The sequence below is a fragment of the Streptomyces mutabilis genome (assembly GCF_046628145.1).
Classification (GTDB): Bacteria; Actinomycetota; Actinomycetes; order Streptomycetales; family Streptomycetaceae; genus Streptomyces; species Streptomyces mutabilis.
This window is the reverse complement of sequence record NZ_CP176874.1, coordinates 1625179-1681083: the sequence shown is the minus strand read 5'-3', so window position 1 is coordinate 1681083 and position 55905 is coordinate 1625179. Positions and strand designations below refer to the sequence as shown.

The window sequence follows — 55905 nt, the reverse complement described above, 5'->3', positions numbered from 1 at the left end:
CGCCAGGCGAAGCCGTCCCACGACCGCTTCGCGGTCACCAGGAGCGCGATCCCCGTGCGCACCGGGTCGAAGGCGGCCCGGTCGTGCACGTGGAGCTGCACGCCCCCGACGGTCTTCCCCTGGAACTTGGAGAACGTGGGCGCGAAGTACGCCTCCCTGAAGCGCACGCCCGGCAGGCCGAGCGCGTTGGCGGCGGCGGCCCAGCTCCCGTCGACGCCCTCGGCGCCGATCAGTTCGAACGGGCGGGTGGTGCCGCGCCCCTCCGACAGGTTCGTGCCCTCGAACAGACACGTCCCCGAGTACACCAGCGCGCACTCCGGCGTCGGCATGTTCGGGCTCGGCGGCACCCAGGGCAGCCCGGAGGCGTCGTAGAACTCCGAGCGCTTCCAGCCCGACATCGCCACCGTCTCCAGCGGCACCGGCTCCGTCAGGAACTCGCCGTTGAAGAGCCGGGCCAGCTCGGCGACCGTCATGCCGTGGGCCTGCGCGATGGGCTTGCGGCCGACGAAGGTCGCGAACTCCTCGTGCAGGACCGGGCCGAGGGCCGCCCGCCCCGTCACCGGGTTGGGCCGGTCCAGGACCACGAACCGCTTCCCGGCGAGCCGGGCCGCCTCCATGCAGTCGAACAGCGTCCAGATGTAGGTGTAGAAGCGCGCGCCCACGTCCTGGATGTCGAAGACGACCGTGTCCACACCCGACGCCGTGAAGATGTCCGCGAGCGGCTGCCCGCTCTTCAGGTACGTGTCGTAGACCGGAAGCCCGGTCGCGGGGTCGTCGTAGCGGCCCTCGGAGCCGCCGGCCTGCGCGGTGCCGCGGAAGCCGTGCTCGGGGCCGAAGACGGCGATCAGGTCCACGCGGTCGTCGGCGTGCATCACGTCCACGATGTGGCGCACGTCCCGGGTGATGCCGGTCGGGTTGGTCACGACGCCGACCCGCTGCCCGTCGAGCGGGGCGTAGCCGTCGTCGGCGAGGCGCTCGAAGCCGGTGCGCAGCCGGCGGCCGCCGTGGCCCTCCGGTGCCGCCTGCGCCGTGCCGGTCGCGGCGGCCGTGGTGGTGGCCGCCACCGCGGCCGTGGTGGCGAGCAGGGACCGTCTGGACAGCGTCATGCGGTGACCTCCGTGATCGCGGCGGGTGTCATGCGCACGCACGCTAACCCGCGCCCCGGGCCGTACGGAATGGAGTAGACCGCGGTTCGCCTCTTCCGTCCTACATACCGACTGGTTAGTCTGGCACTGCAGCAGAGCCCTCTGTGGTGTCGCAGCCGTGTCGAAGGAGACCGATGGTGGAAGCCGTGCAGGATGCCGGGGTCGTGGTCACCGGGGCGGGAGGCGGCATCGGCGCCGCGCTGGCCCGCCGCTTCGCCGCGGAGGGGGCCCGGGTCGTCGTCAACGACCTGGACGCCGACCGGGCGAAGGCCGTCGCCGACGAGATCGGCGCCGTCGCGGTCCCCGGCGACGCCTCCGCTATCGTCACCGAGGCCCGCGAGGCGCTGGGCGGCACGGTCGACGTGTACTGCGCCAACGCGGGCGTCGGCTCCGGCGGTTCGGAGGCGGCGGACGAGGCCGTCTGGGCGCTCGCCTGGGACGTCAACGTCATGGCCCACGTACGGGCGGCGCACGAGCTGATCCCCGACTGGCTGGAGCGCGGCAGCGGCCGCTTCGTCTCCACCGTCTCCGCCGCCGGTCTGCTCACCATGATCGGCGCCGCCCCCTACAGCGTCACCAAGCACGGCGCCTACGCCTTCGCCGAGTGGCTGTCCCTGACGTACCGCCACCGCGGGATCAAGGTGCACGCCATCTGTCCGCAGGGCGTGCGCACCGACATGCTCACCGCGAGCGGCAGTGCCGGGGAACTGGTGCTTCAGCCCACCGCGATCGAGCCGCCAGACGTGGCGGACGCCCTCTTCAAGGGCATCGAGGAGGACCGTTTCCTGATCCTGCCCCACCCCGAGGTCGCCGAGTACTACCGGGCCCGCGCCGCCGAGCCCGACCGCTGGCTGCACGGCATGAACCGCCTCCAGCGGCAGTGGGAGGAGGCGACGGCCCGATGACAGCCTCCCGTTACGCGGCCAAGCCCTGGCTGGACCTGCTGACCGACGCCCAGAAGGCGCCGCTGGACCCGGACGTCTCCCTGGTGCACGCGCTGCGCCGGGCCGCCGCCGAGGCACCCGACCGCGCCTTCCTCGCCTACTTCGACGGGCGCCTCACCTACCGCGAGGTGGACGAGCTGAGCGACTCCGTCGCCGGGCACCTCGCCGCGCGCGGCCTGGAGCGCGGCGAGCGGGTCGCGGTCCTGCTGCAGAACTCCCCGCACTTCGTGCTCGCGGTGCTGGGCGCCTGGAAGGCGGGGGCGGTGGTCGTGCCCGTCAACCCCATGTACAAGTCGGGGGAGGTGGGCCACGTCCTGCGGGACGGCGAGGTGGCCGCGCTGATCTGCTCCGACCGGGCCTGGGAGTCGTACCTGCGCGAAACGGCGGCGGACTCGCCGGTGCGGATCGTGCTCACCGGGTGCGAGCTGGACTTCCAGAGCCGCCGGGACGCGCGCGTGCTCACCTTCGAACGGCTGCCGGTCGCTCCCGGCACCGATGACCTCACGGAGGCGGCCCGCGCCGGGCACGAGGCCCCGGCCGGGCGCGACCCGGAGCCCGGCGACACCGCCCTCATCAGCTACACCTCCGGCACCAGCGGCACGCCCAAGGGCGCCACCAACACGCACCGCAACATCATGTACAACGCCGAGCGCCAGCGCACCGGCCTCGGCCTGCCCGAGGCGCCGGTCTACTTCGCGCTGGCGCCGCTGTTCCACATCACCGGCATGGTCTGCGAGTTCGGTGCGTGTCTGAACAGCGTGGGCACGCTGGTCCTCGCGTACCGCTTCGAGGCCGGCGTCGTGCTCGACGCGTTCGCCGAGCACCGGCCGCACTACACGGTCGGCCCCTCCACCGCCTTCATGGCGCTGGCCGCCCACCCGTCCGTCACCCGCGAGCACTTCGCGTCCTTCGCGAACATCTCCTCCGGCGGCGCGCCGCTGCCGCCCGCCCTGGTGGAGAAGTTCCGCGCCGGCTTCGGCCCGTACATTCGCAACGGCTACGGCCTCACCGAGTGCACCGCGCCCTGCGCCTCGGTCCCGCCGCACCTGGAGGCGCCCGTCGACCCGGTCTCCGGGACCCTCGCCGTCGGGGTGCCCGGCCCGGAGACGGTGGTGCGGATCGTCGACGAGCAGGGAGCCGAGGTCCCCTTCGGGGAGCAGGGCGAGATCGTCGTCAGCGGCCCGCAGGTCGTCCCCGGCTACTGGCGCCGCCCCGACGCCACCGCCGAGACCTTCCCCGGCGGCGAACTGCGCACCGGCGACATCGGCTTCATGGACGCCGACGGCTGGCTCTACGTCGTCGACCGCAAGAAGGACATGATCAACGCCTCCGGCTTCAAGGTCTGGCCGCGCGAGGTGGAGGACGTGCTCTACACCCACCCGGCGGTGCGCGAGGCGGCCGTCGTCGGGGTGCCCGACGGGTACCGCGGCGAGACCGTCAAGGCGTACATCAGCCTCCGTCCGGGCGCCGGGACGGACCCGGAGGCCCTCGCCGCGTACTGCGCGGAGAGACTGGCCGCCTACAAATACCCGCGTCAGGTGGAGATCCTGCCCGACCTGCCGAAGACGGCGAGTGGGAAGATCCTCCGTCGGGAACTGCGTTCCCGTACGCAACAGGACGAACACTGAACGGACACTGAAAAGGAAAGGCAGGTGACGGCAGTGCCCAGGACCACGGACGGGGACGGCACTCCGGTGCCGCAGCGGCTCCTGGCCGCCGCCACCCGGCTCTTCGCGGAGCAGGGCTACGACCGCACCTCGGTACAGGAGATCGTGGAGGCGGCCGGCGTCACCAAGGGCGCCCTCTACCACTACTTCGGTTCCAAGGACGACCTCCTGCACGAGGTGTACGCGCGCGTGCTGCGCCTCCAGCAGGAACGCCTGGACGCCTACGCGGACTCCGACGAGCCGGTCGAGAAGCGGGTGCGCGAGGCGGCGGCCGACGTCGTCGTCACCACCATCGACAACCTCGACGACGCGTCGATCTTCTTCCGCTCCATGCACCAGCTGAGCCCGGAGAAGAACAAGCAGGTACGTGCCGAGCGCCGGCGCTACCACGAACGCTTCCGCGCGCTCATCGAGGAGGGCCAGCGGGCCGGCGTCTTCACCAAGGAGACCCCGGCCGACCTGGTGGTGGACTACCACTTCGGCTCCGTCCACCACCTCTCGACCTGGTACCGCCCCGACGGCCCGCTCAGCCCGCAGGAGGTCGCCGACCACCTGGCCGACCTGCTGCTGCGGGCCCTGCGCCCGTGAGGTGATCGGCGAGGGCCGCCGCCGCCGGATTGCGCGGCCGCGGCCCGCGACCGGCCAGGACGACGGTCCGGCCCGGCTCCGGCTGCCGGATCTCCACGCACGGCAGCCCGGCGCGCTCGCCGATCCGGCGGGGCACGAACGCCACCCCGATCCCGGCCCGCACCAGGTCGACCAGCAGCCCGATCTGGGTCACGTCACAGGTGATCCGGCGCTCCAGCCCGCAGTGGGCCGCCAGCCGCCGTACGGCCGTCTCCAGGCCCGTGCCCGCGCGGAAGTCGACGAACGGTTCGTCGGCGAGGTCCTTGACGAGGGTTCGCCCGGCGACGGCGAGCGGATGGCCCGGCGCCGTGATCAGCACCAGCTCCTCCCGCCAGGTCGCGTACGCGGTCAGACCCTCGGGGAGGTCCCCCGCGTCCGGCACCAGATACGCCAGGTCCAGCTCCCCGGCGCGCAGCGCCTCGGTCAGCTCGGCGACCGGCGCGTCCCGCACCGACACCTGGACGCCCGGGAACCGGCGGTGGAACGTGGCCAGTTCGGCGGGCAGGTCCACGCAGGTCAGCGTCTGGATCGTGCCGATCGCCACCCGGCCGGCGGCGAGCCCCGTGACGGCCGCGACCGCGTGCCGCGCCTCTTCCGCGCCGGCCAGCAGCGCGCGGGCCTGCGGCACCAGGGCGCGGCCGGCCTCGGTGAGGACGACCCGGCGGCCGGTGCGGTCGAACAGGTCGGCGCCCAGTTCCCGTTCCAGGTTGCGGACGGACGCGCTGAGCGCCGACTGCACGATCAGCTCGCTGCGGGCCGCGGCCGTGAAGCCGCCCTCGGTGACGACGGCCATGAAGTGGCGGAGCTGACGGATCTCCATCCATCTATTCTAGAGATGGACGCCAGCGAAACGATCTGTTGGACCGTCTGCCGGTCCGCGAGCCAGCCTGGAGGCATGACTCGCAGACCGTCCCTCTGGCTCCGTCTCGTCTCCTTCGCCCGCGCGCTCGCGCGCGCGGACCACCACCCCTCCGGCGGCTACTAGCCACCGCGGGGGGCCTACAGGTACTTCTTGATCTCCCGCCGTGCCAGCGAGCGCTGGTGCACCTCGTCCGGGCCGTCGGCGATCATCAGCGTCCGGGCGCCCGCGTACAGCTCGGCGAGCGGGAAGTCCTGGCTCACGCCGCCCGCGCCGTGCAGCTGGATCGCCCGGTCGATGATGTCGACCACCGCGCGGGGCGTGGCGATCTTGATGGCCTGGATCTCGGTGTGGGCGCCCTTGTTGCCGACGGTGTCCATCAGCCAGGCCGTCTTCAGCACGAGGAGCCGCAGCTGCTCGACGGTGACCCGGGCGTCCGCGATCCAGTTGTGCACGACGCCCTGCTGGGCCAGCGCCTTGCCGAAGGCCTCGCGGGACACCGCGCGGCGGCACATCAGCTCGATCGCGCGCTCGGCCATGCCGATCAGCCGCATGCAGTGGTGGATGCGGCCCGGACCGAGGCGGGCCTGGGCGATCGCGAAGCCGCCGCCCTCCTCGCCGATCAGGTTCGACACCGGCACGCGCGCGTGGTCGAAGGTCACCTCGGCGTGGCCGCCGTGGTAGTGGTCCTCGTAGCCGAAGACCTGCATCGCGCGGTCGACGGTGACGCCGGGCGTGTCGCGCGGCACCAGCACCATGGACTGCTGGCGTCGGATGTCCGCGCCGTCCGGGTCGGTCTTGCCCATCACGATGAAGATCTTGCAGTCCGGGTTCATCGCCCCGGAGATGTACCACTTGCGGCCGGTGATGACGTACTCGTCGCCGTCCCGCTCGATGTGCGTGGTGATGTTCGTGGCGTCCGAGGAGGCCACGTCCGGCTCGGTCATGGCGAACGCCGAGCGGATCTCACCGGCGAGCAGCGGCTCGAGCCACTGCTTCTTCTGCCCCTCGTCGGCGAACTGGGCCAGCACCTCCATGTTCCCGGTGTCCGGCGCCGCGCAGTTCGTCGCCGTCGGCGCCAGCTGCGGGCTGCGGCCGGTGATCTCGGCGAGCGGGGCGTACTGGAGGTTGGTGAGGCCGGCACCGTGCTCGGCGTCGGGCAGGAAGAGGTTCCACAGGCCCTGGCGGCGGGCCTCGGCCTTCAGGTCCTCCACGACCTGCGGCGTGTCCCAGGGGGAGGCGAGGCGGGCGCGCTGCTCGTGGGCGACCTGCTCGGCGGGGTAGACGTACTCGTCCATGAAGGCGAGCAGCTTGGCGCGGAGTTCCTCGGTGCGTGCGTCGAACGCGAAGTCCATGGTGGGTCAGCCCTCCTGAAGGGTGGTCAGGCCGTGCTCGATGAAGACGGGGACGAGGTCGCCGATGCGGTCGAAGCCGCGGCCGACCGTCTGGCCCAGCGTGTAGCGGTAGTGGATGCCCTCCAGGATCACGGCGAGCTTGAACCAGGCGAACGCCGTGTACCAGGCGACGGCGGACACGTCGCGCCCCGAGCGCGCGGCGTACCGCTCGATCAGCTCGGCGGGGGCGGGGTGCCCGGGGGCCTGGGCCGTGGTGGAGACGGGGGAGTCGGGCATGCCGAGCGGGCTGCTGTACATCACCAGCAGGCCGAGGTCGGTGAGCGGGTCGCCGAGGGTCGACATCTCCCAGTCGAGGACCGCACGGATCTCGTCGGTCTCCCCGCCGATCAGGACGTTGTCGAGGCGGTAGTCGCCGTGCACGACGGTGGGGGAGGGGGAATTGGGCAGCTCCCGGCCGAGGGTGGCGTGCAGCTCGTCGATGCCGGCCAGGTCGCGGTTGCGGGAGGCGTCCAACTGCTTGGCCCAGCGGCGGAGCTGGCGGTCGAGGAAGCCGTCGGGGCGGCCGAAGTCGCCGAGGCCGGCCTCGGCGGGGTCCACCGCGTGCAGGCCGACGAGCGTGTCGACCAGGTTCAGCACGGCGGCCCGGGTGCGTTCGGGGCCGAGCGGGGCGAGCTGTTCGGCGGTGCGGTACGGGGTGCCCTCCACGAACTCCATGACGTAGAAGGGCGACCCGAGGACGTCCTCGTCCTCGCAGAGCAGGACCGGGCGCGGCACCGGTACGTCGGTGGGGTGCAGGGCGCTGATCACGCGGTGCTCGCGCTTCATGTCGTGGGCGGTGGCCAGGACATGGCCCAAGGGGGGTCGTCTCACGACCCAGCGCGCGGTACCGTCCGAGACCGCGTACGTGAGGTTCGACCGTCCGCCCTCGATCAGCCGGCCGGACAGCGGGCCGGTCACCAGACCGGGCCGCTCGCGGTCGAGCAGGCCGCGCAACCGGTCGAGATCGAGTCCGGGCGGGTGGTCGGGGCTCATTCGTCGCTCCTAGGGGCAGATGAACAGTACCCGACTCATGATGCCGACCGGTCGGTATGGCGTCCAGAGGAGGGGCGGAACGTGATCGGGGCCACGGTGGGCCCCGACGGGTGAGATGCCGGTGCCTCATGCCCGCGGGCGTGCCGGCAGGTTCAGGCGTACTGGGCCGCTGGACTGTCCTGCGCCGCCGTTCGGCGGGTGTTGTGACGGTGGTGGGTGAGCAGGAAGACGATCAGTCCCAGCAGTGTCATGAAGGCCCCGGCCAGAGCCAGCCCCGGGTAGTGCGAGGTGTGGTTCAGAACCAGACCGCCGACCGCGGAGCCGAGTGCGACACCTCCGTTGAACGAGGCGGCCGCGAGCGCGGAGACCAGGGCGGACGCGGTGCCGGCGACGTGCAGGACGTAGGACTGCAGCGGGGGCACCATCCCGAAGCCCGCGCCGCCGAGCAGGACCAGGAGCGCAAGCACGGCGGGCAGGACCGATCCCAGCGCCCACAGGGCCAGCAGCCCGACCACCAGGATGCCGAGGATGACGATGACCGTACGGGTGACCGAGCGGTCGGCGTAGTGGCCGCCGAGGGCGTTGCCGGTGATCAGGCCCGCGCCGAACAGGAGCAGCAGCCAAGTGACGGAGCCGGCGGACACCCCGGTGACGGTGGTCAGGTACGGGGCGATGTAGGTGTATACGACGAACAGGCCGCCGTAGCCGAGCGCGATGGCGAGGAAGGCGGCCCACAGCGCTCCGCTGCGCAGGACGGTGAAGCCGCGGTCCTCCGATTCGCCGTCTGCGGGTGTGCCGGGCAGCAGAAGCCACATGGCGAAGGCGCCGATGGCGGCAAGGCCCGAGACGACCCAGAAGGCCGATTCCCACCCGGCCGCGCGCCCGACGATGTTGCCGATGGGGACGCCGATCACGTTGGAGACGGTGAATCCGGTGAAGACCACGGCGATGGCCATGGCACGCCGGGTGGGGGCGACCATGCTCCCGGCCATGGTGATCGCGACGCCGAGGAATCCGCCCAGCGTCGCTCCGGCGAGGGCGCGGGAGAGGGACACCAGGAGCAGGCTGCCGGTGAGGGCGGTCGTCGCGTTGGCGATGAGGAAGACGAGGGTCAGACCGGTCACGAGGGGCTTGCGGGGGAGGCGGAGTGTGGCGGCGGCGACGAGCGGGCCGCCGAACATCGCGCCGAGCGCGAAGCCGGTGGTGACCCAGCCCGCCTGCGACACCGAGACCCCGAGATCGTCACTGATGAGGGGAAGCAGACCGTTGGGGACGAGTTCGGCCGTTCCCAGGGCGAAGGCCGTCAGGGCGAGAGCGAGGATGGGTAGAGGCATGCCCTCGATCGTGAAAGGTGTACCAGCCATCTACCAGGACCCGATCTTTGCCTGCCCCGAGGATGGTGGTACTGACAGGGATATGGTCGCCCCCGGGCACGCCCTCTACGGTTGATATATGAACGATCCGGGCGATCTGGCTGTCTTCCTCCGCGCGAAGCGTGCCGCCCTCCCGCCGGAGGCGACCCCCATGAACGGATTCGGGGTCCGCCGACGGGTGCCCGGCCTGCGGCGGGAAGAGGTGGCGCAGCTGGCCGGGGTCAGCGTCACGTACTACACGCGTCTGGAACAGGGGCCACAGCCGACGCGCCTCCGACGAGGTCCTGCTGGCCTTGGCCGGGGCGCTGCAGTTGTCCGTGACCGAGACCGAGCACTTGCTGGACCTGGCGCGGACTCCACGTACCCCCGCCGTGAGTGCGGCCACCGGCCCCGAAACCGTCAGCCCGAACGCACGGACCTTGCTGTCCCTGGTCGCTGAGCGGCCTGCCGTCGTCCTCGGCCGACGCAACGACGTTCTGGCCTGGAACAAGCTCGGGCACGCACTGATCGCGCCTCATCTGCGCGCCGACGCCCCCGACCACCCGGACATCCGGCCCTCCCTGCCTCGCCTGCTCTTCCTCGACCCCCAGGCCCGCGCCCTGTACCGGGACTGGGACCAGGAGGCCGCTGACTACGTCGCCTACCTGCGGTTGATCAGCGGAAAGTACCCGGACGACGAGACCCTGACCCGCATGATCGGTGAGCTGTGCGTCCGGGACGACGCCTTCGCCGCTCTGTGGGCCTCAGGGCGCGTCGGCGAATGCGTTGCCGGCACCAAACGCATGATCCATCCCCGTACCGGCGAGATCACCGTCGACTTCCAGCTCTGGGCCCAGGCAGACCGTCCCGACCAGCGCGTAGAGATCTACGAACTGCGCGACGACCCCGACGGGACGCTCACCCGCGCGCTGCTGGACACTCCCGCGGCGCATGTGGGCCGGCAGTGATCCGGAACGGCTCCGGAGCGATGGGTGATCGAGCCGTCCCTCGGCCGGTCGATGGGTCACGCCACCCGGCTGCTGCTCGCGCCCCTCACCTGCGCCCCGGACGTCCCGGTCGCCCTGGCCGCAGCGCCCTCTCCCTTCCTGGAAGGAACCGGGCCCGGCCCTAGTGGTCGTCCCAGTGGCCTTCGTGGGACGCGTGGCGGTGGCCGTCGTGCAGGTAGTCGACGTGGTCGCCGTGCGGTACGCGCGTGTGCCCGCAGCCCTCGCCGTGCCGGTGGTCGTGGCTCTCGTGCGCGGTGTGCCGCGCGGGCTCGCACTCGTCCCAGTGGCCGCCGTGCGCGCGGTGCAGATGGCCGTCGTGCGCGTAGTCGACGTGGTCGCCGTGGGGTACCTCGGTGTGCCCGCACTCCGGGCCGTGGACGTGCTCGTGGGCGGTGTGTTCCTGGTGGAGAGTGGTCATGGCGCTCACCTTAAGGGTTGATATCAGGACATTCGGCTTGCGTGGTGTCCAGGTACCCCGGAGGGTCGAAGCCATGAAGGCGATCAGTTACGCACGGTACGGCGGTCCCGAGGTGCTGGAGTACGGCGAGGTCCGCGATCCGCGGGTCGGGCCCGACTCGGTGCTCGTGAAGGTGCGGGCCGCCGCCGTCAACCCCGTCGACTGGAAGTGCCGGGACGGTCATCTCGACGCGATCCTCCAGCCCGTCTTCCCGGTGGTCCCCGGGTGGGACGTGTCGGGGGTCGTGGTGCAGCCCGGGGCCTCCGTCACGGAGTTCACGGTCGGGGACGAGGTCGTCGGGTACGTCCGCGAGGACTTCCTCTCCCGGGGCACCTTCGCGGAGTACGTGGCGGCGCCCGTGCGTACCCTCGCGCGCAAGCCGCGCAACCTCTCCTTCGAGGAGGCGGCCGGACTGCCGCTGACCGGGCTGACCGCGTACCAGGTGCTGACCAAGGCGCTGCGGGTGAAGCGGGGCGAGACCGTCCTCGTGCACGCCGCGGCGGGCGGGGTCGGCTCGGTCGCCGTCCAGCTGGGGCGGCATCTGGGGGCGCGGATGATCGGTACGGCGAGTGAGCGCAACCACGACTTCGTGCGAGGGCTGGGCGGAGAGCCGGTGACGTACGGGGAGGGGCTGGCCGAGCGGGTGCGGGGGCTGGCGCCCGAGGGGGTGGACGCGGTGTTCGACACGGTCGGCGGCGAGACGCTGAAGGTCTCGGCGAACCTGCTCGCTCCCGGCGGCCGGCTCGTGTCGATCGCCGACGCGGACGCCGTCGACTACGGCGGGCGGTACTTCTTCGTGCGCCCCGACGCGGAGGATCTGCTGCGGCTGACCGAGTTGGCGGAGCAGGACGTGGTGACCGTGCACGTGTCGGAGACGTTTCCGCTGGAGCGGGCGGCGGACGCGCACCGGCGGAACCAGGAGGGGCGGACGCGGGGGAAGATCGTGGTGACGGTGGACTGGTCCTGACCGCTCCTCACCGGTGCGGTCGGCGGCCTGCGGGGCCGGCCGGCGCTAGAGGACGAGCAGCGCGCCGCACAGGGCGAGCACCACCGTGCACAGGGCTGCCGCCGTGGCGTACGGCGGGGTCAGGGTGCGAGGCCTGGGCGTCGCGGAGAGGGTGCGGATGCGCTCGTGGGCGATGCGCAGGAAGGCCAGCCACAGGGCGCAGCACAGGGCGGCGGCGACGACCGAGGCGGGGGTCGCGCCGCCGTGCAGCGCGGCCTTCGCGGCGAGTACGGCGACGACGGTGCCGGAGAGGGTGGTGCGGCGCCAGGCGAGGCGGGTGCGCTCGGGCTGGAGGCCGGGGTCGCGGTCGGGGGCGGTTGCGGGGTCGGGCGTACCGGCGGTCACCGTCAGCCCTCCCACCCGACGAGGACCACGACGACCATCGCCACGGCGACCACGGCGACGACCATGCTGAGCAGGGCCGGGAAGCGGGAGACGGGGAGGTCCTCGCCCCGGCGCATGGCGCGTTCGCAGCGCACCCAGTGGTTCACCGCGCGCAGCGAGCACAGGACGCCGGCCGCGAGCAGCGCGAGGGCCAGGCCGACCCGCCAGCCCCAGCGCAGGTCGGGCAGGAACTGGTCCACCGCGAAACCGCCGCCGATCAGGGCGAGGGCGGTGCGCAACCAGGCCAGGAAGGTGCGCTCGTTGGCGAGCGAGAACCGGTAGTCGGGGGTGTCGCCCTCCTGCCGGATCTCTTCGGGCGCGAACCAGAGCCGGACGTTCCGCACGAATTGGATCACGCGGGGACCCTATCGGGAGTGGCGCCTCCGGCGGTGGGGCGGGGTGCCTCCGGCGGCTGAGCGGATGCCCGCGGGTTGCCTCCGGCGCCCGGGAGGGGTTCCCGCGGCGGTCCGGGCGTGCGGGGAGGCGCCCGTCCGTGTCGCCCCCGCGTTCACCCGGTCCGCCGAGCCCGCAGCCGCGAGTACGCCGCCAACCCGTCCGGCACCCACTCCCACTCCCCGAGCCTGTCCTCCACCTCCGCCTCCGTGAGGAACCCGTGCCACGCCACCTCCTCCACCTGCGGAGCGACCGGTCCCTCGCAGCGCACCGCGTACACCGCCGACCACCAGGTCCGCCCGGCACCGTCGTCGTACAGGAACTTGAACAGGTACTCCGGGCGCGGCAGCCCGGTCACCCCCAGTTCCTCCTCCGCCTCCCGCAGTGCCGCGTCGTCGTAGGACTCGCCCGCGCCCACCACCCCGCCGACGAACATGTCGTAGAGGGACGGGAAGACCAGCTTCGTCGGCGTGCGGCGGTGGACGAAGACACGGCCCCGGGCGTCCCGGACCCACACGAAGACGCAGCGGTGGCGCAGCCCCCGCGCGTACACGTCACCCCTGCGGGCCTGCCCCACGACGCGGTCGTTCTCGTCGACGACGTCCAGGATCTCGTCAGCAGCGCTCATGCCGTCCATCCAAGCAGCGGACGTTCCGCCGGGGCCGCTCCGGGACCCGCTCGCGGGCAGGTGGCGGCCTGCGCAGGGGGCCGTGTCCGCGAACGCCCTGCGGACAAGTTGCCTTTTCTACAAGTGAGTTGACGCGTGTAACGCTTGGTCGGGCCTTGACGCCAAGCCTTGGCGGCCGGTTTGCTGTGAGTGATCAGTGCATGGCAAACCGGCTACGACGACCCAGCGCGTCGCGTGAGGAAGATCCCGCGGTGTCCCCACCTCCGCCTCCCCTCGGCCGCGGACGCAGACGCGCCGCCCAGGCCTTCGACGAGGCCCTCGACGACGCCGAACTCGTCGCCGCCCGCGCGGCCCTGGCCCAGGGGCGGTGGCAGTCCGCCCGGTCACTGCTGGTCCACACGGGCGACGACTGGGACCGCCGGGGACACCGGGCGACCGTCCTCGCCAAGGAGACCTACTGCGCCGCCTGGGCCCGCGAGTGGCTGCTCGCCGAACCCGACTCCGCCGACGCCTCGGTCCTGCTCGCCCTGGCCCTGGTGCACCGCGCCCTGCGCGGCAAGGAGAAGCCGGACAAGGCGAGGGAAGCCTGCCGGAGCGCCGCCGAGCTGCTGCCGTACGACCCCACCCCCTGGCTCGGGATCCTCCTGCTGGAGCGCTCGCTCGGTGCCGACGACGAGGCGGTACGGGCCTTCGAGGCGGTGCGCGGGCGGTACGCGGACCACCACCACGCCCACCACCTCATGGTGGCCCGGCTCGCCGAGTGCGGCGCCGACCGGGGCCCCGATCCACTGCACGAGGTGTACGACTTCGCCTCCTGGGCCGCCGAGCAGGCCCCCGCCGACTCCCCGCTCGCCATCCTCCCGGTCGTCGCGCACGCCGAGCGCTACCGCGTGCTGGCCGCGGCCGGGCACCAGCCCGCCGATCCGAACGCCTCCGGGCACTGGGCCGACCGCCGCGCCCGGCTGGTGATGAAGGCGGCCTTCGACTGGTGGCTGGAGTGGGAGCAGGACGGTCACCCGCGGCGCCTGATCGACCTCAACTTCCTCGCCCACGCCAAGTCCTGCGAGGGCCGCGGGGCCGAGGCCGCCGCCCTGTTCCACCGCATCGGCGAGCACCCCACGCCCGCGCCGTGGTCGTACCCGGACCGCGATCCGTACCCCGCCTTCCGGGCCGCCCGCGCCGGCGCGCTCGGCACGGCCTGACATCCGCCACGAACACGAGAGAAGGTCGGTCCCCCGATGACCACGGGCAGTTCGAGCACGAGCAGAACCGCGAGCGGTGGCACGATCAGTACCTTCAAGGGCCGGGAGCGGGCGCTGCGCGCCGACCGGCTGGGCACGGGGGGACTGCTGCTCTCCGTGCTGGCCGCCACCGCGCCGCTCATGGTGGTCGCCGGGGTCATGCCCACCACGTTCGCGGTGATGGGCATCGTCGGGCAGCCGCTGCTCTTCGTGGTGCTGGGCGTGGTGCTCATCCTCTTCAGCGTCGGGTACGCCGAGATGAGCCGGCACGTGCACAACGCCGGGGCCTTCTACGCGTACATCTCCCGCGGGCTCGGCGGCACCGCCGGCGCGAGTGCCGCCCTGGTCGCCCTGGTCGCCTACAACGCCCTCCAGGTCGGCATCTACGGCATCTTCGGCTTCGAGGTCTCCGGGCTCCTGGCCACCTACGCCGACCTGGAGGTGGCCTGGTGGATTCCGGCGCTGCTGGCCGTGCTCGCGGTCGGCACGCTGGGCCGGCTGAAGATCGACGTCAACGCGCGCGTCCTGGGTGTGCTGCTGCTGATCGAGGTCGTACTGGTCGTCGTGTTCGACATCGCCGCCGTCGCCGATCCGGGGGCGCAGGGGCTGTCGTTGCGGGCCTTCGACCCGGAGACCCTGACGGGGGCGGGGGTGGGGACCGCGCTGTGCTTCTGCATCGCCGCCTTCCTCGGCTTCGAGCAGGCACCCGTGTACGCGGAGGAGACCAGCCGGCCGCACGTGCTGGTTCCGCGTGTCATGTTCCTGGCGGTTTGCGGGGTCGCGGTGTTCTTCGCGCTGAGCAGCTGGGCCCTGACCGTCGCGACCGGGCCGGACGAGATCGTCGGGACCGCGCGGGAGCAGAGTGCCGGACTGCTGTTCTTCCTGACCGAGTCCCGGCTCGGCGGGGCCTTCACCGACGTACTGCACGTCCTGTTCGTGACCGGCATGTTCGCCGCCCTGCTCAGCTTCCACAACGTCGTCGCCCGGTACGCCTTCGCCATGGGGCGTGAAGGGCTGCTGCCCGCCGCCTTCGGGCGGGCCGGCGGTTCCAGCGGCGCCCCGGGCACCGGATCGCTGCTCCAGACCGCCGTGGCCGCCGTCGTCGTCATCGGCTTCGCCGTCGCCGACGACAAGCCGAACGGCGACCCGACCCAGCCCGTGCTGCACCTGTTCACCTGGGGCGGCAACATCGGTGCCCTCGGCGTGATCGTGCTGATGGCCGCCGCGTCGTTCTCCGTCGTCGCCTTCTTCGTACGGCGCGGCGCCGCCGGCACCCAGGGCGTACGGCTTGCGACCTCCACCGTCGCGGGCGTCGCCCTCCTGGTGATCGCCGGTTACACGGTCAAGGACTTCGACGTCCTCGTCGGCGCCGGCCCCGGCTCCTCGCTGAGCTGGGTGCTGCCGGGCATCATCGGCCTCGCCGCGGCCGGCGGTCTGGCGCAGGGCCTGGTGCTGCGGACACGGGCGCCCGAACGGCACGCCCGGATCGGCCAGGGCAACGAGGCGTTCCAGCTGGACAAGGAGGCGTCCTCCTGAAACTCAGGGGGACGCGGAGGGCGTGAGCGGGTCCGGGGCGGCGAGCACGAAGGCGTCCTCCCGGACCACTTCCGTACCGCCGTACCGGACGCGCACGTCGAGCGCCGTTCCCGGGACGGCGGGCACGGCCGGGACCGTCACGGCCAGGCGCAGCCGGTCGCCGCTCCCGGCGGACGGCGCGGTGAGCGGGGCCGGCACGCTCACCCCGCCCACCGACACCTCGCCGTCGCGCAGCAGTTCGGCGTGGTCGAAGTAGGTGCCGCTCAGCTCGACGGAGAGCGTTCCGCCGGGGCCGGCGGTCCCGTCGGTCCCGGCGTCCACCGCGGCGATGGCGTAGGCGCAGGCCGGGGCAGCCGTGGGCGCGGTCTCGAGCCGTACGGTGGCTTCGGGGTGCCGGCGGTGGAACTCCAGCAGGCCGGTCAGTACGTCGTGGGCCGCCCGGCTCTTGCAGTCGTCCGGGCGCTCCGCCGACGCCCCGTGGCCCAGAGCCGCCGCCTCCCAGCTGCCGCCCCGGCCCTGGACCGCCAGGCAGGCGTTGGCCAGGCCGTGCAGCAGTCGCCGGTCGTCGGACGGCGGGAGGGCGGGGAGGGCGCGCAGGACGTCCGCGCACCCGGTGCCGGGCGTGCGGAGCCGGTCGTAGAGGCTCTCCGGGTCCGGTACGGCGTCCGTGTCCGGGGAGACGGGGCCGGGCGGGAGCCAGGCGGGCGCGGTGAGGGGCGGCGGGCCGCCGTCCTTCGCCGGGCGGTCGGCGCGGGGTGCGGCAGGCGCGGTGGGTGTGGTGACACGGGTCGGTGATGCGGGTGGGCCGGCGGCGGGCGGGGCGCCCACCGGGCCGCCGCCGCTGCCGTCCGGGGCCCACGAAGGGGCGGGCGCGGAGGACTCCGCCGCCGGGTGCGGGGTGCCGGCCCGGCCGCCGTTCGCGAAACCACCGGCCACGTTCGCGTCCTGGGCCCTGTCCGGCGGCCCGACCTCACCGGCGGCGCAGGAAGCGGCGATCACCGCCACGGTCCCGGCCAGGCACAGCCCCGCGATCCGCGTGCCGAGCGAAATCCCCATGCCGCCCCCCGACGTGACCGCCCCGGAAGCGCGCCGGGGGTCTCCCATCATCCGGGCGCACGCCCCGCCGGGGAAGTGGCTCAGGCGGCGGAGTCGGTGCCGCGGTTGGGCAGCACCTTTCGGGACCGGCAGCGCTCCGCCCCGGCGGAATCCGACCGCCGGGGCGGAGCGCCCGCCGATGCCGAGGAGAGGGCTGGTCCCCGTACCTAAATGACCAGTGACAGGAGCAGGACCAGGGCGCCCGCGACCACCGAGATGATGGTCTCCATGACGGACCAGGTCTTGATGGTCTGGCCGACGTTCAGGCCGAAGTACTCCTTCACCAGCCAGAAGCCGGCGTCGTTGACGTGGCTGAAGAACAGCGAGCCGGCGCCGATCGCCAGGACCAGCAGGGCCGCGTGGGTCGTCGACATGTCGGCCGCCAGCGGCGCGACCAGACCGGCCGCCGAGACGGTCGCCACGGTCGCCGAACCGGTCGCCAGCCGGATCGCCACCGCGATCAGCCAGGCCAGCAGCAGGGCCGGGATCGACCAGTCCTCGGAGATCTCCAGGATCATCTGGCCCACGCCGGAATCGATCAGCGTCTGCTTGAAGCCGCCGCCCGCGCCGACGATCAGCAGGATGCCCGCGATGGGCGCGAGGCCCTTCTCGACCAGGCCCGAGAGGCGGTCCTTGCCGAAGCCGGCCGGACGCAGCAGTGTGAAGATGCCGACGATCACGGCGGCGAGCAGGGCGATCAGCGGGTTGCCGATGACGTCGAAGGTGCGCTGCACCACGTTGTCCGGGTCGTCGACGACGATGTCGACGAGCGCCTTGGCCAGCATCAGCACGACCGGCAGCAGGATCGTCGCCAGGGTGGCGCCGAAGCCGGGACGCTTCTCCAGCTCCTCGGAGGCGCGCTGCGGGATCATGCGGTCGGGAGCGGGGACGTCCACCCAGCGGGCCGCGTACTTGGAGAACACCGGACCGGCGATGATCACTGTCGGGATGGCGATCAGGACGCCCAGCGCGAGCGTCACACCGAGGTTGGCGCCGAGCGCGTCGATCGCGACCAGCGGGCCGGGGTGCGGCGGGACCAGGCCGTGCATCACGGACAGACCGGCCAGCGCCGGGATGCCGATGCGCATCAGGGAGTAGTTGCCGCGCTTGGCGACCATCAGGACGACCGGGATCAGCAGCACGATGCCGACCTCGAAGAACAGCGGCAGTCCGATCACGGAGGCGATCAGCACCATCGTCCACGGCATCGACCGGGGGGTCGCCTTGGCGAGGATGGTGTCCACGATCTGGTCGGCGCCGCCGGAGTCGGCGAGCATCTTGCCGAGGATCGCGCCGAGGGCGATCAGGACGCCGACGCCCGCGACGGTGGAGCCGAGTCCGCCGGTGAAGCTGGTGATGACCTTGTCCAGCGGCGCCCCGGCGAACGCGCCGAGCGCCAGTGACCCGATGGTCAGCGACAGGAAGGCGTGCAGCTTGAACTTGGTGATGAGCAGAACGATGACGGCGATGCCCAGGAGCACGGCGATGCCCAGCTGGGCGTGGCCGGCCGAGGTGATGGGCTCGACGGTGTCCGCTGCCAGCATCTCGACGCTGAGTCTGGTCACGGTGGTTCCCTTGCGGTGATGGGGATTCGGGGGAGGGGTCGGGGCCGTGTCCGCGGGTGGCGGCACGACCCCGGGGGAGGGCGTGGGGGTTACCGGATCACCGGATTACCGGGTCGGTTCGGGGAGATCCTCGAGGGCATGCACCGCCCGTTCGGTGATCTCCTCCGGAGTGCCGGCGACGTCCACCGCGACTCCCGCCTCGTCGGGCTCCAGGGGCTGGAGCGTGGCGAACTGAGAGTCGAGCAGGGCCGTCGGCATGAAGTGCCCCTGCCGGTGCGACATCCGGTCCTCGATCAGCTCGCGGCTGCCCGTGAGGTGCACGAAGACGACACCGGGAGCGGCCGCGCGCAGCCGGTCGCGGTACGACCGCTTGAGCGCCGAACTGCTCACCACCCCGCCGAGCCCCGCCCGCCCGTGAGCCCAGCCGCCGATGGCGTCCAGCCACGGCCAGCGGTCCTCGTCGGTGAGCGGGGTGCCGGCCGTCATCTTGGCGATGTTGGCCGGCGGGTGGAAGTCGTCGCCCTCGGCGTAGGGAACGCCGAGCCGGGCCGCGAGCAGGGGACCGATGGTGGTCTTCCCGGTGCCCGCTACGCCCATGACCACGACGACGTGGGGGGTATGCAGTCGCTGCATCGCACTCTCGCTGTCTGCTGTCTTCGTCGACACGTGATGTCGACGCAACTGAAACCCATTAGGTACGACGAATTCAAGAGGCTGTGACATATAAGTCTGACTTTTTGTTCCCGTGACCTGCCCCGTACTCTGAGTGCATGAGCACACCGGGCCGGGGGCTGCACGGCCGCGTACTGGACACCCTCGGCCCCGCGATCACAGCGGGCGAGTACCCTGCGGGCAGCGTTCTGCGCACGGACGAACTCGCCCAGCGTTTCGAGGTGTCGCGCTCGGTGATGCGCGAGGCGGTGCGGGTGCTGGAGTCCATGCACCTGGTCGAGTCGCGCCGCCGCGTGGGCGTGACCGTCCTGCCCGAGTGCGAGTGGAACGTCTACGACCCGCAGGTCATCCGCTGGCGCCTGGCCGGCTCCGAGCGCCCGCGCCAGCTGCGCTCCCTGACGGTGCTGAGGTCGGCGGTCGAACCGGTGGCCGCGGGCCTGGCGGCGCGGCTCGCGACGCCGGAGCAGTGCGCCGAACTGACCGAGTGCGCGCTCGGCATGGTCGCCAACTCACGCGGCCACCAACTGGAGCAGTACCTCTTCCACGACGTGGCCTTCCACCGCGTCATCCTGACCGCCTCCGGCAACGAGATGTTCGCCCGCCTCGGCGGCGTCGTCGCCGAGGTCCTGGCCGGCCGCACGCACCACGACGTGATGTTCGAGGACCCCGACCCGGCCGCCGTCACCCTGCACGTCCAGGTCGCCGAGGCGGTGCGCGCCCGGGACGCCGAGCGCGCCGAGCGGCTGACGCGGGAGATCACGGTGGGGGCGCTCCAGGAGCTGGACATCCTGGCACCCTGACAGGACCGTGCGCTACGGGAGGAACTCCCCGTCGACGTACACCCACGCCCCGTCGACGCGCTCGAAGCGGCTCCGCTCGTGCAGCGAGCCGCCGCGGTAGGAGGCGCGGAAGGTGACCGTTCCGGTGGCGTGGAAGGCGGAGCCGTCGGTGGTCTCCTGGATCTCCAGCCCGGTCCAGCGCATGCCCGGGTCCAGGTCCAGGCGGGCGGGCCGGGTCCTCGGGTGCCAGGTGCGCAGCAGGTATCCCGCGTCGGCCTTGACGAAGGCGCTGTAACGGGAACGCATCAGCGCCTCGGCGGTCGGCGCGGAGGCGGGCCCCGCGTGGAAGCGACCGCAGCACTTCTCGTAGGGCTCGGGCAGTCCGCAGGGGCAGGAAGGCGTGGTCATGACGGCCATTGTGCCCGTCGCGCGCATCGCCGGGAAAAGCAGAAGACCCCTGCTCGGCAGGGGTCTTCACTGGTGTCCGAGGGGGGACTTGAACCCCCACGCCCGATAAAGGGCACTAGCACCTCAAGCTAGCGCGTCTGCCATTCCGCCACCCGGACAAGGTGTCTGTCGTGCGGGCTGCTGCCCGCGGCGACGACGTAAACATTACCAGGCTTTCCGGGGTGGCCGATCACCCCCTCCTTGGGCGCGGACGGCCGGAGGGGGAGGATGAGAGGGGCCCACCAGCGGGGACACCGCAGGGCACCAGCAGGGACACCAGCAGCGACAGCGGGAGGAAGCACGTGAGCGACTCGGGCACGGCCAGGAGCGTCACCGGCGAGGACGAGGTCGTCGACCTCTGCCGCGAGCTGATCCGGATCGACACCAGCAACTACGGCGACCACTCGGGTCCGGGCGAGCGCAAGGCGGCCGAGTACGTCGCCGAGAAGCTCGCCGAGGTGGGACTCGAACCGCAGATCTTCGAGTCCCACCCCGGACGCGCCTCCACGGTGGCCCGGATCGAGGGCGAGGACCCGTCCCGGCCCGCGCTCCTCATTCACGGCCACACCGACGTCGTCCCGGCCAACGCGGACGACTGGACCCACCACCCCTTCTCCGGCGAGATCGCCGACGGGTGCGTGTGGGGACGCGGCGCGGTCGACATGAAGGACATGGACGCGATGACCCTCGCGGTCGTCCGCGACCGCCTGCGTACCGGCCGCAAGCCCCCGCGCGACATCGTGCTCGCGTTCCTCGCGGACGAGGAGGCCGGCGGGACGTACGGCGCCAAGCACCTGGTGCACAAGCACCCGGAGCTGTTCGAGGGCGTCAGCGAGGCGATCGGCGAGGTCGGCGGGTTCTCGTTCACCGTGAACGAGAAGCTGCGGCTCTACCTCGTCGAGACCGCCGAGAAGGGCATGCACTGGATGCGGCTCACCGTCGACGGCACGGCCGGCCACGGCTCGATGACCAACGACGACAACGCGATCACCGAGCTGTGCGAGGCCGTGGCGCGGCTCGGCCGGCACAAGTGGCCGGTCAGGGTCACCAAGACCGTACGGGCCTTCCTCGACGAGCTCTCCGACGCGCTCGGCACCGAACTCGACCCCGAGAACATGGAGGAGACCCTCGCCAAGCTCGGCGGCATCGCCCGGATGATCGGCACCACCCTGCGCAACTCGGCGGCGCCCACCCAGCTCGGCGCCGGCTACAAGGTCAACGTCATCCCCGGGCAGGCCACCGCGCACGTCGACGGCCGCTTCCTGCCCGGCTACGAGGAGGAGTTCCTCGCCGACCTCGACCGCATCCTGGGCCCGCGCGTGCGGCGCGAGGACGTGCACGCCGACAAGGCGCTGGAGACCGACTTCGACGGCCGGCTCGTCGACGCCATGCAGACCGCCCTGCGCGCCGAGGACCCGATCGCACGCGCGGTGCCGTACATGCTCTCCGGCGGCACCGACGCCAAGTCCTTCGACGACCTCGGCATCCGCTGCTTCGGCTTCGCGCCTCTCAAGCTGCCGCCGGAGCTGGACTTCGCGGGCATGTTCCACGGGGTGGACGAGCGGGTGCCGGTGGAGGGACTGCAGTTCGGCGTGCGGGTGCTCGACCGCTTCATCGACGCGTCCTGACCTCCATGACGTATTCGGTCACGCGTGCGGGGTGCGACCAGGAAGGATGAATGCGCTCATAGGCTCGTAGCCTCATTACTCCCTCCTCGTTACAGGTGATGCGATCAGCAACCTGGATCGCTTTTGCCAACTAGGAGGAATAATGCTCAAGAAGGTCGTCGCCGTCGCGGCTGCCACCGGTGGTCTGGTTCTCGCGGGCGCGGGCATGGCCGCCGCCGACTCCGGTGCCCAGGGTGCCGCCGTGCACTCGCCCGGCGTCCTCTCCGGCAACGTCGTTCAGGTGCCCGTTCACGTGCCGGTGAACCTCTGCGGCAACACGGTCTCCGTGATCGGCCTGCTGAACCCCGCCTTCGGCAACGTCTGCATCAACAAGTGACGTTGTGCCTCGCCCCGTGAGGGTCTGAGTCCGCCGGCCCCGGAGCGCGCGCCATGCGCTCCGGGGCCGACGGCCTTCACGGGCCTTCGGGGGGAGGGAAACGACGGCAACGCCGGAATTCCCGGTAGCCACGGGATTTCACGGCCTACTGGCCTCGGTACTTACGGGCCTGAGGACTACGGGACTAGGGCAAGGCAGGGATTCAGGAAATGCGACAGGTCACCCGCAAGGGCCTGATGACTATGGCGGCGGCCACCGGCGTGATCGCCGCCGCGGGCGGCACCGCCCACGCGGACTCGGGGGCGCACGGCTCCAGTTCGGGTTCGCCCGGCGTGCTGTCCGGCAACACCGTGCAGGCGCCGGTGCACGTGCCGGTGAACGTGTGCGGCAACACGGTCGACGTCGTCGGCATCCTCAACCCGGCGATGGGCAACTCGTGCGCCAACCAGGGCGGCGGTGCCTCCAGCGGACACGGCGACTCCGAGGACCGGTCAGGCGCGCACGGGGGCTCGCACGCCGACGGACACGCCGGCGACTCGCCGGGCGTCGGCTCCGGCAACACGGTGCAGGTGCCCGTGCACGTGCCGGTGAACGTGTGCGGCAACAGCGTCGACGTCGTCGGCGCCCTCAACCCGACCACCGGCAACGACTGCGGCAACGGGAGTGGCGGAGATCACTCCACGCCGCCCGACGGCGGGCACGAGACGCCGCCCGGAGAGCCGGGCGACCCCGGCGACCCGGGTGACCCCGGCGATCCCGGTGACCCCGGTGACCCGGGCGAGGACACTCCGGGCGGTTCCTCGGACGGCAACCGGCCGGACACCCAGACCGTCGCCCAGCCCCAGGGCAACGCGCAGCTCGCCGAGACCGGCAGCGACCTGCCGCTGGGCCTGGCCCTCCCGGTGGGCGCGGGTGCGCTGCTCGCGGGCACGGTGCTCTACCGCAAGGCACGCGCCTCGGCGTGACGCGGGCCGTGCGCGCGGGGCGGGTGGCCCGCACGCACAGCGGGCCCCGCACGGCGGGGCCCGCTCCGTCTCCGTCACCCGTGCCCGGTCGAGCCCGGTCACCGGGCTCACCAGGTGGCGCGTACCTGGCGGATGATCCGCCGCCGCAGCCGCACCCTGCGGCTGCCGTCGCGCAGCAGGCTCAGGCGGTACAACTCCCAGTGTCCGTACTCGGCGTGGTCGGTCAGCAGACGCGTCGTCTCCTTGCGGGAAACCCCGCGCGGCACGTACACGTCGACAAATTCGTATTCCGGCATCGAATCTATTGTGCGGGCTGGGGCCCGGTACGGATAGCGTCTGCACTATGTCTGATGCTGCGCAGCCCACCGCTGCCGAGGTACGCGCCGCCGCCGAGGCGGTCAAGACCGCGCTCGACCGCCACCTGGCCGCGGTCGAACGCCGGTCGGGGGAGGACGACCCGGCCGTCTACGACGCGTTCAACCAGCTGGCCGCGGCCGCGGAGGCGTACGACGAACTGCTCTACGACCGCTACGACGAGGTGACCCCCTTCGAGATTCCCGGCGCGGACGACTCCCTGCCGCCGTACACGGGACCCGAGGAACCGAGCGCGCTGAGCGTACTGATCCGCCGTGACTACGCCGTGGCCGAGCCACAGCGGCTGATGGCCCAGGCACGGCGGGTCGAGGCCGCGGACGAGGAGGGGGCGGCGGCCTCCGGCACGGTGCACGGTGCGCTCGGTCTCCTGTTCGGCGAGTTCGAGCCCGACGAGATCGCGTCCCGGCACAAGGAGTTCGGCCTGGAGGAGGGTGACTCCACGCTGTGGGTGACGGCCGCGGAGGAGACGGCCGAACCGGGGGAGTGGCTGGAAGCCCCGTTCGAACAGGTCGACCCGCAGCGAGTGGTCTGCCGATTCGACGTCAGCGCGGTCTTCGACGACGAGTTCGACGACGACCTCGACGCGGACGAGGAGGACCTGGACGCGGACGAGGAAGATCTCGACGCGGAGGAGGAGGACCTCGACACGGATCTGGAGACGGACCCGGAGGGGGACCTCGACGGGGAACCGGATCCGGACGAGGACGGCGAGCCGGCGCGGCTGGGGGCGGACCGCCGGGGGCCGTGAGCGACGACGCACCGGAACGTGCGGCGGCGGTGGTCGACAGGAAGCCCTGTCGACCACCGCCGCCGTCGTCGTGTCGGCCGGGGTCAGTCGGCCACCGGAACCTGCGGCGCGAGCAGCACCGGCAGCCGGGTCGTGCGCGGCTTGGCCGGTACCTCGGCCACGGCCCGGGGCAGCGCCTGTTCCACACCCTGCACCACGGACAGATGACGGACGGCCCGGCCGAACGCCGTGTAGATCCAGGGGCGGCTGAGAGCCTGCGCGGCGTCGCCGGGCAGGACCACGACCACCGCCGGCCACCGGCCGCCCACCGCCTGGTGCGCGGTCAGCGCCCATCCGTGCCGCACGGACCGCTCCACCCGCTCCTGCGGCACGACGACGGTCTCGCCCGCGCAGGACAGGTGCAGTCCGTCGGCGTCGGCCTTCACGACCCGGCCCGGCAGCGTACGACCCGGCACGGGGGAGTAGGCGACACGGTCGCCCGGGTCGAAGCCGCCGAAACGGCCGGGGCCCGGGTTCAGCCGCTGCTTCAGTGCCGCGTTCAGCGCCCGGGTGCCCGCCGCGCCGCCGTGGCCCGGTGTGATCACCTGGGTGTCCTCGGCAGGGACGCCGATCGCGCGCGGCACGGAGTCCGCGACGAGCTGGACGGTGCGGTGCACGGCCTCGCCCGCGTCCCGCACCGGCACGATCACGACCTCCTTGCCGGGCGCGTCCACCTGGGCGAGTTCGCCGATGCCGATGCCGGAGACCAGTTCGCCGAGTGGACCGGGATCCGGACGCCTGGAGGCGACCTGTGGGCAGACCCGCGCCGCCAGCAGGTCCGCGAAGACCCGTCCCGGGCCCGCGGACCACAGCACCGCCGGGTCGCCGGCCAGTACCAGCCGTGCCCCGTCCGGCAGGGACTCCACCAGCAGGGCGCCCGCCTCGACGTCCAGCTGCGGTGCGTCGAGCACCACGAGGAGATCGAGGTCCAGCGCACCGTCGGCGTCCCGGCCCGGCCCCTCGGTGCCGGCCAGCAGCCCGGCCAGCGTGACGGCGGCGGGACCGACGGGGGCGGAAGCCTCCGGGGCGGGGGCGGTCGGGTCGGAGCCGGGGGCAGCGGGCGGGGTGCCGCCGCCCATCTGGGCGGCGAAGCGGTCACGGCCGAGCGGGCCGGGCGCCGCGGCCCAGGCGCGCAGGCCGAGCTCCCGCGCGGCGCGCAGCAGGGCGGCCGGTTCGGCCAGGGAGGCCTCGCCGCCGGTGTGCAGGACCAGCCCGTGCCCCGCGACCGCGCGGATCAGGTCGGCGGCGGCACCCTGCGCGGAGTCGGCGGCCCGCTCCCAGTCCGCGGCGGAACCGTCCTGCTTGGGAGCGGAGTTGACCAGCCGAGCCAGGCCGTCCGCGAGGCTCTCCTCGGCGAGCGCGAACCGCTCCAGGCCGATCAGCACCCGGACCGGGCGCTCCTCGTCCTCGTCCGGAGCGTCCGTCCCACCGGCCCCGCCCGACGCGAGCCCCGGACGGGCCCCGGGCTCCTCCACGGCGTCCTGGAAGGCCAGCGCCTCACCTTCGGCGAGCGTGCTCTGTACGGCGGCGTCGGGGTCCGGCACGCCGCGCTGGGCCAGCGTGGCCGTCAGCCGCGGCAGCTCCAGGGCAGTGTGCCCGGCGAGGGCCGCCTGCTCCAGCAGCCACACGGTGACCGCACGGCCGCGGCGCTCGTCGTCCGGGCCGCACGCCGCGCCGAGCAGGGCCCTGGCGAACCCGTCGGCCTGCTCCGGCCGTACTCCGCCGACCCGCAGCAGCTGCCAGGGGTCCGCGCGCAGCGCCTCCTCCGCCCCCTCGCCGAGCAGCGCGGCGGTCTGCGGTGCGAGCGCCTCGGGGGCGCCGCCCTCGGCCAGTACCCGGCGGACGGCCTGAACGGTCTCCGGCGCGGGTCCCGCGGGGCCGGCGGCCTGCTCGGCCCGCACCGGCCGGGGAGGTGGAGCCGTCTCGGGGGCGGGGCGGCGCGGCGCGGGGGTGGGGTCACCGAAGACCGTGGCCGCGGGCTTCTCGCCGCTCTCCACGGCCCGTACGGCGGCGAGCAGGTCGGCCGCCGTGCCGCTGAGCTTGCCCCCGGCGTCGATCGGCCGCTGCTTCTCGGCCTTCCGCCGCGCGATCCGCTCCCGCTCGACCTGTTGGGCCGCCAGCTCCGCCTCGGCCTCGGAGACCTGGGCGGCTTCACCGCCGCCCTCCACGGAACCGGCCGGCGACCCCGAGGCGCCCTCGCCACCGGAGTCGCCGGGCCCCGACGACTCCACGTCCGACCCGGCCGATCCGGCGTCCCCGACGACCCCGCCGTCCGCCGGTCCGGTGGCGCCTTCGCCGTCCGCCGGGCCCGCCCCGGCGGCCGGCACACCGGCGGAGGCCGCGCCCCGGTCCCCCGTACCGGCGTCGCCCGCGCCCTCGCCGACCGGCCGCCCGGCGTCCGCGTCGCCCGCATGGGCGTCGCTCACGGGGACGTCGGCGGTCCGCCCGGCCTCGTCCGCCGTGCCCGGCGTCTCCGGCCCGGCGTCCACGGTGGCCGTGGGGTCCTCGGAGGTGGGCTCGGGCTCCGTGCTCACAGCGTGCTCCAGTCGTGATCGGGGTAGCGGTGCACGGGCGCCGACACATCGTCGAGCGCCCGGCAGATCTCGTCAGGAAGACTAAGGGTCTCCACTGACAACGCCGCCGTGAGCTGCTGCGCGTTGCGCGCGCCGACGATCGGCGCGACCACGCCGGGCCGGTCCCGGACCCACGCCAGCGCCACCTGGAGTGGCGTCACCGCGAGCCCGTCGGCGGCCGTCGCCACCGCGTCCACGATGTGACCGGCCGTGTCGTCGAGGTAGGGGGCGACGAAGGGGGCCAGGTGGTCCGAGGCGCCCCGCGAGTCCGGTGGCGTCGCGTCCTTGCGGTACTTGCCGGTGAGGACCCCGCGGCCCAGCGGGGAGGAGGGCAGCAGGCCGATGCCCAGGTCCAGCGCGGCCGGCAGCACCTCCCGCTCGATGCCCCGCTGGAGCAGCGAGTACTCCATCTGCGTGCTCGCCAGCCGGTTCCGCACGCCCGGCGCCGCCAGCTGCCAGGTCGCCGCCTTGGCCAGCTGCCAGCCGCAGAAGTTCGACACGCCCGCGTAGCGGGCCCGGCCGCTGCTCACCGCCACGTCGAGGGCGTGCAGCGTCTCCTCCAGCGGCGTGTGCGGGTCGAAGGCGTGCAGATGCCACACGTCGACGTGGTCCGTGCCCAGGCGGGCCAGCGAGGCGTCCAGCGCGGAGAGCAGGTGGGCGCGCGAACCGTCGAAGCGGCGGTCGGGATCGGGCACGCTGCCGGCCTTGGTCGAGATCACCAGGTCGCGGCGCGGCACCAGCCCTTCCATGAGCCGTCCGAGCAGGTACTCGGCCTCCCCGTCGCCGTACACGTCCGCGGTGTCGACGAGGGTCCCGCCCGCTTCCCAGAAGGTCTTCAAGAGGTCGGCGGCGTCATGCTCGTCGGTGTCCCGGCCCCAGGTCAGGGTGCCGAGACCGATGCGGGACACGCGCAGGCCGGTGCGGCCGAGATGCCTCTGCTCCATGAACGCCGACATTACTGGCCACGGCTTGCGCTGTGGGGGCCTGTGGACAACCGAATTGCCGCGCTAAGGTCGGGGCACAGAACACGTTACTGATCGGTAAGGGGAATCGGCCATGCAGCTCGGGATCAACCTCGGCTACTGGGGTGCCGGAATGGACGCGGACAACCTGGCCGTCGCCCAGGAGGCCGACCGGCTCGGCTACGCCGTCTGCTGGGCCGCCGAGGCCTACGGCTCCGACGCGGCCACCGTGCTCACCTGGGTCGCCGCCCAGACCGAGCGTATCGACGTGGGTTCGGCCATCTTCCAGATCCCGGCCCGCCAGCCCGCGATGACCGCGATGACGGCCGCCACCCTGGACTCCCTCTCCAAGGGCCGCTTCCGCCTCGGCCTCGGCGTCTCCGGTCCGCAGGTCTCCGAGGGCTGGTACGGCGTCAAGTTCGACAAGCCGCTCGCCCGCACCCGCGAGTACGTCGAGATCGTGCGCAAGGCGATGACCAGGGAACGGCTCTCCTACGAGGGGCAGCACTGGACGCTTCCGCTGCCCGGCGGCCCCGGCAAGCCGATCAAGCTGACCGTGCACCCGCAGCGCGAGCACATCCCGCTGTACATCGCCGCGATCGGCCCGAAAAACCTGGAGCAGACCGGCGAGATCGCCGACGGCGCCCTGCTGATCTTCCCCTCCGCGGACCACCTGGAGGAGACCGCGGTCAAGCACCTGCGGGCCGGGCGCGAGAAGGCCGGCAAGACCCTCGACGGCTTCGACGTCTGCCCGACCCTGCCGCTCGCCCTGGGCGACGACAAGGACGTCGCCGCGCTCGCCGACACCTTCCGCCCCTACACCGCGCTCTACGTCGGCGGCATGGGCAGCCGCAAGCAGAACTTCTACAACCAGCTCGCCCAGCGCATGGGCTACGAGGCCGAGGCCGCCGAGATCCAGGACAAGTACCTGTCCGGTGACAAGGAGGGCGCCGCCGCGGCCGTACCGCACGAGTTGATCGACCAGACCACCCTGCTCGGTTCCGTCGACCGCATCGCGGACCGGATGAAGGCCTACGCCGCCGCCGGCGTCACCACCCTGACGCTCGCCCCCGCCGGCTTCACCCTGGACGAGCGGATCGCCGCGCTCCGCGCCGGTACCGAGGCCCTGGAGCGCGCGGGGCTGGCGTAGCCAATCGGGAGCGATCCAGGAAAGTTCTGCGGCCGTGGTGGGGGCTCGGGGGGTCTTCCCCGCCACGGCCGTCACGAGGAACAACGCGCCCACGCGCGCGGGGTTACGCCTCCTCCTGTTCCCGGCCGTCCTTCTTTTGGCTGAGTTGTCCGCCGTACCTGTTGCCGCGCCTCATTTCCCGCACTTGACTCGTTCTTTGCGGAGTCTGCGGAACCTGCCCAACCCTGCAGCGGCAGAGAGGTGCCAGCGATGCTTTCGGCCAAGAGTCTGTTCCAGGAGATCCTCGACAACGACGAGTCGTTCCGTCTCTTCTGCTCCATCGCGGCCAGCGGCGAGTCCCAGGGCGGCTGGGAGAACGCGCGCATCGCGGCGCTGGTACCGGAGAGCGAGCGCGCCCTCGCCCCCAAGATCACCCGGCACGGCGCGGACGAGGACAAGCACGGGCGGATCTTCAACGCCCTGCTGAAGAAGCGCGGCCTCGAACCCGTCGAAGTACCGCCCGAGACCGACTACACCATGCTCCTGGAGCGGCACGGCATCGGCCTCGCCCACGACAAGCTCAAGGCCGACCAGCCCCTCACGGTGCGGGACATCATCACCTACCTGGCGCACAGCAGGGTCACCGAACAGCGTGCGGCCGAGCAGATGGCGATGCTCCTCAAGCACTTCGGGGACCACCCGGACCTCGGCCGGGCCGTCCGCATGATCTCCGCCGACGAGGACAACCACCTCGCCTACTCCCACGAGGAACTGCTGCGCTACGCCGCCGCCGGGCACGGCCGCTACATCCAGGCGACCCTGCGCGAGTGCGCGCTCGCCGAGATCCGCGTCCACCGGGACGTGAGCCTCGGCGTGATGGCCCGCATGGGCCGCATCCTCGGCTGGTCCCGCGCCAGGTCCGCGCTGCTCGCCGCGGGCATCCACGCGACGTACGCCTACGAGCGCCTGGCCGGCTGGCGCCGCATGGTGACCCTGCGCACACCCGCACGGCGCGACGCGCTCGGCGGACCCGCCACCGCGGCGCCCGAGGTCGCCTGACCGGCACGACCCCCGCTCAGAGCCAGCCCCGCCGCTTGAACAGCCGGAACAACAGCACCTCCAGCCCGGCCATCAGCACGATCACCGCCGGATACCCCCATACCCAGCGCAGTTCCGGCATGTGCTCGAAGTTCATGCCGTAGACCCCCGCGACCATCGTGGGGACCGCGGCCATGGCCGCCCACGCGGAGATCTTCCGCATGTCGTCGTTCTGCCGGACGCTCGTCTGCGCCAGGTGCGCCGACAGGATGTCCGAGACCAGCCGGTCCAGGCCCTCCACCGACTCGTTGACGCGGGAGAGGTGGTCGCTGACGTCCCGGAAGAACGGCCGCGCCCTGTCGTTCACGAACGGCACCGCGGTGCCGAACGCGCCCGTCCCGGCCAGCCGGGCCAGCGGCGGCGCCAGGGGGCCGGTCGCCCGGCGGAACTCCAGGATCTGCCGCTTGAAGTTGTAGATCCGGGACGCGGTGTGCCGCGAGCCGCCGCCGTCCGGAGAGAAGACCTCCGCCTCCAGCTCCTCCAGGTCGTTCTGCAGCTCCACCGCGACGTCCAGGTAATGGTCGACGGCGGCGTCCGCTATCGCGTACAGCACCGAGGTCGGCCCCTTGCCGAGCAGCTCGGGCTCGTGCTCCAGACGCTGCCGGACGGCCTTCAACGGAGAGCCCTCGCCGTGCCGGACGACGACCACGAAGGCGTCACCCAGGAAGATCATGAGCTCGCCGGTGGACACGGTGTCGCTCTCCGGCTCGTACACCACCGGCTTCAGGACGGCGAAGAGCGAGTCCTCGTAGACCTCCAGCTTCGGCCGCTGGTGCGCCTTGAGGGCGTCCTCAACCGCCAGCGGATGCAGCGCGAACTCCTCGGTGACCAGGTCGAACTCCTCCTGGGACGGCTCGTGCAGCCCGATCCAGACGAAGCCGCCCGCGGACCGCGCCTCGCCGAGCGCGTCGGAGAAGTCCTCGGGCCCGTCCGTGCGGTGCCCGTCCCGGTAGATGGCACAGTCGACGATCACCGAACGCATTCTCCCTTCGCCCCGGCGCCCTCGCGCCGCGCCGTACGCCTACCCTGTCCGCATGCCCACGCTGATCCTGGTCAGGCACGGACGATCCACCGCCAACACCGAGGGGCTGCTCGCCGGCTGGACGCCCGGCGTCGCCCTCGACGAACGCGGGGCCGCCCAGGCCGCCGCGCTGCCCGGCCGCCTCGACGGCCTGCCGCTGTCCGAGGTCGTCTCCAGCCCCCTGCAACGCTGTCAGGAGACGATCCGGCCGCTGCTCGACGCCCGGCCCGGGCTGCGGGCACACACCGACGAGCGGATCGGGGAGTGCCACTACGGCGACTGGTCCGGCCGCAAGCTCGCCGAGCTCAAGGACGAGCCCCTGATGGAGGTGGTGCAGGCGCACCCCTCCGCCGCCGCGTTCCCCGGCGGCGAGTCGATGCGCGCGATGCAGACCCGCGCCGCCGAGGCGGTCCGCGAGTGGAACGCGCGCGTGGAGCGCGACCACGGTGCCGACGCCGTCTACCTCATGTGCTCGCACGGCGACATCATCAAGTCCCTCGTCGCGGAGGCGCTGGGCCTCCACCTCGACCTCTTCCAGCGGATCTCCGTCGAGCCCTGCTCCGTCACCGCGATCCGCTACACCCGGCTGCGCCCGTTCCTCGTCCGCCTCGGCGACACCGGCGACTTCGCCTCCCTCGCCCCGCGCGAGGAGCCGCCGGGCGACGAGGCCACCGTCGGTGGCGGTGCGGGCGCACCGTGATCGTCGGCCGCAGTAGGGTGAAGCGATCGCAGCAGTGACCGACCCCGCCCACCCGCTTCTTACGACTTCTCATGGAGACAGGACGTGTCCCGTCAGGTGTTCCTCTACGACCAACCGGAACGTTTCGTGGCCGGCACGGTCGGACTGCCCGGGCGCCGTACGTTCTTCCTCCAGGCCTCCGCCGGCTCCCGGGTGACCAGCGTGGCCCTGGAGAAGACCCAGGTGGCCGCACTCGCCGAGCGCATGGACGAACTCCTCGACGAGGTCGTACGGCGCAGCGGCGGCAGCACCGCCGTCCCCGCCATGGCCCCCACCGGGCCCGCCGACACGGCTCCTCTGGAGACGCCCGTCGAGGAGGAGTTCCGGGTCGGCACCATGGCGCTGGCCTGGGACGGCGAGGAGCAGCGCATGATCGTCGAGGCGCAGGCCCTCGTGGAGCTGGACGCCGAGTCCGAGGAGGACCTGGCCGAGGCCGAGGAGCGGCTCCTCCAGGACGAGGAGAACGGCCCCCCGATGCTCCGGGTCCGCCTCACCGGCGCGCAGGCCAGGGCCTTCGCCAAGCGTGCCCTCGACGTCGTCAACGCCGGGCGGCCGCCGTGCCCGCTGTGCAGCCTCCCGCTCGACCCGGAAGGACACGTATGTCCGCGCCAGAACGGATACCGCCGCGGAGCGTGACCACCGACACGGCGGCCGCCGACCTGCTCGCCCAGGGCGAACTGACCGTGCGCGGACGCATCCGTGACGCCTCCAACGCGGCCCTGTACTGCACGGTGACCCACGAGGGCCGCGAGGCCGCCTGCGTCTACAAGCCGGTCGCGGGAGAGCGGCCCCTGTGGGACTTCCCCGACGGCACCCTCGCCCAGCGCGAGGTCGCCGCCTACGAGGTCTCCGAGGCGACCGGCTGGGGCCTGGTCCCGCCCACGGTGCTGCGCGACGGGCCCTACGGCGAGGGCATGGTCCAGCTGTGGATCGAGGCCGTCCCGGAGACGGAACTGCTCGCCCTGGTGGACGCCGAGGAACCCGGCCCCGGCTGGAAGGCGGTCGCCCTGGCCGAGGTCGGCGAGGGCCGCACCGCGCTGCTCGTGCACGCCGACGACGAGCGGTTGCGACGGCTCGCCGTCCTGGACGCCGTGATCAACAACGCCGACCGCAAGGGCGGTCACCTCCTGCCCGCCGCCGGTGAGCGGCTGTACGGCATCGACCACGGCGTCACCTTCCACGCCGAGGACAAGCTGCGCACCCTGCTGTGGGGCTGGGCTGGCGAGCCGCTCACCGGGGAGGCCCTGGCCGTGCTCGACGGCCTCAAGGAGGCCCTGAAGGACGGTGGGGCCCTGGCCGCCCGGCTCGGCGCCCTCATCACCTCCGCCGAGCTGGACGCCACACGCGCGCGGGTCGACGCCCTGCTCGCGTCCGGCAAGCACCCGGCACCGGGCGGGGAGTGGCCGGCCATCCCGTGGCCACCGGTGTAGGCGCCCCGCCCGTCGGCGGCGTGTGCGGGCCGAACGCACAACGGCCGGTCGGGCGCAAGACCGCCTTACCGGCCATCCGGCCCGGTCCGGTTCGTGTACGGAACACCCGTCCGGTTAGGCTCATGACATGCATGCCTGGCCCGCTTCCGAGGTCCCCGCCCTGCCTGGTCAGGGTCGCGACCTGAGGATCCACGACACCGCGACCGGCGGCCTGGTCACCCTCGACCCCGGTCCCGTCGCCCGTATCTACGTCTGCGGCATCACGCCGTACGACGCCACCCACATGGGGCACGCGGCGACCTACAACGCGTTCGACCTCGTGCAGCGCGTGTGGCTCGACAACAAGCGGCAGGTCCACTACGTCCAGAACGTCACCGACGTCGACGACCCCCTGCTGGAGCGGGCCGTGCGCGACGGCGTCGACTGGACCGCCCTCGCCGAGAAGGAGACCGCCCTCTTCCGCGAGGACATGACGGCGCTGCGGATGCTGCCGCCCCGGCACTACATAGGCGCCGTCGAGGCCATACCCGGCATCGTCCCGCTCGTCGAGCGGCTGCGTGACGCGGGCGCGGCCTACGAGCTCGAGGGCGACATCTACTTCTCGGTCGAGTCCGACCCGCACTTCGGCCAGGTGTCGCACCTGGACGCCGCCGCCATGCGGCTGCTCTCCGCCGAGCGGGGCGGCGACCCGGACCGGCCCGGCAAGAAGAACCCGCTCGACCCGATGCTGTGGATGGCGGCCCGCGAGGGCGAGCCCAGCTGGGACGGCGGCTCGCTCGGCCGCGGACGTCCCGGCTGGCACATCGAGTGCGTGGCCATCGCCCTCGACCACCTCGGGATGGGCTTCGACGTCCAGGGCGGCGGCTCCGACCTCGCCTTCCCGCACCACGAGATGGGCGCCTCGCACGCCCAGGCGCTCACCGGCGAGTTCCCCATGGCCAAGGCGTACGTCCACGCCGGCATGGTCGGGCTGGACGGCGAGAAGATGTCCAAGTCCAAGGGCAACCTGGTCTTCGTGTCGCAGCTGCGCCGCGAGGGCGTCGACCCCGCCGCCATCCGGCTCACGCTGCTCGCCCACCACTACCGCTCCGACTGGGAGTGGACGGACCAGGTGCTACAGGACGCCCTCGCCCGGGTGGACCGCTGGCGCGCCGCCGTCTCCCGGCCCGACGGTCCGCCCGCCGAGGCGCTGGTCGAGGAGATCCGCGAGGCCCTCGCGAACGACCTGGACTCCCCGGCCGCGCTGGACGCCGTCGACCGCTGGGCCGCGCTCCAGCAGGAGACCGGCGGCACCGACACCGGCGCGCCCGGCGTGGTGTCCCGAGCCGTGGACGCACTGCTCGGCGTCGCTCTGTAGGCACGACCCGCACATGACGGGGGGCGCTTCCCGATGGGAAGCGCCCCCCGTCACGTTGGTTCAGTCCTCCGACGACTCCTCGTCGTCCCCGCCGGTCCTGGGCGGCTTCGGCGGGCGGGTGCGCCCGCTCGGGTTGTCCCGCAGATACGGCGTCCCGGGCGTCGTGTCCCCGTCCGCCGTGGCATGGCCGCCCGGCTGGCCCGGTCCGGAGCCGTCCCGGCGCCGCAGGTACCGCTCGAATTCGCGGGCGATCGCCTCGCCCGACGCCTCCGGCAGCTCCGCGGTGTCCCGGGCCTCCTCCAGCGACTGGACGTACTCGGCGACCTCGCTGTCCTCGGCCGCCAGCTGGTCCACGCCCACCTGCCAGGCGCGCGCGTCCTCGGGCAGTTCGCCCAGGGGGATGCGCACGTCGATCAGGTCCTCCAGCCGGTTCAGCAGGGCCAGCGTGGCCTTCGGGTTCGGCGGCTGCGACACGTAGTGCGGCACCGCCGCCCACAGCGACACGGCCGGTACGCCCGCGTGCGTGCACGCCTCCTGGAGGATGCCGACGATGCCCGTGGGCCCCTCGTACTTGGTCTCCTCCAGGTCCATGCGCCGGGCCAGGTCGGCGTCCGACGTGGTCCCGCTGATCGGCACCGGACGGGTGTGCGGGGTGTCGCCCAGCAGGGCGCCCAGGACGACCACCAGCTCGACGCCCAGCTCGTGGGCGAAGCCGAGCAGTTCGTTGCAGAACGAGCGCCAGCGCATGGACGGTTCGATGCCGCGGACCAGGACCAGGTCGCGCGGTTTGTCCCCGCCGACCCGGACCACCGACAGTCTGGTCGTCGGCCAGGTGATCTTGCGGACGCCGTCCTCCAGGAACACCGTGGGCCGGTTGACCTGGAAGTCGTAGTAGTCCTCGGCGTCCAGCGCCGCGAACACCTCGCCCTTCCACTCCCGGTCGAGATGCGCGACCGCGGTGGAGGCGGCGTCGCCGGCGTCGTTCCAGCCCTCGAACGCGGCCACCATGACCGGGTCGACCAGCTCGGGAACCCCCTCGAGCTCGATCACCCAGCGCCTCCTTCCGACGTGCCCTCGCGTACCCCCCAACCTTACGGCGTGCCGAGGGGCCGCCCGCAGCCCCCGTGCACGGGGGAGTGAACGGATCACTGCCCCGTTCCGGCGGCGCGGACACCCCGCCGGGGCCGGGTTCAGCGGCCGGCGCGCAGCCACTGCTCCACGGACGCGATGTGCACCGTCGCCCAGGAACGTGCCGCCTCCGCGTCCCGGTCCCGCAGGGCGTCCAGGATCGCGCGGTGTTCGCGCAGGGTGCGGGCGACCGCGTCCTCCTGCGTCAGTCCGCGCCAGACCCTGGCCCTGGTGGTCGGCCCGGACAGGCCGTCCAGCAGCGAGCACAGCACCGAGTTGCCCGAGCCCCGCACGACGGCACGGTGGAACTCGAGATCGGCGGCGATCAGGTCCTCCACCGACGGTTCGGCGCCCAGCGCGTCCAAGGCGGCGCCCAGCGCGTCCAGTTCCGCCTCGGTGATCCGGGAGGCCGCCATCGCGGTGGCGGCCGGCTCCAGGATGCGGCGTACGGCTAGGAACTCCAGCACCGTGTCGTCGCGGTGGAAGTCGACGACGAACCCGATGGCCTCCAGGAGGAGTTGCGGGTCCAGGCTGCTGACGTAGGTGCCGTCGCCCTGCCGCACGTCCAGGATGCGGATCAGCGACAGGGCGCGAACGGCCTCCCGCAGGGAGTTGCGGGACAGCCCGAGGCCGGCCGCGAGTTCGCTCTCCTTGGGCAGCCGGTCGCCGGGCGCCAGCCTGCCGGAGACGATCATGTCCTTGATCTTCTCGATCGCCTCGTCGGTGACCGCCACGGCCGACCTCCCCGCGTTCCCGGGATGCCCCTAGGACAGACATCCGATGTCTCACGACATTATGAGACCGTGCCCGGCACGATGTGACCGTGCCCGGTCCCGGGACTGCCGGGGCCGGGCACGGGTCGCTCCGTCGGTCCTACTTCTTGTCGAGCAGGTCCTGGACCTTCGCGCGGACGTCGTCCGTGGCCAGGCCGCGGATCGTCAGGGTGGTGCGGCGGCGCAGCACGTCGTCGGGCGTCTCGGCCCACTCGTGGTCGCGGGCCCACACGACCTGCGCCCAGATCTCCGGGGCGTCCGGGTGGACGCGCTCCGCCAGCTCGGGGCTCTCGTTCGCGAGGCGGGCGATGTCGAAGGCCAGCGAACCGTAGTGGGTGGCCAGGTGCCTGGCGGTGTCCGCAGCCATGCGCGGGCCGGGCGCCGGGCCGTCCACCAGCAGCCGGTGCGCGACCGCGCGCGGGTTGGCGACGCCGGGCAGCGGCAACTTCTTCGGCAGCGAGGAGATCGGCTCGAAGTCGTCACCGAGCGGGTGGCCCGGCAGTGCCTCCAGCTTCTTCATCACCGTACGGCCGATGTGCCGGAAGGTGGTCCACTTGCCGCCCGCGACGGACAGCATGCCGCCCCGGCCCTCGCTGACCACCGTCTCGCGCTTGGCCTTCGCGGTGTCGCCGGGGCCGCCCGGCAGCACGCGCAGACCCGCGAAGGAGTACGTGATCAGGTCCCGGTCGAGCTGCTGGTCGCGGATGGAGAAGGCGGCCTCGTCGAGGATCTGCGCTATGTCCTTCTCGTTGACCGCGACGTCCGCCGGGTCGCCCTCGAACTCCTCGTCGGTCGTGCCGAGCAGCAGCATGTCCTCCCAGGGGAGGGCGAAGGTGATGCGGTACTTGTCGATCGGGGTCGCCAGCGCGGCCTTCCACGGCGCGGTGCGCTTGAGCACCAGGTGCGCGCCCTTGGACAGGCGGATGGACGGGGCCGCGTTCGGGTCCTCCATGCGGCGCAGGTGGTCGACCCAGGGGCCGGTGGCGTTGAGCACCAGGCGGGCGTTCACCCCGAACTCGTCGCCGGTCAGGCGGTCCTTCAGCTCGGCGCCGGTCACCCGGCCCTTGGTGAAGCGCAGACCGGTGACCTCGGCGTGGTTGAGGACGACCGCGCCGGAGTCGACCGCCGCGCGGACCGTCATCAGCGCCATGCGGGCGTCGTTCATCTGGTCGTCGCCGTACACGGCCACGGCCTTGAGGTTGTCGGTGCGCAGCTCCGGCACGTCCTGCGCGGCCTTGGCCGGCGAGAGCAGGTGGCCGACGCCGTCACCGAAGGCGGACAGCGCCGAGTACGCGAAGACGCCCGCGCCGAGCTTCGCCGCGCCGTGCGGCCCGCCCTTGTACACGGGGAGGTAGAAGGTGAGCGGGTTCGCCAGGTGGGGGGCCACCTGGCGGGAGACCGCGCGGCGCTCGAAGTGGTTCTCCGCCACCAGCTTCACCGCGCCGGTCTGCAGGTAGCGCAGACCGCCGTGGAGCAGCTTGGAGGAGGCGGAGGAGGTGGCGCCGGCGAAGTCGCCGGCGTCGACCACGGCCACCCTGAGGCCGGACTGCGCGGCGTGCCAGGCGGTGGAGATGCCGAGGATGCCGCCGCCGATCACGAGAAGGTCGTACGACGCCTTGGAGAGCTGCTCCCGGGTCTCGGCCCGGCTCGGGTTCGAGCCGGAGGCCGGGTGCGTCCCCAGGGCAGGCACGGACTGCAGGGTGGACTGAGTGGTCATTGCGGTTCTTACTCCTCGTCCTCGAGCCAGCCCATGGTCCGCTCGACGGCCTTGAGCCAGCTCTTGTACTCACGGTCGCGGATCTCCGCGTCCATGCGGGGGGTCCACTCGGCGGCCCGCCGCCAGTTGGCGCGCAGGTCGTCGGTGCTGTTCCAGAAGCCCACGGCCAGGCCGGCGGCGTAGGCGGCGCCGAGGCAGGTGGTCTCGGCGACCATCGGGCGCACCACGGGGGCGTCCACGAAGTCGGCGAGGGTCTGCATCAGCAGGTTGTTGGAGGTCATGCCGCCGTCGACCTTGAGGGCGGTCAGCTCCACACCGGAGTCCTTCGTCATGGCGTCCGCGATCTCCCGCGTCTGCCAGGCGGTGGCCTCCAGCACGGCGCGCGCGAGGTGCGCCTTGGTGACGTACCGGGTCAGGCCGGCGATCACACCGCGGGCGTCGGAGCGCCAGTACGGGGCGAACAGGCCGGAGAAGGCCGGTACGAAGTAGGCGCCGCCGTTGTCCTCGACCGTGAGGGCGAGGGTCTCGATCTCGGCGGCCGTGGAGATCAGGCCCATCTGGTCGCGCATCCACTGCACCAGCGAACCGGTGACGGCGATCGAGCCCTCCAGGGCGTACACCGTGTCCTGGTCGCCGATCTTGTAACCGACCGTGGTCAGCAGGCCCGAGTAGGAGTTGATGATCTTGTCACCGGTGTTCATCACCATGAAGGTGCCGGTGCCGTACGTCGACTTGGTCTCGCCCTCGGAGAAACAGGTCTGGCCGAACAGGGCCGCCTGCTGGTCGCCGAGCGCGGAGGCGACGGGGATGCCGCCGAGCAGCTCGCCGAGCCTGCCGCCCTTGATCTCGCCGTACACCTCGGCGGAGGAGCGGATCTCCGGGAGCATCTGGGCCGGCACGCCGATCGACTCGGCGATCCGCTCGTCCCACTGCATGGTGTGCAGGTTCATCAGCATCGTGCGCGAGGCGTTGGTGACGTCGGTGACGTGCTTGCCGCCGTTCACCCCGCCCGTCAGGTTCCAGATGACCCAGGAGTCCATGGTGCCGAAGAGCAGGTCGCCCGCCTCGGCGCGCTCGCGCAGGCCCTCGACGTTGTCGAGCAGCCAGCGCGCTTTGGGACCGGCGAAGTAGGAGGCCAGGGGAAGGCCGGTCTCGCGGCGGAAGCGGTCCTGGCCGACGTTGCGGCCGAGCTCGCGGCACAGGGCGTCGGTGCGGGTGTCCTGCCAGACGATGGCGTTGTGGACGGGCTCACCGGTGTTCTTGTCCCAGATCAGCGTGGTCTCGCGCTGGTTGGTGATGCCGATGGCCTTGATGTCGTCGCGGGTGATGCCGGCCTTCTCGACGGCCCCGGCGACGACCTCCTGGACGTTGGTCCAGATCTCGGTGGCGTTGTGCTCGACCCAGCCGGGCTTGGGGAAGATCTGCTCGTGCTCCTTCTGGTCGACGGAGACGATGCGCCCGTCGCGGTCGAAGACGATGCAGCGCGAGGAGGTCGTGCCCTGGTCGATGGCGGCGATGAAGGGGCCTGCGGTGTGAGCGTCGGTCACAGTGTGCTCCTGGTTTCCGTGGTGTGGCGGCCGGTGCGTACGGCGCGTGTTCTGCGGCTCGATGATGGCCGAGCGGAGGTCCGCTCAGGCGAACGCGACGTTGTAGACACCTCCGGCGAGCGCACCGCCGATCAGCGGACCGACGACGGGGATCCAGGCGTAGGCCCAGTCGGAACCGCCCTTGTTGGGCAGGGGCAGCAGGGCGTGCACGATGCGCGGGCCGAGGTCGCGGACCGGGTTGATCGCGTAGCCCGTCGGGCCACCGAGGGACAGGCCGATCGACACCACGACGAACGCGGTGATCAGGGCGCCCAGGACGCCGAGGCCGTTGCCCGCGTCGTTCAGACCCTGGGTCAGGATGGCGAGCAGCAGGACGAAGGTGCCGATGATCTCGGTGGCGAGGTTCTGGACCGTGTGCCGGATCTCCGGGCCGGTGGAGAAGATGCCCAGCACGGGGCCGGCGCCCTTCTCCTGGGCCTCGACCGACTTGGCCGTCGTGTCCTGCGCGCCGGGGCCGCCGACGATCTCGCGGTCGGTGAGGTGGGCCTGGAACTGGCCGTAATAAGCGATCCAGACCAGGACCGCGCCGATCATGGCGCCGAGGAGCTGACCCGCGAGGTAGGTCGGCGTGTTGCTCCAGTCGCCGTCCTTGATCGCGATGCCGACCGTCACGGCGGGGTTGAGGTGGGCGCCGGAGAGCGGACCCGATATGTACGCCGCCGTCATGACCGCGAAGCCCCACCCGAAGGCGATGGCGAGCCAGCCGGCGTTGCGGGCCTTGGAGGCCTTGAGCGTCACGGCGGCACACACGCCGCCGCCGAGCAGGATGAGTATGGCGGTACCGATGGTCTCGCCGATGAAGATGTCGGAGCTGGACACCCGCGACTCCTTTGTCCTTCGTCCAGGGGAAGCCGAACCCCCGGGTCCCTCCGGGTGTTCTGGCGCCCTCGGTGTGAGAGCGATGGCGGCCCTTGGCGTTGTCACACTCTAACGCGTATTGCCGGTAGGTGTTCGACAATGCCGACCGATGGACGCGAGTCTCGCCGCGGCGTCACGCATGCGTCAAGAGCTGTGTTATCGAAAGCACGATCGTTATTGATCGTCGCGAGTTATCGGTCGCGGGGGCGGGGCGGCGGTGCTTGGCCTCCCCGGGAAACGCCGAAGGACCGGAACGCCGTACGACGTCCCGGCCCCTGTCCGTGCCCTGCTAGAACCGTCCGGCGCCCAGGTCCCGCGACACCGCGCGGGCGCAGTCCCGTACCGCCGCGACCAGCTCGGGACGCAGCTCGCCCTCCCGGCACAGCCGCTCCACGGCGCCCGTGATGCCGACCGCGCCCACCGGCATGCGCCTGCGGTCGTGGATGGGGGCGGCGATGGACGCGACGCCCTCCCAGGTCTCCTCGACGTCGGCGGCGTAGCCACGCGCGCGCGTGATGTCCAGGATGTGCTCGAACCCGTCCGGCTCGCAGACGGTCCGGTCGGTGTACGCCTTGCGGTCGGCCTCCAGCGCCTCGCTGTGCGCGACCGGGTCGTACGCCGACAGCACCTTGCCCAGCGCGGTGGAGTGCAGCGGCTGCATGGCGCCGATCTCCAGCACCTGCCGGCTGTCGTCGGGGCGGAAGACGTGGTGCACGATCAGGACGCCCTGCTGGTGCAGGACCCCGAGGTGGACGCTCTCGCCGCTGGAGCGCGCCAGGTCGTCCGTCCACACCAGGGCGCGCGCCCGCAGCTCGTGCACGTCGAGGTAGGTCGTGCCCAGGCGCAGCAGCTCGGCGCCCAGCTGATAGCGCCCGGAGGCCTCGTCCTGCTCCACGAAGCCCTCCTGCTGGAGGGTGCGCAGGATGCCGTGCGCGGTGCCTTTGGCCAGACCCAGCGACGAGGCGATGTCCGACAGGCCGAGCCGCCGCTCGCCGCCCGCGAGCAGGCGCAGCATCGCGGCCGCCCGTTCGAGCGACTGGATGTTCCGTGCCATCGACGTACTGCCTCCGTCCCCTTCGACTGCCGACCTCGGCGTCGCTGACGTCGTTCGGCAATGCCGAACACTACCGGTCGATGCCGACCTCCCGCTAACGGTTGGCGGGCAACTGTTGCACCCCGGCCGGTTCCCATCGCCCCGGACCCCGCGTCCGGGAGCGGCTCCCTGACGGCATCCGGGCCGTGGCCCGGCGGAACCCCGGGTCGTCCACCGCTGGATCGCCGGGTCCTCCACCGGCGGATCACCGGGCCGGAAAGTCACCCCTTCGGCGGGCCTGTGACCCGCCATCCTCGTCCGTCTCGTGGACGCCTCGACCACCGGCCTCCGGTCCCGGCTACCCTGGCGGCGTGCGTTCTCCCCCGGGACGTCCCCCGTGGACGGCACCGGGCAGCGCAAAGCCGACAGCCGTCGCATCCTAGGGAGCCCTTTCATGGCCTCGTCGCCAGCCACCCCGCCCGCCGACACCCGGACCCGCGTGTCCGCCCTCCGAGAGGCCCTCGCCACCCGCGTGGTGGTCGCCGACGGCGCGATGGGCACCATGCTCCAGGCGCAGAACCCCTCGCTGGACGACTTCCAGCAGCTGGAGGGGTGCAACGAGGTCCTGAACGTGACCCGCCCGGACATCGTGCGCTCGGTGCACGAGGAGTACTTCGCGGCCGGCGTGGACTGCGTGGGGACCAACACCTTCGGCGCGAACCACTCGGCGCTGGGCGAGTACGACATCCCCGAGCGCGTCCACGAGCTGTCCGAGGCCGGCGCGCGGGTGGCCCGCGAGGTCGCCGACGAGTTCGCCGCCCGGGACGGCCGCCAGCGCTGGGTCCTGGGCTCCATCGGCCCCGGCACCAAGCTGCCCACGCTGGGCCATGCCCCGTACACCGTCCTGCGCGACGCCTACCAGCGCAACGCCGAGGGCCTGGTCGCGGGCGGCGCGGACGCGCTGCTGGTGGAGACCACGCAGGACCTGCTGCAGACCAAGGCGTCCGTGCTGGGCGCCCGGCGTGCCCTGGAGGCCCTCGGTCTCGACCTGCCCGTCATCGTGTCCGTGACCGTCGAGACCACCGGCACGATGCTGCTGGGCTCGGAGATCGGTGCGGCGCTGACCGCGCTGGAGCCGCTGGGCATCGACATGATCGGCATGAACTGCGCGACCGGTCCGGCGGAGATGAGCGAGCACCTGCGCTACCTCGCCCGCCACTCCCGCGTGCCGCTGACCTGTATGCCGAACGCCGGTCTGCCGGTCCTGGGCAAGGACGGCGCGCACTATCCGCTGACCGCGCCGGAGCTGGCCGACGCCCACGAGACGTTCGTGCGCGAGTACGGGCTGTCCCTGGTGGGCGGCTGCTGCGGCACCACGCCCGAGCACCTGCGCCAGGTCGTGGAGCGGGTCCGGGGTGCCGCGCCGACCGCCCGTGACCCGCGTCCGGAGCCGGGCGCGGCCTCGCTCTACCAGACGGTGCCGTTCCGCCAGGACACCTCCTACCTGGCGATCGGCGAGCGGACCAACGCCAACGGGTCGAAGAAGTTCCGTGAGGCGATGCTGGAGGGCCGCTGGGACGACTGTGTGGAGATGGCCCGGGACCAGATTCGTGAGGGCGCGCACATGCTCGACCTGTGCGTGGACTACGTGGGCCGGGACGGCGTGGCGGACATGGAGGAGCTGGCCGGCCGGTTCGCGACCGCCTCGACGCTGCCGATCGTGCTGGACTCCACCGAGGTCGACGTCATCCGCGCGGGCCTGGAGAAGCTGGGCGGCCGCGCGGTGATCAACTCGGTGAACTACGAGGACGGCGACGGCCCCGAGTCCCGGTTCGCGAAGGTCACCCGGCTCGCGCAGGAACACGGCGCCGCGCTGATCGCGCTCACCATCGACGAGGAGGGCCAGGCCCGCACCGCCGAGAAGAAGGTCGAGATCGCCGAACGGCTGATCGCCGACCTCACCGGCAACTGGGGCATCCACGAGTCGGACATCCTCGTCGACTGCCTGACCTTCACCATCTGCACCGGCCAGGAGGAGTCCCGCAAGGACGGGATCGCCACCATCGAGGGCATCCGCGAACTCAAGCGCCGCCATCCGGATGTGCAGACCACGCTGGGTCTGTCGAACATCTCCTTCGGCCTCAACCCGGCCGCCCGCATCCTGCTCAACTCCGTCTTCCTCGACGAATGCGTGAAGGCCGGCCTGGACTCGGCCATCGTGCACGCCTCGAAGATCCTGCCGATCGCCCGGTTCGACGAGGAGCAGGTGCAGACCGCCCTCGACCTGATCTACGACCGCCGCGCCGAGGGCTACGACCCGCTGCAGAAGCTCATGCAGCTCTTCGAGGGCGCCACCGCCAAGTCGCTGAAGGCGTCCAAGGCCGAGGAGCTGGCGGCGCTGCCGCTGGAGGAGCGGCTCAAGCGCCGCATCATCGACGGCGAGCGCAACGGCCTGGAGGCCGACCTGGACGAGGCGCTGACGGAGCGTCCGGCCCTGGACATCGTCAACGAGACGCTGCTGGACGGCATGAAGGTCGTCGGCGAACTGTTCGGCTCGGGCCAGATGCAGCTGCCGTTCGTGCTCCAGTCCGCCGAGGTCATGAAGAGCGCGGTGGCCCACCTGGAACCGCACATGGAGAAGACCGACGACGAGGGCAAGGGCACGATCGTGCTGGCCACCGTGCGCGGCGACGTGCACGACATCGGCAAGAACCTCGTCGACATCATCCTGTCCAACAACGGCTACAACGTCGTCAACCTCGGCATCAAGCAGCCGGTCTCCGCGATCCTGGAGGCGGCCGACGAGCACCGGGCCGACGTGATCGGCATGTCCGGGCTCCTGGTCAAGTCCACGGTGATCATGAAGGAGAACCTGGAGGAGCTCAACCAGCGGGGGCTGGCCGCCGACTACCCCGTCATCCTCGGCGGCGCCGCCCTCACCCGCGCCTACGTCGAGCAGGACCTCCACGAGGTCTACGACGGCGAGGTCCGCTACGCCCGCGACGCCTTCGAGGGCCTGCGCCTGATGGACGCCCTGATCGGCATCAAGCGGGGCGTGCCCGGCGCCAAGCTGCCCGAGCTGAAGCAGCGCCGCGTGCGGGCCGCCACCGTCGAGGTCGAGGAGCGCCCCGAGGAAGGGCACGTGCGCTCGGACGTGGCCACCGACAACCCGGTCCCCGAGCCGCCGTTTTGGGGCACGCGCGTGGTCAAGGGCATCCAGCTCAAGGAGTACGCGTCCTGGCTCGACGAGGGCGCCCTGTTCAAGGGCCAGTGGGGGCTGAAGCAGGCCCGTACCGGCGAGGGACCCTCGTACGAGGAACTGGTCGAGACCGAGGGCAGGCCGCGGCTGCGCGGCCTGCTGGACCGGCTGCAGACGGAGAACCTGCTGGAGGCGGCCGTGGTCTACGGCTACTTCCCGTGCGTGTCCAAGGACGACGACCTGATCGTCCTCGACGACGACGGCAACGAGCGCACTCGGTTCACCTTCCCCCGTCAGCGGCGCGGCCGGCGGCTGTGCCTGGCCGACTTCTTCCGCCCGGAGGAGTCCGGCGAGAGGGACGTCGTCGGCTTCCAGGTCGTCACCGTCGGCTCCCGCATCGGCGAGGAGACCGCCCGGATGTTCCAGGCCAACGCCTACCGGGACTACCTCGAACTGCACGGCCTGTCCGTCCAGCTCGCCGAGGCCCTCGCCGAGTACTGGCACGCACGCGTGCGCGCCGAACTCGGCTTCGGCGGGGAGGACCCGGCCCAGATGGAGGACATGTTCGCCCTGAAGTACCGGGGCGCCCGCTTCTCCCTCGGCTACGGCGCCTGCCCGGACCTGGAGGACCGCGCCAAGATCGCCGAGCTGCTCCAGCCGGAGCGCATCGGCGTCCACCTGTCGGAGGAGTTCCAGCTCCACCCCGAGCAGTCCACCGACGCCATCGTGATCCACCACCCGGAGGCCAAGTACTTCAACGCCCGCTAGAGGGCCCGTACAGGTTCACGGGCCACATCGGGCGTTCCCGCCCCGCACGACGTACACTGGTCGGTCCACTGCAGGCCGGTTCCCCACGTGGGAACCGGCCTGATCGTCCCTTCAAGGAGGTACGTGGATGACCAGTACGGTCCCCGCGCTCGGAACCCGTACGGCCGAAGGCTCCGCCCTGCAGGCCGTGCTCCTCGACATGGACGGCACCCTGGTGGACACCGAGGGCTTCTGGTGGGACGTCGAGGTCGAGGTCTTCGCCTCCCTCGGCCACACCCTCGACGACTCCTGGCGTCACGTGGTCGTCGGCGGCCCCATGAGCCGCAGCGCCGGATTCCTGATCGAGGCCACCGGGGCCGACATCACACTCGCCGAACTCAGCGTGCTGCTCAACGACGGCTTCGAGGAGCGCATCGGCCGCACCCTGCCCCTCATGCCGGGAGCCGCCCGGCTGCTCGCGGAGCTGTCCGCCCACGAGATCCCCACCGCCCTGGTCTCCGCCTCCCACCGGCGCATCATCGACCGCGTGCTGGCCTCGCTGGGCCCCCAGCACTTCGGCCTGACCGTGGCCGGCGACGAGGTACCGCGGACCAAGCCCCACCCGGACCCGTACCTGGCCGCCGCGGCCGGCCTCGGTGTGGACCCGGCCCGGTGCGCCGTCGTCGAGGACACCACCACCGGCGTCGCCGCCGCGGAGGCCGCGGGCTGCCACGTCGTGGCCGTGCCCTCCGTCGCACCCATCACCCCGGCCGCCCGGCGTACGGTGGTCCGCTCGCTGGAAGACGTCGACCTGACATTTCTCCGCGGTCTGATGACACAAATGCGCTAGACGTTCACCCAGCGTGCGGCGGCGTTAACGCGGCAATTCCCGGAACATCCCGGCGTGAGAACCCGACAGACAACACGAGGGCCCGCGCGGCGAATTACGGCCACCGCGACGGGCCGAATTACGACCCGCGCCCACCACTACGCGCGTGTGACGTTCGCCACGTTGCCAGGGGTCGACAGGAGGGCGTACGTGTGCAGCCTCGCCCTTGGCGAACGTTGTCGAGGTGCCCTTGTGTCCCGATTGGTGAAACCCTGCACTAATCCTTCCACTGTCGGGTTTTCGGTGTGTCCACACCCGGTTTCGCTCCGTGATGAGCGCCCAACTCCGGTGGCTGCGAACCCCCGTGCGGGCGCGGACTAATCTCGTCGCGAGAACATCGGCCACTACCCCCGTGATCCGCCGCGACACCCCTGCATGCCGGATACACGGACCGACAGCTCTGGAGAAACTCGAGCATGAACCGCAAGACTTTGGTGCTGCCGGCCGTCGTCGGCCTGCTCGCGCCGGTGCTCGCCGCCTGTGGCGGGTCCGACAGCGGCAGCGGCGGCGGGGACGCGATCGTCGTCGGCACCACGGACCGGTTCACCGCCTCGGAGAAGGCGCCCGCGCCCCTCGACCCGGCGTTCGCCTACGACGTCGGCCTCTGGAACATCCTGCGTCAGACCACGCAGACCCTGATGATCCAGCCCCGCGGCGACGGTGAACCCGTACCCGAGGCAGCCGAGAAGTGCGGATTCACCGACACCGGAAACGAGCGCTACGCCTGCACCCTGCGTGACGGCCTGAAGTTCGCCAACGGCGACGCCATCACGGCGGAGGACGTGAAGTACTCCATCGAGCGCGCCCTGTCCATCAAGGCCGACAGCCAGGTGTACGCCCTGCTGTCGACCGTCGACACCGTCGAGACGCAGGGCGACCGCGAGGTCATCTTCCACCTCAACACCGCCGACGCCACCTTCCCGTACAAGCTGTCGACCCCGGTCGCCGGCATCGTCAACAAGGACGACTACGAGAAGGGCAAGCTGCGTGAGGGCTTCGAACTGGACGGCTCCGGGCCGTACACCATGAAGGCCGAGACCGACGGCGACGAGATGACCAAGGCCGTGTTCACCAAGAACCCCAATTACAAGGGGAGCCTCGAGGTGAACAACGACAAGGTCGAGGTCGTGTCGTTCGACGACGCCGAGGCCATGGGCGCCGCGCTCGACAAGGGTGACATCGACGTGATGACCCGCGCCATGACGCCCGACCAGATCAAGAAGCTCTCCAACTCCACGGACAGCAAGGTCGACCTCATCGAGGTGGCCGGCCTGGAGATCCGCTACCTGGGCTTCAACACGGACGCGCCGACCGTGAAGGACAAGGCCGTCCGCCAGGCGATGGCCCAGCTCATCGACCGCAGCGCACTCGTCTCCGAGGTCTACGGCTCCCAGGCCGAGCCGCTGTACTCGATGGTCCCCGCCACCATCACGGGTCACTCCAACTCGTTCTTCAACAAGTACGGCGACCCCAGCGTGCCCAAGGCCAAGGCGTTGCTCGAGGACGCGGGCGTCGACACGCCGGTGAAGCTGACGATGCACTACACGACGGACCACTACGGTGCCGCCACCAAGCAGGAGTTCGAGCAGCTCCAGAAGCAGCTGAACGACAGCGGTCTCTTCGACATCGACATCGAGGGCCAGCCCTGGGACAAGTTCCGGCCGGCGGAGCTGGACGGCGAGTACGACGTCTTCGGCATGGGCTGGTTCCCCGACTTCCCGGACGCCGACAGCTTCATCGCGCCGTTCCTCGACAAGGACAACACCCTCAACTCGCCGTACGCGAACCAGGAGATCCGCAACACCCTGATCCCCGAGTCCCGTCGCGAGGCCGACCGGCTCTCCGCCGTGGACAGCCTCAACCGGATCCAGGAGATCACCGCGATCGACGCCCCGGTGATCCCGCTCTGGCAGGGCAAGCAGTACGTCGCGGCCAGGGACGACATCACGGGCACGGCCTACCTCCTCAACTCCTCCTCCACCCTCCAGGTGTGGGAGCTGGGCCGGGGCGTGAGCGGCTGACCCCGCCGGACGAAATCCGAAGGGCGCCCCTCCTCCTGGGAGGGGCGCCCTTCGGGTTTCGTCGCGTGCTCGTGCTCGTGCTCGTGCTCGTGCTCGTGCGTCGCGAGCGCGGCTACTGTGCGCCGGGGCGCACCAGGCCGCTCTCGTACGCGTACACCGCGGCCTGCACCCGGTCGCGCAGGCCCAGCTTGGTCAGCACATGACCCACATGCGTCTTGACCGTGGTCTCGCTGACGAACAGGTCGGCGGCGATCTCCGCGTTGGACAGACCGCGCGCCACCAGCTTCAGCACCTCCACCTCACGCTCGGTCAGCGTGTGCAGGGTGTCCGGCACCGGCTCCTCACCGGAGGGCAGGTGCGTGGCGTACTTGTCCAGCAGCCGCCTGGTGATGCTCGGCGCGAGCATCGCCTCGCCGTTCGCCACCACGCGGATCGCCTGCACCAGTTCGCCCGCCGGGGCGTCCTTCAGCAGGAACCCGCTGGCGCCCGCCTTCAGCGCCTCCACCACGTACTCGTCGAGGTCGAACGTGGTCAGCACCAGCACCTTCGCCGGACCGTCCCGCTCGGGCCCGGTGATCTGCCTGGTCGCCTCCACACCGTCCATCCGCGGCATGCGGATGTCCATCAGCACTACGTCGGGCTGCAGCGCCCGCACCTGGTCGAGTGCCTGGAGGCCGTCTCCGGCCTCGCCGACGACCGCGAGGTCCTGCTCCGCCTCCAGAATCATGCGGAAGCCCGTGCGCAGCAGCGGCTGGTCGTCGACCAGTAGGACGCGGATGGCCACGTAAGTCTCCTTCGCTAGTCCGGCCCCATTCTGCCCTGCTCGGTGCCGCCGGCCTCGGCCGCCCTCACCGGCAGCGGGTAGGGCGGGGGAGTACCGCCGAACTCCGGGCAGTGCGCCTGGTGGTCGCACCAGCCGCACAGCTTGGTGGGACGCGGCCGCCAGTCACCGGTTTCCGTCGCAAGCCGGATGGCCTCCCACAGCGCCAGCAGCTTGCGCTCGACCCGCTCCAGGTCGGCGAGGACCGGGTCGTAGGTGAGCACGTCACCACTGCCGAGGTAGACGAGCTGCAGACGCCGCGGCACGACCTTCTTCAACCGCCAGACGACCAGTGCGTAGAACTTCATCTGGAACAGCGCACCCTCGGCGTACTGGGGCCGGGGCGCCTTGCCCGTCTTGTAGTCGACGATGCGCACCTCACCGGTGGGGGCGACGTCGACCCGGTCGATGATGCCGCGCAGCCGCAGCCCGGAGTCCAGCTCGGCCTCGACGAACAGCTCCCGCTCGGCGGGCTCCAGCCGGCTCGGATCCTCGAGGGTGAACCAGCGCTCGACGAGCCGCTCCGCCTCGCTCAGCCACCGCGCCAGACGCTCGCCCTCCGGATCGTCCGCGAACAGCTCACCGAGCTCCGGCCGGCTCTCCCGCAGCCGGTCCCACTGGCCCGGGATCAGCGACTTCGCCCGCGGCGCGGTCCGCTCGGCCGCCGGCGCGTCGAAGAGCCGCTCCAGCACCGCGTGCACCAGCGTGCCCCGCGTCGCCGCCTCGCTCGGCTTCTCCGGGAGGCGGTCGATGACCCGGAACCGGTACAACAGCGGGCACTGCATGAAATCGCCGGCCCGGGAGGGCGAGAGCGAGGCGGGCGCCGTGGCCCCGGGCGCGGGGGCCGCGGCCGGGGCCGCCGTGTCCGTCACCGCGTCCGCGTGGTCCGCCGCCGTCACCGTCGGCCCGGCGGGTGCGCCGACGCCCTCGGCGACATCCTCGATGCTCGTCTCCATGTCCACAGACCTTACGGCCCGCCACTGACAGTCACCCAGCCCGCGGTCGTGACCCGTGCGACGGAAGGGAACCAGAGGGGTGCCGGGGCGGAACGGGCCGCGGCGGACGCATACCATCGACACGAGTACCCTCCCGCCCGGCAGGCGCGGGAGACGCTTCGAACGAGGGGACACCGTGGACGTGAGCGGCGGGAGCGGGCGGCCGCGGCCCGGCAACGACGAGTCGGCCGAGCCCCGGGCAGAACCCACTGCCCCGGCCTCCGGCTCCGCCCGGCCGGAGCCCGCGGACACCGGCCCGCCCGGGGAACGACCCGCGGACGGGCCCGGGCCGGCGGACGAGCACCACGGACAGCCCGCCCCGACGGCGCCCGAGCCCACCGGAGCCCGTCCGCCGACGGACGACTCCGGAACCCGAGCCCCGAAGCCGGACACCCCTGGAACGCCGGACACCGAGGCCCCCGGCTCCGAGCCGCAGGGTTCCCGGACGCCCGCCCCGGGGGCGGGGGCTTCCGCGACACCGGGCCCCGGGAAGCCGGAACCCGAGACACCTGAGACCAAGACGCCCGGGACCGTGACGCCCGGGACCGTGACGCCCGAGACCGGGACGCGGGGACCGAGGGTGCCCGGTGCCGCCCGCCCCGACCCCCACACCGACGGCGGATCCGGGCCGGGGAAGCCTCCGCAGCGCAAGCCCGAACCCGGGGGCGGGCTGCTGATGGGCCGGCCCTTCGGCGTACCCGTGTACGTCGCGCCCAGCTGGTTCCTGGTCGCCGCCCTGATCACCTGGGTCTTCGGCGGACAGCTCGACCGCGTGCTGCCCGAGCTCGGCGCCGCCCGCTACCTGGTCTCCCTCTTCTTCGCCGTCGCCTTCTACGCCTCCGTCCTCGTCCACGAGCTGGCCCACACCGTGGCCGCCCTCCGCTTCAAGCTCCCGGTGCGCCGCATCCAGCTCCAGTTCTTCGGCGGCGTCTCCGAGATCGAGAAGGAGGCCGAAACCCCCGGCCGGGAGTTCGTGCTGGCCTTCGTGGGCCCCCTGCTCTCCCTGGTCCTCGCCGGCGTCTTCTACGCCGCCCTGCTCCCCGTGGAACCCGACTCGGTCCCCGGCGTCCTGCTGGCCGGCCTGATGATCTCCAACCTCCTCGTGGCCGCCTTCAACCTGCTGCCCGGCCTCCCCCTCGACGGCGGACGGATGCTCCGCGCCGTCGTCTGGAAGATCACCGGCAAGCCGATGAGCGGCACCATCGCCGCCGCCTGGATCGGCCGCGCCCTCGCCATCGCCGTCCTGATCGGCCTGCCCCTGCTCACCCAGTCCCTCGGCTCCGACGCCGCGGACGACGTCGGCATGGACACCGTCATGGACGCCCTGCTCGCCGCCATCCTCGCCGCGATCATCTGGACCGGCGCCGGGAACAGCCTCCGCATGGCCCGCCTGCGCGAACACCTCCCCGAACTGCGCGCCCGCGCCCTCACCCGGCGCGCCGTCCCCGTCCCGGCCGACACACCCCTCTCCGAAGCGCTGCGCCGCGCCAACGCCTCCGGGGCCCGCGCCCTGGTCGTCGTCGACGCCGACGGCGCCCCCGTCTCACTGGTCCGCGAGGCCGCCATCGTCGGCGTACCCGAGCACCGCCGCCCCTGGGTCCCGGTGAGCACCCTCGCCCAGGACCTCACCGACGGCATGCGCGTCTCCGCCGAGCTGTCCGGCGAGGAACTCCTGGACGCCCTGCGCGCCAACCCGGCCACCGAGTACCTGGTCGTCGAGGAGACCGGCGAGATTTACGGCGTCCTCTCCGCGGCCGACGTCGAGCGCGCCTTCGTCAAGGCCATGGCCCGCCCCTCCTGACCACCGGCCCCGGCCACCGGAGCGGCCCACCGGCCCCGACCACCGGCCCGGTCACCGGCGTGGTCGGCGGCCCCGCCCGGGACCGGTAGGCTGGTCACATGTCCGAACCGACCGGTGCCGCCCGCAGGCGCGGGCCCTTCAAGGTCGGGGACCAGGTTCAGCTGACCGACCCCAAGGGCCGCCACTACACGTTCACGCTCGAGGCCGGGAAGAATTTCCACACCCACAAGGGTTCCTTCCCCCACGACGAACTGATCGGCGCTCCCGAGGGCAGCGTTGTCCGCACCACCGGGAACGTCGCCTACCTCGCGCTGCGCCCCCTGCTCCCCGACTACGTCCTTTCCATGCCCCGCGGGGCAGCCGTCGTCTACCCGAAGGACGCGGGACAGATCCTCGCCTTCGCCGACATCTTCCCCGGCGCACGCGTCGTGGAGGCCGGCGTCGGCTCCGGCTCCCTCAGCAGCTTCCTGCTGCGCGCCATCGGCGACCAGGGCATGCTGCACTCCTACGAGCGCCGCGAGGACTTCGCCGACATCGCGAAGCAGAACGTGGAGCGCTACTTCGGCGGCCCGCACCCCGCCTGGCAGCTCACCGTCGGCGACCTCCAGGACAACCTGTCCGACAGCGACGTCGACCGCGTCATCCTCGACATGCTCGCCCCCTGGGAGTGCCTGGACGTCGTCAAGAAGGCACTCGTGCCCGGCGGCATCCTCTGCTGCTACGTGGCCACCACCACCCAGCTCGCCCGGACCGTCGAGTCCATCCGCGAGATCGGCTGCTTCAACGAGCCGACCTCCTGGGAGACCATGATCCGCAACTGGCACGTCGAGGGACTCGCCGTCCGCCCGGACCACCGGATGATCGGCCACACCGGCTTCCTGCTCACCGCCCGCCGTCTCGCCGACGGCGTCGAGCCGCCCATGCGCCGCCGCCGCCCCGCCAAGGGCGCCTACGGCGAGGACTACGACGGTCCCAACGCCGGCGGAGGCTCCGGCCGCTGAGACGGCCCGGTGCCGCGTACAACGTACTGACGCCGTGGTGGAGTTCCCGGGCCCGTCCGGGAACTCCACCACGGCGTCGTCATGTTGCCGCACCCCGACGACGGGACGACAGGACGACAGGGGCGCCGGAACGCCAGGGGCGCCGGGACCAAGAGGGCGACGGGAGCACCACCGGACCCGACCGGACCCGGAAAACGCCCCCGATACCCACCCCGCCGTTCCCCCGCACTGTGACGTGTGGCACGATGCTGGCCACCCCCACCGGCACAGCCCTCACAGGAGACACTCCTCGTGCAGCACCCCGCCGTTCCGGACCTGTCCCACACGCACACCCGCCCGATCCACTGGGTCGCCACCGCCACGGCCCTAGCCGCGGTGGTCGCCCTCTCCTCGGTCCTGCAGCCGGACGCCGCGACGGCGGCACAGCCCCCCGGCACCGAGCAGAAGAACACCCCCGCGCACACCGTGCCGCCCGACCCGGCCTCCGTGGCGTTCCCCCTGGAGTGCGGTCCGGTCGAGGCCGTGGTGCAGAAGAAGGCCTCCGGCGACCTCGACGGCGACGGCCGCCCCGAAACGGTGGCCGTGGTGCACTGCGACGCGCCCATGGGTACCCCGCCCGACGGCGTGTACGTCCTCACGCGAGACGCCGAGGGCGGCGAGCCCCGCGTCGTGGCCACCCTCGTGGACCCGGCCGACCGCCGCACGGTCACCGACTTCGCGGTGCGCGGCGGCGGCGTCCACGCCACACTGCTCGGCTACTCCTCGGCCGACGTGCCCAGTTGCTGCCCCGACGTCACCGACGACGTGAAGTGGCATTGGGAGAACGGCGCGTTCGTCCGCGACACGCCGTCCCAGGCCCGCGCCGTATGACCGGAGACCCCTGAGCAGAGGGCGTGACCCAGCACACAACAGTCACTCAGCGTGCGGATCGAGTTACATTTCGGTCACTCTGCGTCCGGACCGTAGACCTCGGCCCTGTCCGAAACGCGACGCACATGGATGCACTCGCCCGGACACTCCTTCGCCGAGTCGACCACGTCCGTGAGGAGCGGCAACGGCACGGGCGTTGCCGCCCCCGGACTCTGCAAGAGCTCGTCGTCCGCGCCCTTCACATAGGCCAGACCGTCGATGTCCAGCTCGAACACCTCAGGCGCGTACTGGGCGCAGATGCCGTCACCGGTACACAGGTCCTGGTCGATCCAGACCTCCAGAGCCTCGCCGCCGACTCCGGCCTCCTGCTGCACGCTCATATCTCCTGCCGTTTCCTGCGCCGAGCCGACCGGGAATCCGGCCAGCTCTGACGGGTGTTGAACACTTCGACCCTACCCCCGCCTGGATTCCATCCACGTTCCGTGGGTATTCCCCTGGCGTGAGGGAGAGCGCAAGGGTGAAGATCGGACACACCCCGACAGTCTTTGTGATCTAGGGGTTTCAATCGACACCCACCCAGGTAGGGTCTGGAAGCGTCCAGCTCCCCTTGGAGGAGGTGAGGACCGTGGCAGCCCACGACGACGACATGAACCGCGGCATCCGCCCGGGACGCGGGTCCGACGACCCGGCCGGGCAGGTGGCCTACCTTGAGCAGGAGATCGCCGTCCTGCGACGCAAGCTCGCCGAATCTCCGCGACACACGAGAATCCTCGAAGAGCGGATCGTCGAACTGCAGACCAACCTGGCCGGCGTGTCCGCCCAGAACGAGCGACTCGCCAGCACCCTCCGCGAGGCCCGCGACCAGATCGTGGCCCTCAAGGAGGAAGTCGACCGGCTGGCCCAGCCACCGGCAGGCTTCGGCGTCTTCCTGCAGGCCAACGAGGACGGCACCGCCGACATCTTCACCGGCGGCCGCAAACTCCGGGTGAACGTCAGCCCGAGCGTCGAGCTCGACGAGCTACGACGCGGCCAGGAAGTGATGCTCAACGAAGCACTCAACGTGGTCGAGGCCATGGAGTACGAGAGCGTCGGCGACATCGTCACCCTCAAGGAGATCCTCGAGGACGGCGAACGCGCCCTGGTACTCGGGCACACCGACGAGGAAAGGGTCGTGCGGCTCGCCGAGCCGCTGCGGGGCGTCACCATCCGCCCCGGCGACGCCCTCCTGCTCGAACCCCGATCCGGCTACGTCTACGAGGTCGTCCCCAAGAGCGAGGTCGAAGAACTCGTCCTCGAAGAGGTCCCCGACATCGGCTACGAGCAGATCGGTGGCCTCGGCGGACAGATCGAGATGATCCGAGACGCGGTCGAGCTCCCCTATCTCTACCCCGACCTGTTCAAGGAGCACGAGCTGCGTCCCCCCAAGGGCGTCCTGCTCTACGGGCCCCCCGGATGCGGCAAGACGCTCATCGCCAAGGCGGTCGCCAACTCACTGGCCAAGAAGGTCGCCGAAGTGACCGGCCAAGCCGCCGGCAAGAGCTTCTTCCTCAACATCAAGGGACCCGAGCTCCTCAACAAGTACGTCGGCGAGACCGAACGGCAGATCCGCCTCGTCTTCCAGCGAGCCCGCGAGAAGGCCAGCGAGGGCACCCCCGTCATCGTCTTCTTCGACGAGATGGAATCCCTCTTCCGCACCCGCGGCTCCGGCGTCAGCTCCGACGTGGAGAACACCATCGTCCCGCAGCTGCTCGCCGAGATCGACGGCGTGGAAGGCCTGCAGAACGTGGTGGTCATCGGCGCCTCCAACCGCGAGGA

At 71.9% G+C, this 55905-nt stretch carries 51 protein-coding genes, 1 tRNA gene and 1 pseudogene (2 of these 53 cut by a window edge); 26 read left to right on the top strand and 27 right to left on the bottom strand.

Annotated features, from left to right (window positions below; translation table 11 throughout):
• Positions 1-1106, bottom strand: partial view of a DUF1343 domain-containing protein gene (locus ACLIN4_RS07375; RefSeq protein WP_289911075.1) — the 5' portion only. Its footprint begins 151 nt before the window's first position; 1106 of the gene's 1257 nt are visible here — the first part of the coding sequence; the start codon lies at positions 1104-1106; the stop codon falls past the left edge of the window.
• Positions 1107-1279: 173 nt separating this feature from the next.
• On the opposite strand from ACLIN4_RS07375, the gene ACLIN4_RS07370 reads away from it, so the two are divergent.
• The 3 genes from ACLIN4_RS07370 to ACLIN4_RS07360 are packed head-to-tail and all read left to right on the top strand — an operon-like array spanning position 1280 to position 4344.
• Positions 1280-2050, top strand: a complete 771-nt coding sequence (locus ACLIN4_RS07370) for an SDR family oxidoreductase (protein WP_107477026.1) — start codon at positions 1280-1282, stop codon at positions 2048-2050.
• Positions 2047-3717, top strand: coding sequence for a class I adenylate-forming enzyme family protein (locus tag ACLIN4_RS07365; protein ID WP_382023108.1), 1671 nt, complete (start codon positions 2047-2049; stop codon positions 3715-3717). The genes ACLIN4_RS07370 and ACLIN4_RS07365 overlap by 4 nt, the downstream gene beginning before the upstream one ends.
• A gap of 33 nt (positions 3718-3750) precedes the next feature.
• Positions 3751-4344, top strand: coding sequence for a TetR/AcrR family transcriptional regulator (locus tag ACLIN4_RS07360; RefSeq protein ID WP_100046341.1), 594 nt, complete (start codon positions 3751-3753; stop codon positions 4342-4344).
• Here the strand turns inward: ACLIN4_RS07360 and ACLIN4_RS07355 are convergent.
• From ACLIN4_RS07355 to ACLIN4_RS07340, 4 genes are all read right to left on the bottom strand, one after another.
• Positions 4283-5203, bottom strand: a complete 921-nt coding sequence (locus tag ACLIN4_RS07355; protein WP_100046342.1) for a LysR family transcriptional regulator — start codon at positions 5201-5203, stop codon at positions 4283-4285. The two genes, ACLIN4_RS07360 and ACLIN4_RS07355, sit on opposite strands and share 62 nt — an antisense overlap.
• Positions 5204-5382: 179 nt before the next feature.
• Positions 5383-6597, bottom strand: a complete 1215-nt coding sequence (locus ACLIN4_RS07350; RefSeq protein ID WP_100046343.1) for an acyl-CoA dehydrogenase — start codon at positions 6595-6597, stop codon at positions 5383-5385.
• Between the two features lie 6 nt (positions 6598-6603).
• The gene (locus tag ACLIN4_RS07345; RefSeq protein ID WP_107477027.1) at positions 6604-7629 is read right to left on the bottom strand and encodes a phosphotransferase family protein; all 1026 of its coding nucleotides are present in this window, start codon (positions 7627-7629) and stop codon (positions 6604-6606) included.
• A 152-nt stretch (positions 7630-7781) separates the two neighbouring features.
• Positions 7782-8963 (bottom strand): MFS transporter, encoded by a 1182-nt coding sequence (locus ACLIN4_RS07340; protein WP_411575595.1) that lies wholly within the window; start codon positions 8961-8963, stop codon positions 7782-7784.
• A gap of 118 nt (positions 8964-9081) precedes the next feature.
• On the opposite strand from ACLIN4_RS07340, the pseudogene ACLIN4_RS07335 reads away from it, so the two are divergent.
• Both ACLIN4_RS07335 and ACLIN4_RS07330 read left to right on the top strand, forming a co-directional pair.
• Positions 9082-9213, top strand: a pseudogene (locus ACLIN4_RS07335) (transcriptional regulator); the annotation flags it as partial.
• Positions 9214-9319: 106 nt separating this feature from the next.
• Positions 9320-9949 (top strand): hypothetical protein, encoded by a 630-nt coding sequence (locus tag ACLIN4_RS07330; protein WP_411575594.1) that lies wholly within the window; start codon positions 9320-9322, stop codon positions 9947-9949.
• Positions 9950-10109: 160 nt separating this feature from the next.
• On the opposite strand, the gene ACLIN4_RS07325 is transcribed toward ACLIN4_RS07330, so the two are convergent.
• Positions 10110-10406: a hypothetical protein gene (locus ACLIN4_RS07325; protein WP_107477029.1), complete on the bottom strand. Its 297-nt coding sequence runs from the start codon at positions 10404-10406 to the stop codon at positions 10110-10112.
• 73 nt (positions 10407-10479) lie between these two features.
• Here ACLIN4_RS07325 and ACLIN4_RS07320 point away from each other — a divergent pair, with 73 nt between their 5' ends.
• Entirely contained in the window at positions 10480-11412 is a 933-nt protein-coding gene (locus tag ACLIN4_RS07320; RefSeq protein WP_100046349.1) for an NADP-dependent oxidoreductase, read from the top strand.
• A gap of 45 nt (positions 11413-11457) precedes the next feature.
• Here ACLIN4_RS07320 and ACLIN4_RS07315 read toward each other — a convergent pair whose 3' ends face one another.
• The 3 genes from ACLIN4_RS07315 to ACLIN4_RS07305 all read right to left on the bottom strand — a co-directional run bounded on the left by ACLIN4_RS07315 (position 11458) and on the right by ACLIN4_RS07305 (position 12856).
• Positions 11458-11796, bottom strand: a complete 339-nt coding sequence (locus tag ACLIN4_RS07315) for a DUF202 domain-containing protein (protein WP_411575593.1) — start codon at positions 11794-11796, stop codon at positions 11458-11460.
• 2 nt (positions 11797-11798) lie between these two features.
• Positions 11799-12191 carry a YidH family protein gene (locus ACLIN4_RS07310; RefSeq protein ID WP_107477030.1) on the bottom strand — a complete coding sequence of 131 codons (393 nt, stop codon included), beginning with the start codon at positions 12189-12191 and terminating at the stop codon, positions 11799-11801.
• A 152-nt stretch (positions 12192-12343) separates the two neighbouring features.
• Positions 12344-12856, bottom strand: a complete 513-nt coding sequence (locus ACLIN4_RS07305; protein ID WP_289911059.1) for an NUDIX hydrolase — start codon at positions 12854-12856, stop codon at positions 12344-12346.
• A gap of 251 nt (positions 12857-13107) precedes the next feature.
• Between ACLIN4_RS07305 and ACLIN4_RS07300 the strand changes: the two genes are divergently transcribed.
• Positions 13108-14058: a hypothetical protein gene (locus ACLIN4_RS07300; protein ID WP_107477032.1), complete on the top strand. Its 951-nt coding sequence runs from the start codon at positions 13108-13110 to the stop codon at positions 14056-14058.
• A gap of 36 nt (positions 14059-14094) precedes the next feature.
• Entirely contained in the window at positions 14095-15633 is a 1539-nt protein-coding gene (locus ACLIN4_RS07295) for an APC family permease (RefSeq protein WP_411575592.1), read from the top strand.
• Positions 15634-15636: 3 nt separating this feature from the next.
• Here ACLIN4_RS07295 and ACLIN4_RS07290 read toward each other — a convergent pair whose 3' ends face one another.
• The 3 genes from ACLIN4_RS07290 to ACLIN4_RS07280 all read right to left on the bottom strand — a co-directional run bounded on the left by ACLIN4_RS07290 (position 15637) and on the right by ACLIN4_RS07280 (position 18926).
• Positions 15637-16689, bottom strand: coding sequence for a hypothetical protein (locus tag ACLIN4_RS07290; protein WP_289911055.1), 1053 nt, complete (start codon positions 16687-16689; stop codon positions 15637-15639).
• Positions 16690-16895: 206 nt separating this feature from the next.
• The gene (locus ACLIN4_RS07285) at positions 16896-18293 is read right to left on the bottom strand and encodes a GntP family permease (protein ID WP_107480560.1); all 1398 of its coding nucleotides are present in this window, start codon (positions 18291-18293) and stop codon (positions 16896-16898) included.
• A gap of 105 nt (positions 18294-18398) precedes the next feature.
• Positions 18399-18926: a gluconokinase gene (locus tag ACLIN4_RS07280; RefSeq protein WP_100046355.1), complete on the bottom strand. Its 528-nt coding sequence runs from the start codon at positions 18924-18926 to the stop codon at positions 18399-18401.
• A gap of 137 nt (positions 18927-19063) precedes the next feature.
• On the opposite strand from ACLIN4_RS07280, the gene ACLIN4_RS07275 reads away from it, so the two are divergent.
• Positions 19064-19765 (top strand): FadR/GntR family transcriptional regulator, encoded by a 702-nt coding sequence (locus ACLIN4_RS07275; protein WP_107480228.1) that lies wholly within the window; start codon positions 19064-19066, stop codon positions 19763-19765.
• Positions 19766-19777: 12 nt separating this feature from the next.
• Here ACLIN4_RS07275 and ACLIN4_RS07270 read toward each other — a convergent pair whose 3' ends face one another.
• Positions 19778-20152 (bottom strand): YchJ family protein, encoded by a 375-nt coding sequence (locus tag ACLIN4_RS07270; RefSeq protein WP_411575591.1) that lies wholly within the window; start codon positions 20150-20152, stop codon positions 19778-19780.
• A 70-nt stretch (positions 20153-20222) separates the two neighbouring features.
• A tRNA-Leu gene (locus tag ACLIN4_RS07265) sits at positions 20223-20310 on the bottom strand.
• Positions 20311-20493: 183 nt separating this feature from the next.
• Between ACLIN4_RS07265 and ACLIN4_RS07260 the strand changes: the two genes are divergently transcribed.
• The 3 genes from ACLIN4_RS07260 to ACLIN4_RS07250 all read left to right on the top strand — a co-directional run bounded on the left by ACLIN4_RS07260 (position 20494) and on the right by ACLIN4_RS07250 (position 23160).
• Positions 20494-21819, top strand: coding sequence for a M20/M25/M40 family metallo-hydrolase (locus tag ACLIN4_RS07260; RefSeq protein ID WP_100046357.1), 1326 nt, complete (start codon positions 20494-20496; stop codon positions 21817-21819).
• 142 nt (positions 21820-21961) lie between these two features.
• Positions 21962-22195, top strand: coding sequence for a chaplin ChpH (gene chpH, locus ACLIN4_RS07255; RefSeq protein WP_043374785.1), 234 nt, complete (start codon positions 21962-21964; stop codon positions 22193-22195).
• A gap of 209 nt (positions 22196-22404) precedes the next feature.
• On the top strand, positions 22405-23160 hold the full coding sequence (locus tag ACLIN4_RS07250) for a chaplin (protein WP_381913592.1): 756 nt from the start codon (positions 22405-22407) through the stop codon (positions 23158-23160).
• Positions 23161-23267: 107 nt separating this feature from the next.
• On the opposite strand, the gene ACLIN4_RS07245 is transcribed toward ACLIN4_RS07250, so the two are convergent.
• A complete protein-coding gene (locus ACLIN4_RS07245; RefSeq protein ID WP_027758838.1) occupies positions 23268-23456 on the bottom strand; it encodes a DUF5703 family protein in 189 nt (62 codons plus the stop codon).
• 47 nt (positions 23457-23503) lie between these two features.
• Here ACLIN4_RS07245 and ACLIN4_RS07240 point away from each other — a divergent pair, with 47 nt between their 5' ends.
• Positions 23504-24283 carry a hypothetical protein gene (locus ACLIN4_RS07240; RefSeq protein ID WP_381913593.1) on the top strand — a complete coding sequence of 260 codons (780 nt, stop codon included), beginning with the start codon at positions 23504-23506 and terminating at the stop codon, positions 24281-24283.
• 83 nt (positions 24284-24366) lie between these two features.
• Here the strand turns inward: ACLIN4_RS07240 and ACLIN4_RS07235 are convergent, their stop codons facing one another.
• Together ACLIN4_RS07235 and ACLIN4_RS07230 are read right to left on the bottom strand one after the other, a co-directional pair.
• Positions 24367-26856: a helix-hairpin-helix domain-containing protein gene (locus ACLIN4_RS07235; RefSeq protein WP_411575590.1), complete on the bottom strand. Its 2490-nt coding sequence runs from the start codon at positions 26854-26856 to the stop codon at positions 24367-24369.
• Entirely contained in the window at positions 26853-27839 is a 987-nt protein-coding gene (locus ACLIN4_RS07230; protein ID WP_100049519.1) for an aldo/keto reductase, read from the bottom strand. Before ACLIN4_RS07230 ends, ACLIN4_RS07235 begins: the two co-directional genes overlap by 4 nt.
• A gap of 112 nt (positions 27840-27951) precedes the next feature.
• On the opposite strand from ACLIN4_RS07230, the gene ACLIN4_RS07225 reads away from it, so the two are divergent.
• Entirely contained in the window at positions 27952-29007 is a 1056-nt protein-coding gene (locus ACLIN4_RS07225) for an LLM class F420-dependent oxidoreductase (protein WP_107479992.1), read from the top strand.
• Positions 29008-29256: 249 nt separating this feature from the next.
• Positions 29257-30045, top strand: coding sequence for a hypothetical protein (locus tag ACLIN4_RS07220; RefSeq protein WP_100049517.1), 789 nt, complete (start codon positions 29257-29259; stop codon positions 30043-30045).
• 16 nt (positions 30046-30061) lie between these two features.
• Here the strand turns inward: ACLIN4_RS07220 and corA are convergent, their stop codons facing one another.
• A complete protein-coding gene (gene corA / locus ACLIN4_RS07215) occupies positions 30062-31057 on the bottom strand; it encodes a magnesium/cobalt transporter CorA (RefSeq protein WP_411575589.1) in 996 nt (331 codons plus the stop codon).
• Between the two features lie 61 nt (positions 31058-31118).
• Here corA and ACLIN4_RS07210 point away from each other — a divergent pair, with 61 nt between their 5' ends.
• From ACLIN4_RS07210 to mshC, 4 genes are all read left to right on the top strand, one after another.
• Entirely contained in the window at positions 31119-31805 is a 687-nt protein-coding gene (locus ACLIN4_RS07210; RefSeq protein ID WP_107479994.1) for a histidine phosphatase family protein, read from the top strand.
• 84 nt (positions 31806-31889) lie between these two features.
• Complete coding sequence (locus ACLIN4_RS07205; protein WP_100049514.1) at positions 31890-32480, top strand: DUF3090 domain-containing protein; 591 nt, start codon at positions 31890-31892, stop codon at positions 32478-32480.
• Positions 32444-33274 carry an SCO1664 family protein gene (locus ACLIN4_RS07200; RefSeq protein ID WP_289909227.1) on the top strand — a complete coding sequence of 277 codons (831 nt, stop codon included), beginning with the start codon at positions 32444-32446 and terminating at the stop codon, positions 33272-33274. The genes ACLIN4_RS07205 and ACLIN4_RS07200 overlap by 37 nt, the downstream gene beginning before the upstream one ends.
• Positions 33275-33401: 127 nt before the next feature.
• Positions 33402-34631: a cysteine--1-D-myo-inosityl 2-amino-2-deoxy-alpha-D-glucopyranoside ligase gene (mshC, locus tag ACLIN4_RS07195; protein ID WP_100049512.1), complete on the top strand. Its 1230-nt coding sequence runs from the start codon at positions 33402-33404 to the stop codon at positions 34629-34631.
• A gap of 60 nt (positions 34632-34691) precedes the next feature.
• Here the strand turns inward: mshC and parJ are convergent, their stop codons facing one another.
• The 6 genes from parJ to ACLIN4_RS07165 form a co-directional block, all read right to left on the bottom strand.
• Positions 34692-35681 carry a filament polymerization regulator ParJ gene (parJ, locus tag ACLIN4_RS07190; protein ID WP_100049081.1) on the bottom strand — a complete coding sequence of 330 codons (990 nt, stop codon included), beginning with the start codon at positions 35679-35681 and terminating at the stop codon, positions 34692-34694.
• Between the two features lie 140 nt (positions 35682-35821).
• On the bottom strand, positions 35822-36493 hold the full coding sequence (locus tag ACLIN4_RS07185) for a FadR/GntR family transcriptional regulator (protein ID WP_100049080.1): 672 nt from the start codon (positions 36491-36493) through the stop codon (positions 35822-35824).
• 139 nt (positions 36494-36632) lie between these two features.
• Positions 36633-38249, bottom strand: a complete 1617-nt coding sequence (locus tag ACLIN4_RS07180; protein WP_107476799.1) for a glycerol-3-phosphate dehydrogenase/oxidase — start codon at positions 38247-38249, stop codon at positions 36633-36635.
• 8 nt (positions 38250-38257) lie between these two features.
• On the bottom strand, positions 38258-39796 hold the full coding sequence (glpK, locus tag ACLIN4_RS07175) for a glycerol kinase GlpK (RefSeq protein ID WP_381941784.1): 1539 nt from the start codon (positions 39794-39796) through the stop codon (positions 38258-38260).
• An 84-nt stretch (positions 39797-39880) separates the two neighbouring features.
• Positions 39881-40675, bottom strand: a complete 795-nt coding sequence (locus ACLIN4_RS07170; RefSeq protein ID WP_107476801.1) for an MIP/aquaporin family protein — start codon at positions 40673-40675, stop codon at positions 39881-39883.
• A gap of 328 nt (positions 40676-41003) precedes the next feature.
• Positions 41004-41768, bottom strand: coding sequence for an IclR family transcriptional regulator (locus tag ACLIN4_RS07165; RefSeq protein WP_100049077.1), 765 nt, complete (start codon positions 41766-41768; stop codon positions 41004-41006).
• A gap of 433 nt (positions 41769-42201) precedes the next feature.
• On the opposite strand from ACLIN4_RS07165, the gene metH reads away from it, so the two are divergent.
• The 3 genes from metH to ACLIN4_RS07150 all read left to right on the top strand — a co-directional run bounded on the left by metH (position 42202) and on the right by ACLIN4_RS07150 (position 48603).
• The gene (metH, locus tag ACLIN4_RS07160) at positions 42202-45714 is read left to right on the top strand and encodes a methionine synthase (RefSeq protein ID WP_107476802.1); all 3513 of its coding nucleotides are present in this window, start codon (positions 42202-42204) and stop codon (positions 45712-45714) included.
• Between the two features lie 127 nt (positions 45715-45841).
• Positions 45842-46543: an HAD family hydrolase gene (locus ACLIN4_RS07155; protein WP_100049075.1), complete on the top strand. Its 702-nt coding sequence runs from the start codon at positions 45842-45844 to the stop codon at positions 46541-46543.
• A 455-nt stretch (positions 46544-46998) separates the two neighbouring features.
• The gene (locus ACLIN4_RS07150; RefSeq protein ID WP_290013755.1) at positions 46999-48603 is read left to right on the top strand and encodes an ABC transporter substrate-binding protein; all 1605 of its coding nucleotides are present in this window, start codon (positions 46999-47001) and stop codon (positions 48601-48603) included.
• A gap of 112 nt (positions 48604-48715) precedes the next feature.
• On the opposite strand, the gene ACLIN4_RS07145 is transcribed toward ACLIN4_RS07150, so the two are convergent.
• Both ACLIN4_RS07145 and ACLIN4_RS07140 read right to left on the bottom strand, forming a co-directional pair.
• Complete coding sequence (locus ACLIN4_RS07145) at positions 48716-49387, bottom strand: response regulator (protein ID WP_019325237.1); 672 nt, start codon at positions 49385-49387, stop codon at positions 48716-48718.
• A gap of 14 nt (positions 49388-49401) precedes the next feature.
• Positions 49402-50379: a RecB family exonuclease gene (locus tag ACLIN4_RS07140; RefSeq protein WP_289909225.1), complete on the bottom strand. Its 978-nt coding sequence runs from the start codon at positions 50377-50379 to the stop codon at positions 49402-49404.
• Positions 50380-50554: 175 nt separating this feature from the next.
• On the opposite strand from ACLIN4_RS07140, the gene ACLIN4_RS07135 reads away from it, so the two are divergent.
• The 3 genes from ACLIN4_RS07135 to ACLIN4_RS07125 all read left to right on the top strand — a co-directional run bounded on the left by ACLIN4_RS07135 (position 50555) and on the right by ACLIN4_RS07125 (position 54090).
• Entirely contained in the window at positions 50555-52219 is a 1665-nt protein-coding gene (locus ACLIN4_RS07135; RefSeq protein WP_289909224.1) for a site-2 protease family protein, read from the top strand.
• Between the two features lie 98 nt (positions 52220-52317).
• Positions 52318-53220, top strand: coding sequence for a tRNA (adenine-N1)-methyltransferase (locus ACLIN4_RS07130; RefSeq protein ID WP_107476806.1), 903 nt, complete (start codon positions 52318-52320; stop codon positions 53218-53220).
• Between the two features lie 291 nt (positions 53221-53511).
• Positions 53512-54090, top strand: a complete 579-nt coding sequence (locus tag ACLIN4_RS07125) for a hypothetical protein (RefSeq protein WP_289909223.1) — start codon at positions 53512-53514, stop codon at positions 54088-54090.
• Between the two features lie 74 nt (positions 54091-54164).
• Here ACLIN4_RS07125 and ACLIN4_RS07120 read toward each other — a convergent pair whose 3' ends face one another.
• Positions 54165-54470 (bottom strand): ferredoxin, encoded by a 306-nt coding sequence (locus ACLIN4_RS07120; protein ID WP_100047297.1) that lies wholly within the window; start codon positions 54468-54470, stop codon positions 54165-54167.
• 245 nt (positions 54471-54715) lie between these two features.
• Here ACLIN4_RS07120 and arc point away from each other — a divergent pair, with 245 nt between their 5' ends.
• A protein-coding gene (gene arc / locus ACLIN4_RS07115) for a proteasome ATPase (protein WP_100047299.1) crosses the window boundary here: on the top strand, positions 54716-55905 show its 5' portion. The gene runs 577 nt beyond the window's last position; only the first 1190 of its 1767 coding nucleotides appear in the window; the start codon lies at positions 54716-54718; its stop codon lies beyond the right edge, outside the window.

What these genes read in the sequence shown, in the direction of transcription:
- ACLIN4_RS07245 (WP_027758838.1), bottom strand. Translation starts at nt 23,456, where the DNA reads ATGCCGGAATACGAATTTGTCGACGTGTACGTGCCGCGCGGGGTTTCC.
- ACLIN4_RS07140 (WP_289909225.1), bottom strand. Translation starts at nt 50,379, where the DNA reads ATGGAGACGAGCATCGAGGATGTCGCCGAGGGCGTCGGCGCACCCGCC.
- mshC (WP_100049512.1), top strand. Translation starts at nt 33,402, where the DNA reads ATGCATGCCTGGCCCGCTTCCGAGGTCCCCGCCCTGCCTGGTCAGGGT.
- ACLIN4_RS07325 (WP_107477029.1), bottom strand. Translation starts at nt 10,406, where the DNA reads ATGACCACTCTCCACCAGGAACACACCGCCCACGAGCACGTCCACGGC.
- ACLIN4_RS07230 (WP_100049519.1), bottom strand. Translation starts at nt 27,839, where the DNA reads ATGGAGCAGAGGCATCTCGGCCGCACCGGCCTGCGCGTGTCCCGCATC.
- ACLIN4_RS07150 (WP_290013755.1), top strand. Translation starts at nt 46,999, where the DNA reads ATGAACCGCAAGACTTTGGTGCTGCCGGCCGTCGTCGGCCTGCTCGCG.
- ACLIN4_RS07290 (WP_289911055.1), bottom strand. Translation starts at nt 16,689, where the DNA reads ATGGGGATTTCGCTCGGCACGCGGATCGCGGGGCTGTGCCTGGCCGGG.
- ACLIN4_RS07275 (WP_107480228.1), top strand. Translation starts at nt 19,064, where the DNA reads ATGAGCACACCGGGCCGGGGGCTGCACGGCCGCGTACTGGACACCCTC.
- ACLIN4_RS07350 (WP_100046343.1), bottom strand. Translation starts at nt 6,597, where the DNA reads ATGGACTTCGCGTTCGACGCACGCACCGAGGAACTCCGCGCCAAGCTG.
- ACLIN4_RS07295 (WP_411575592.1), top strand. Translation starts at nt 14,095, where the DNA reads ATGACCACGGGCAGTTCGAGCACGAGCAGAACCGCGAGCGGTGGCACG.
- ACLIN4_RS07305 (WP_289911059.1), bottom strand. Translation starts at nt 12,856, where the DNA reads ATGAGCGCTGCTGACGAGATCCTGGACGTCGTCGACGAGAACGACCGC.
- ACLIN4_RS07130 (WP_107476806.1), top strand. Translation starts at nt 52,318, where the DNA reads ATGTCCGAACCGACCGGTGCCGCCCGCAGGCGCGGGCCCTTCAAGGTC.
- ACLIN4_RS07280 (WP_100046355.1), bottom strand. Translation starts at nt 18,926, where the DNA reads ATGCAGCGACTGCATACCCCCCACGTCGTCGTGGTCATGGGCGTAGCG.
- ACLIN4_RS07320 (WP_100046349.1), top strand. Translation starts at nt 10,480, where the DNA reads ATGAAGGCGATCAGTTACGCACGGTACGGCGGTCCCGAGGTGCTGGAG.
- chpH (WP_043374785.1), top strand. Translation starts at nt 21,962, where the DNA reads ATGCTCAAGAAGGTCGTCGCCGTCGCGGCTGCCACCGGTGGTCTGGTT.
- ACLIN4_RS07370 (WP_107477026.1), top strand. Translation starts at nt 1,280, where the DNA reads ATGGTGGAAGCCGTGCAGGATGCCGGGGTCGTGGTCACCGGGGCGGGA.
- ACLIN4_RS07120 (WP_100047297.1), bottom strand. Translation starts at nt 54,470, where the DNA reads ATGAGCGTGCAGCAGGAGGCCGGAGTCGGCGGCGAGGCTCTGGAGGTC.
- ACLIN4_RS07345 (WP_107477027.1), bottom strand. Translation starts at nt 7,629, where the DNA reads ATGAGCCCCGACCACCCGCCCGGACTCGATCTCGACCGGTTGCGCGGC.
- ACLIN4_RS07220 (WP_100049517.1), top strand. Translation starts at nt 29,257, where the DNA reads ATGCTTTCGGCCAAGAGTCTGTTCCAGGAGATCCTCGACAACGACGAG.
- ACLIN4_RS07225 (WP_107479992.1), top strand. Translation starts at nt 27,952, where the DNA reads ATGCAGCTCGGGATCAACCTCGGCTACTGGGGTGCCGGAATGGACGCG.
- ACLIN4_RS07365 (WP_382023108.1), top strand. Translation starts at nt 2,047, where the DNA reads ATGACAGCCTCCCGTTACGCGGCCAAGCCCTGGCTGGACCTGCTGACC.
- ACLIN4_RS07155 (WP_100049075.1), top strand. Translation starts at nt 45,842, where the DNA reads ATGACCAGTACGGTCCCCGCGCTCGGAACCCGTACGGCCGAAGGCTCC.
- metH (WP_107476802.1), top strand. Translation starts at nt 42,202, where the DNA reads ATGGCCTCGTCGCCAGCCACCCCGCCCGCCGACACCCGGACCCGCGTG.
- ACLIN4_RS07250 (WP_381913592.1), top strand. Translation starts at nt 22,405, where the DNA reads ATGCGACAGGTCACCCGCAAGGGCCTGATGACTATGGCGGCGGCCACC.
- ACLIN4_RS07165 (WP_100049077.1), bottom strand. Translation starts at nt 41,768, where the DNA reads ATGGCACGGAACATCCAGTCGCTCGAACGGGCGGCCGCGATGCTGCGC.
- ACLIN4_RS07340 (WP_411575595.1), bottom strand. Translation starts at nt 8,963, where the DNA reads ATGCCTCTACCCATCCTCGCTCTCGCCCTGACGGCCTTCGCCCTGGGA.
- ACLIN4_RS07210 (WP_107479994.1), top strand. Translation starts at nt 31,119, where the DNA reads ATGCCCACGCTGATCCTGGTCAGGCACGGACGATCCACCGCCAACACC.
- ACLIN4_RS07240 (WP_381913593.1), top strand. Translation starts at nt 23,504, where the DNA reads ATGTCTGATGCTGCGCAGCCCACCGCTGCCGAGGTACGCGCCGCCGCC.
- ACLIN4_RS07180 (WP_107476799.1), bottom strand. Translation starts at nt 38,249, where the DNA reads ATGACCACTCAGTCCACCCTGCAGTCCGTGCCTGCCCTGGGGACGCAC.
- ACLIN4_RS07355 (WP_100046342.1), bottom strand. Translation starts at nt 5,203, where the DNA reads ATGGAGATCCGTCAGCTCCGCCACTTCATGGCCGTCGTCACCGAGGGC.
- ACLIN4_RS07200 (WP_289909227.1), top strand. Translation starts at nt 32,444, where the DNA reads ATGTCCGCGCCAGAACGGATACCGCCGCGGAGCGTGACCACCGACACG.
- ACLIN4_RS07270 (WP_411575591.1), bottom strand. Translation starts at nt 20,152, where the DNA reads ATGACCACGCCTTCCTGCCCCTGCGGACTGCCCGAGCCCTACGAGAAG.